The 57,671-nt window shown below is 70.5% G+C and carries 48 protein-coding genes; 17 read left to right on the plus strand and 31 right to left on the minus strand.

The annotated features are described in order from the left end of the window. Positions 1 to 210, plus strand: a 210-nt coding sequence (locus FHS23_RS22870; protein ID WP_221218921.1) for a hypothetical protein, incomplete at its 5' end; no start/stop codon positions are given. 201 nt (positions 211 to 411) lie between these two features. On the opposite strand, the gene upp is transcribed toward FHS23_RS22870, so the two are convergent. Beyond that, positions 412 to 1,035 carry a uracil phosphoribosyltransferase gene (gene upp, locus FHS23_RS00005; protein WP_183645904.1) on the minus strand — a complete coding sequence of 208 codons (624 nt, stop codon included), beginning with the start codon at positions 1,033 to 1,035 and terminating at the stop codon, positions 412 to 414. Between the two features lie 82 nt (positions 1,036 to 1,117). Between upp and FHS23_RS00010 the strand changes: the two genes are divergently transcribed. The 4 genes from FHS23_RS00010 (at position 1,118) to FHS23_RS00025 (ending at position 5,150) form a co-directional block, all read left to right on the plus strand. Then, on the plus strand, positions 1,118 to 1,810 hold the full coding sequence (locus FHS23_RS00010; protein WP_183645906.1) for a DUF1707 SHOCT-like domain-containing protein: 693 nt from the start codon (positions 1,118 to 1,120) through the stop codon (positions 1,808 to 1,810). Positions 1,811 to 1,899: 89 nt separating this feature from the next. Then, positions 1,900 to 2,853, plus strand: a complete 954-nt coding sequence (gene deoC, locus FHS23_RS00015; RefSeq protein WP_183645909.1) for a deoxyribose-phosphate aldolase — start codon at positions 1,900 to 1,902, stop codon at positions 2,851 to 2,853. Positions 2,854 to 2,857: 4 nt separating this feature from the next. Continuing rightward, the gene (locus FHS23_RS00020; protein WP_183645911.1) at positions 2,858 to 4,291 is read left to right on the plus strand and encodes an aldehyde dehydrogenase family protein; all 1,434 of its coding nucleotides are present in this window, start codon (positions 2,858 to 2,860) and stop codon (positions 4,289 to 4,291) included. Continuing rightward, entirely contained in the window at positions 4,284 to 5,150 is an 867-nt protein-coding gene (locus tag FHS23_RS00025; RefSeq protein WP_183645913.1) for an aldehyde dehydrogenase family protein, read from the plus strand. The genes FHS23_RS00020 and FHS23_RS00025 overlap by 8 nt, the downstream gene beginning before the upstream one ends. A 92-nt stretch (positions 5,151 to 5,242) precedes the next feature. On the opposite strand, the gene FHS23_RS00030 is transcribed toward FHS23_RS00025, so the two are convergent. Then, the gene (locus FHS23_RS00030) at positions 5,243 to 6,298 is read right to left on the minus strand and encodes an EamA family transporter (RefSeq protein ID WP_343053532.1); all 1,056 of its coding nucleotides are present in this window, start codon (positions 6,296 to 6,298) and stop codon (positions 5,243 to 5,245) included. A gap of 79 nt (positions 6,299 to 6,377) precedes the next feature. On the opposite strand from FHS23_RS00030, the gene FHS23_RS00035 reads away from it, so the two are divergent. Next, on the plus strand, positions 6,378 to 7,250 hold the full coding sequence (locus tag FHS23_RS00035) for a LysR substrate-binding domain-containing protein (RefSeq protein ID WP_183645918.1): 873 nt from the start codon (positions 6,378 to 6,380) through the stop codon (positions 7,248 to 7,250). Positions 7,251 to 7,398: 148 nt separating this feature from the next. Here the strand turns inward: FHS23_RS00035 and FHS23_RS00040 are convergent, their stop codons facing one another. Further along, on the minus strand, positions 7,399 to 9,918 hold the full coding sequence (locus FHS23_RS00040; protein WP_183645920.1) for a DEAD/DEAH box helicase: 2,520 nt from the start codon (positions 9,916 to 9,918) through the stop codon (positions 7,399 to 7,401). A gap of 145 nt (positions 9,919 to 10,063) precedes the next feature. On the opposite strand from FHS23_RS00040, the gene FHS23_RS00045 reads away from it, so the two are divergent. Continuing rightward, positions 10,064 to 11,323: a primosomal protein gene (locus tag FHS23_RS00045; RefSeq protein ID WP_183645922.1), complete on the plus strand. Its 1,260-nt coding sequence runs from the start codon at positions 10,064 to 10,066 to the stop codon at positions 11,321 to 11,323. A 30-nt stretch (positions 11,324 to 11,353) separates the two neighbouring features. On the opposite strand, the gene FHS23_RS00050 is transcribed toward FHS23_RS00045, so the two are convergent. The 3 genes from FHS23_RS00050 to FHS23_RS00060 all read right to left on the minus strand — a co-directional run bounded on the left by FHS23_RS00050 (position 11,354) and on the right by FHS23_RS00060 (position 14,672). Further along, a complete protein-coding gene (locus FHS23_RS00050) occupies positions 11,354 to 12,712 on the minus strand; it encodes an MFS transporter (RefSeq protein WP_246381237.1) in 1,359 nt (452 codons plus the stop codon). A gap of 53 nt (positions 12,713 to 12,765) precedes the next feature. Beyond that, the gene (locus FHS23_RS00055) at positions 12,766 to 13,395 is read right to left on the minus strand and encodes an HAD family hydrolase (RefSeq protein WP_183645925.1); all 630 of its coding nucleotides are present in this window, start codon (positions 13,393 to 13,395) and stop codon (positions 12,766 to 12,768) included. 182 nt (positions 13,396 to 13,577) lie between these two features. After that, complete coding sequence (locus tag FHS23_RS00060) at positions 13,578 to 14,672, minus strand: adenosine deaminase (protein WP_183645928.1); 1,095 nt, start codon at positions 14,670 to 14,672, stop codon at positions 13,578 to 13,580. A gap of 261 nt (positions 14,673 to 14,933) precedes the next feature. On the opposite strand from FHS23_RS00060, the gene FHS23_RS00065 reads away from it, so the two are divergent. Further along, the gene (locus FHS23_RS00065; RefSeq protein WP_183645930.1) at positions 14,934 to 15,995 is read left to right on the plus strand and encodes a PA containing protein; all 1,062 of its coding nucleotides are present in this window, start codon (positions 14,934 to 14,936) and stop codon (positions 15,993 to 15,995) included. 128 nt (positions 15,996 to 16,123) lie between these two features. Here the strand turns inward: FHS23_RS00065 and FHS23_RS00070 are convergent, their stop codons facing one another. The 6 genes from FHS23_RS00070 to FHS23_RS00095 form a co-directional block, all read right to left on the minus strand. Then, the gene (locus tag FHS23_RS00070; RefSeq protein WP_183645932.1) at positions 16,124 to 17,419 is read right to left on the minus strand and encodes a thymidine phosphorylase; all 1,296 of its coding nucleotides are present in this window, start codon (positions 17,417 to 17,419) and stop codon (positions 16,124 to 16,126) included. A 183-nt stretch (positions 17,420 to 17,602) separates the two neighbouring features. After that, complete coding sequence (locus tag FHS23_RS00075; RefSeq protein ID WP_183645934.1) at positions 17,603 to 17,995, minus strand: cytidine deaminase; 393 nt, start codon at positions 17,993 to 17,995, stop codon at positions 17,603 to 17,605. Then, positions 17,992 to 19,239, minus strand: coding sequence for an ABC transporter permease (locus FHS23_RS00080; protein ID WP_183650424.1), 1,248 nt, complete (start codon positions 19,237 to 19,239; stop codon positions 17,992 to 17,994). Before FHS23_RS00080 ends, FHS23_RS00075 begins: the two co-directional genes overlap by 4 nt. A gap of 8 nt (positions 19,240 to 19,247) precedes the next feature. Then, positions 19,248 to 20,339: an ABC transporter permease subunit gene (locus FHS23_RS00085; RefSeq protein ID WP_183645936.1), complete on the minus strand. Its 1,092-nt coding sequence runs from the start codon at positions 20,337 to 20,339 to the stop codon at positions 19,248 to 19,250. A 121-nt stretch (positions 20,340 to 20,460) separates the two neighbouring features. Then, positions 20,461 to 21,996: an ABC transporter ATP-binding protein gene (locus FHS23_RS00090; protein ID WP_183645938.1), complete on the minus strand. Its 1,536-nt coding sequence runs from the start codon at positions 21,994 to 21,996 to the stop codon at positions 20,461 to 20,463. Between the two features lie 258 nt (positions 21,997 to 22,254). Further along, on the minus strand, positions 22,255 to 23,373 hold the full coding sequence (locus FHS23_RS00095; RefSeq protein ID WP_183650427.1) for a BMP family lipoprotein: 1,119 nt from the start codon (positions 23,371 to 23,373) through the stop codon (positions 22,255 to 22,257). A 502-nt stretch (positions 23,374 to 23,875) separates the two neighbouring features. Between FHS23_RS00095 and sdhC the strand changes: the two genes are divergently transcribed. From sdhC to FHS23_RS00115, 4 genes are read left to right on the plus strand one after another with little or no spacing between them, the layout of a single operon-like run. Then, entirely contained in the window at positions 23,876 to 24,322 is a 447-nt protein-coding gene (gene sdhC / locus FHS23_RS00100; protein WP_183645940.1) for a succinate dehydrogenase, cytochrome b556 subunit, read from the plus strand. Beyond that, on the plus strand, positions 24,322 to 24,735 hold the full coding sequence (locus FHS23_RS00105) for a succinate dehydrogenase hydrophobic membrane anchor subunit (protein ID WP_183645943.1): 414 nt from the start codon (positions 24,322 to 24,324) through the stop codon (positions 24,733 to 24,735). Before sdhC ends, FHS23_RS00105 begins: the two co-directional genes overlap by 1 nt. A gap of 23 nt (positions 24,736 to 24,758) precedes the next feature. Further along, positions 24,759 to 26,549 carry a succinate dehydrogenase flavoprotein subunit gene (sdhA, locus tag FHS23_RS00110; RefSeq protein WP_183645945.1) on the plus strand — a complete coding sequence of 597 codons (1,791 nt, stop codon included), beginning with the start codon at positions 24,759 to 24,761 and terminating at the stop codon, positions 26,547 to 26,549. Between the two features lie 34 nt (positions 26,550 to 26,583). Further along, positions 26,584 to 27,360, plus strand: a complete 777-nt coding sequence (locus tag FHS23_RS00115) for a succinate dehydrogenase iron-sulfur subunit (RefSeq protein ID WP_183645947.1) — start codon at positions 26,584 to 26,586, stop codon at positions 27,358 to 27,360. A 461-nt stretch (positions 27,361 to 27,821) separates the two neighbouring features. Here FHS23_RS00115 and FHS23_RS00120 read toward each other — a convergent pair whose 3' ends face one another. Continuing rightward, entirely contained in the window at positions 27,822 to 28,076 is a 255-nt protein-coding gene (locus FHS23_RS00120) for an SCO4848 family membrane protein (RefSeq protein ID WP_183645950.1), read from the minus strand. Between the two features lie 88 nt (positions 28,077 to 28,164). Between FHS23_RS00120 and FHS23_RS00125 the strand changes: the two genes are divergently transcribed. Next, positions 28,165 to 29,427 carry a D-alanyl-D-alanine carboxypeptidase family protein gene (locus tag FHS23_RS00125; RefSeq protein WP_343053535.1) on the plus strand — a complete coding sequence of 421 codons (1,263 nt, stop codon included), beginning with the start codon at positions 28,165 to 28,167 and terminating at the stop codon, positions 29,425 to 29,427. 83 nt (positions 29,428 to 29,510) lie between these two features. On the opposite strand, the gene FHS23_RS00130 is transcribed toward FHS23_RS00125, so the two are convergent. The 10 genes from FHS23_RS00130 to FHS23_RS00175 all read right to left on the minus strand — a co-directional run bounded on the left by FHS23_RS00130 (position 29,511) and on the right by FHS23_RS00175 (position 41,350). Then, a complete protein-coding gene (locus FHS23_RS00130; protein ID WP_183650433.1) occupies positions 29,511 to 30,785 on the minus strand; it encodes an MFS transporter in 1,275 nt (424 codons plus the stop codon). A gap of 258 nt (positions 30,786 to 31,043) precedes the next feature. Continuing rightward, positions 31,044 to 32,015: an inner membrane protein YhjD gene (yhjD, locus tag FHS23_RS00135; RefSeq protein ID WP_425501096.1), complete on the minus strand. Its 972-nt coding sequence runs from the start codon at positions 32,013 to 32,015 to the stop codon at positions 31,044 to 31,046. Between the two features lie 212 nt (positions 32,016 to 32,227). Beyond that, the gene (locus FHS23_RS00140) at positions 32,228 to 34,759 is read right to left on the minus strand and encodes a bifunctional FO biosynthesis protein CofGH (protein ID WP_183645954.1); all 2,532 of its coding nucleotides are present in this window, start codon (positions 34,757 to 34,759) and stop codon (positions 32,228 to 32,230) included. 97 nt (positions 34,760 to 34,856) lie between these two features. Beyond that, the gene (locus FHS23_RS23860; protein ID WP_221219298.1) at positions 34,857 to 35,369 is read right to left on the minus strand and encodes a hypothetical protein; all 513 of its coding nucleotides are present in this window, start codon (positions 35,367 to 35,369) and stop codon (positions 34,857 to 34,859) included. Between the two features lie 360 nt (positions 35,370 to 35,729). After that, entirely contained in the window at positions 35,730 to 36,683 is a 954-nt protein-coding gene (locus FHS23_RS00150; protein WP_183645955.1) for a peptidoglycan-binding protein, read from the minus strand. A 246-nt stretch (positions 36,684 to 36,929) separates the two neighbouring features. Beyond that, complete coding sequence (locus tag FHS23_RS00155) at positions 36,930 to 37,880, minus strand: nucleoside hydrolase (RefSeq protein WP_183645958.1); 951 nt, start codon at positions 37,878 to 37,880, stop codon at positions 36,930 to 36,932. A gap of 107 nt (positions 37,881 to 37,987) precedes the next feature. Next, positions 37,988 to 38,374, minus strand: coding sequence for a hypothetical protein (locus FHS23_RS00160; protein WP_183645960.1), 387 nt, complete (start codon positions 38,372 to 38,374; stop codon positions 37,988 to 37,990). A gap of 195 nt (positions 38,375 to 38,569) precedes the next feature. Beyond that, positions 38,570 to 39,379, minus strand: a complete 810-nt coding sequence (locus tag FHS23_RS00165) for an exodeoxyribonuclease III (RefSeq protein ID WP_183645962.1) — start codon at positions 39,377 to 39,379, stop codon at positions 38,570 to 38,572. A 251-nt stretch (positions 39,380 to 39,630) separates the two neighbouring features. Continuing rightward, positions 39,631 to 39,951 carry an SH3 domain-containing protein gene (locus FHS23_RS22875; protein WP_183645964.1) on the minus strand — a complete coding sequence of 107 codons (321 nt, stop codon included), beginning with the start codon at positions 39,949 to 39,951 and terminating at the stop codon, positions 39,631 to 39,633. A 175-nt stretch (positions 39,952 to 40,126) separates the two neighbouring features. After that, entirely contained in the window at positions 40,127 to 41,350 is a 1,224-nt protein-coding gene (locus FHS23_RS00175; protein ID WP_183645966.1) for an NADP-dependent isocitrate dehydrogenase, read from the minus strand. 306 nt (positions 41,351 to 41,656) lie between these two features. Here FHS23_RS00175 and FHS23_RS00180 point away from each other — a divergent pair, with 306 nt between their 5' ends. From FHS23_RS00180 to FHS23_RS00190, 3 genes are all read left to right on the plus strand, one after another. Further along, the gene (locus FHS23_RS00180) at positions 41,657 to 42,499 is read left to right on the plus strand and encodes a TIGR03560 family F420-dependent LLM class oxidoreductase (RefSeq protein ID WP_183645968.1); all 843 of its coding nucleotides are present in this window, start codon (positions 41,657 to 41,659) and stop codon (positions 42,497 to 42,499) included. An 83-nt stretch (positions 42,500 to 42,582) separates the two neighbouring features. Further along, the gene (locus tag FHS23_RS00185; RefSeq protein ID WP_183645970.1) at positions 42,583 to 42,774 is read left to right on the plus strand and encodes a DUF1918 domain-containing protein; all 192 of its coding nucleotides are present in this window, start codon (positions 42,583 to 42,585) and stop codon (positions 42,772 to 42,774) included. Between the two features lie 465 nt (positions 42,775 to 43,239). Then, positions 43,240 to 44,451, plus strand: a complete 1,212-nt coding sequence (locus tag FHS23_RS00190; RefSeq protein ID WP_183645972.1) for an MFS transporter — start codon at positions 43,240 to 43,242, stop codon at positions 44,449 to 44,451. Positions 44,452 to 44,512: 61 nt separating this feature from the next. Here the strand turns inward: FHS23_RS00190 and FHS23_RS00195 are convergent, their stop codons facing one another. Genes FHS23_RS00195 through FHS23_RS00205 form a run of 3 tightly spaced genes read right to left on the minus strand, consistent with a single transcriptional unit; the run spans position 44,513 to position 46,733 of the window. Then, the gene (locus tag FHS23_RS00195) at positions 44,513 to 44,833 is read right to left on the minus strand and encodes a DUF3017 domain-containing protein (protein WP_425501059.1); all 321 of its coding nucleotides are present in this window, start codon (positions 44,831 to 44,833) and stop codon (positions 44,513 to 44,515) included. Positions 44,834 to 44,836: 3 nt separating this feature from the next. After that, positions 44,837 to 45,688, minus strand: coding sequence for a bifunctional methylenetetrahydrofolate dehydrogenase/methenyltetrahydrofolate cyclohydrolase (locus FHS23_RS00200; protein WP_183645974.1), 852 nt, complete (start codon positions 45,686 to 45,688; stop codon positions 44,837 to 44,839). Between the two features lie 13 nt (positions 45,689 to 45,701). Beyond that, positions 45,702 to 46,733, minus strand: a complete 1,032-nt coding sequence (locus FHS23_RS00205; protein WP_183645976.1) for a DMT family transporter — start codon at positions 46,731 to 46,733, stop codon at positions 45,702 to 45,704. A 167-nt stretch (positions 46,734 to 46,900) separates the two neighbouring features. Here FHS23_RS00205 and FHS23_RS22880 point away from each other — a divergent pair, with 167 nt between their 5' ends. Then, a complete protein-coding gene (locus FHS23_RS22880) occupies positions 46,901 to 50,422 on the plus strand; it encodes a TNT domain-containing protein (protein ID WP_343053536.1) in 3,522 nt (1,173 codons plus the stop codon). Between the two features lie 101 nt (positions 50,423 to 50,523). On the opposite strand, the gene FHS23_RS00220 is transcribed toward FHS23_RS22880, so the two are convergent. The 5 genes from FHS23_RS00220 to FHS23_RS00240 form a co-directional block, all read right to left on the minus strand. Continuing rightward, positions 50,524 to 51,123, minus strand: a complete 600-nt coding sequence (locus tag FHS23_RS00220) for a pentapeptide repeat-containing protein (RefSeq protein WP_343053537.1) — start codon at positions 51,121 to 51,123, stop codon at positions 50,524 to 50,526. Between the two features lie 138 nt (positions 51,124 to 51,261). Continuing rightward, positions 51,262 to 54,738, minus strand: coding sequence for an error-prone DNA polymerase (locus FHS23_RS00225; protein WP_183645979.1), 3,477 nt, complete (start codon positions 54,736 to 54,738; stop codon positions 51,262 to 51,264). A 3-nt stretch (positions 54,739 to 54,741) separates the two neighbouring features. Continuing rightward, positions 54,742 to 54,897 carry a hypothetical protein gene (locus FHS23_RS00230; protein WP_183645981.1) on the minus strand — a complete coding sequence of 52 codons (156 nt, stop codon included), beginning with the start codon at positions 54,895 to 54,897 and terminating at the stop codon, positions 54,742 to 54,744. After that, positions 54,897 to 56,501 (minus strand): DNA polymerase Y family protein, encoded by a 1,605-nt coding sequence (locus FHS23_RS00235; protein ID WP_246381240.1) that lies wholly within the window; start codon positions 56,499 to 56,501, stop codon positions 54,897 to 54,899. Before FHS23_RS00235 ends, FHS23_RS00230 begins: the two co-directional genes overlap by 1 nt. Positions 56,502 to 56,563: 62 nt before the next feature. Beyond that, positions 56,564 to 57,433: a hypothetical protein gene (locus tag FHS23_RS00240; RefSeq protein WP_246381243.1), complete on the minus strand. Its 870-nt coding sequence runs from the start codon at positions 57,431 to 57,433 to the stop codon at positions 56,564 to 56,566. Positions 57,434 to 57,671: the final 238 nt, after the last annotated feature.

Genomic DNA, 57,671 nt, shown 5'->3' on the forward strand with positions numbered 1-57,671 from the left:
ATCAAACTCTCCAACAATGCATTGAAAAATTCAAACCAAGCAAAAAACACACAACCACAACCAACAACCGTCAGCCATGGCCACGCGCTAGCTCAAAAACCCCAAAAAAAAGGGGCACAAAGCAACAAAACAAAGCTCACAAACACACTGTTGAGTTCTCAAACAACACGCAGTTGGTTTTATGTCAGGGCCGCGTCGAGCCCCACTTGAATCTATCAGATCCGAGTTCGGGGCAGAGCGCCACCCTGGGGATCTCTCCCCTGCCTGGTAACCCGGGGCTTCCAACTTCGGCCTTTCGGCTTCCGTCTGCCCGGTCTCCCTGGCGACAAGGAGAACATTACACGGCCGCGAACCCCTCTGAAACAGGGGGGTCCCCTTTTGCGAAATCGCAGGTCAGGAGTCGATCAAGGCTCAAACGGTCCCGTACTGGCGATCGCCGGCGTCGCCGAGGCCCGGCACGATGAACCCGGATTCGTTCAATCGCTCGTCCACCGAGGCCGTCACGACGCGGACGGGAAGGCCCGCCTTCCGGAGGTGCTCCAAACCTTCGGGCGCCGCGAGCGCGCACACCGCCGTGACGTCCGTGGCTCCGCGCCCGGTCAGCATGCGGATCGTGTGCTCCATCGAACCGCCCGTGGCGAGCATCGGGTCGAGCACGAACACGGGCCTTCCCGCGAGCGACTCCGGCAGCGACTCCATGTACGGCGTCGGCTGGAGCGTCTCCTCATCACGCGCGAGGCCCACGAAACCCATCTGCGCGTCCGGGATCAGCCTGTGCGCCTGGTCCGCCATCCCCAGGCCCGCCCGCAGCACGGGGACGAGCAACGGCGGCGACTCCAACCGGTAGCCGTCCGTGAGAGCGACGGGAGTGTGGATGCGGTCCGTGACGAGCGGCGCGTCCCGCGTCGCCTCGTACACGAGCATCACCGTCAGCTCGTGGAGCGCGGCACGGAAGGCCGCGCTGTCGGTACGGGCGTCGCGCATGGTGGACAGGCGCGCGCGGGCGAGCGGATGTTCGACGACCTGGACGTCCATGGACGTCAGCGTAACGAGGACGCCCCGGCGGGTCGCTCGAAAGTGCGGTGAACGGCGGGTCGGGCCACTAAGGTGGCTGAACATGACCGAAGAGTCCGGATCAGCCGAACCCCACCGCATCGAACCGGCCCGGCTGCGCGCCTCGGACACCGACCGGGAGCAGGTCGCTCAGCAGCTGCATCGGGCCATGGGTGACGGCAGGATCACCGTCTCCGAGCTCGAGGAACGCCTCGGCATCGTGTACGCGGCCAAGACACTGGGCGAACTCGAACCGGTCCTGACCGATATCCCCGGGGCCGTCTCCCCGGCGAGCGCGGCTCAGCCCCCGGCCGCACAGCCCTCGCCGCGGGCCCCGGAGAGCCGGGTCGGCGGCACGCCCGGTTCGGCGACGTCGATCGCGATCATGTCCGGCACCGACCGCAAGGGCAGCTGGGTCGTCCCGCGGCAGCACAACAGCTTCGCGTTCTGGGGTGGCGTCGAGATCGACCTGCGCGAGGCGCGGTTCGCCGAGCGCGAGGTGACGATCACGGCCGTGGCGATCATGGCGGGGATCGACGTGATCGTGCCGGACGACGTCCACGTACGCGTGACCGGGATCGGCGTGATGGGTGCGTTCGAGCGGGTGGACAAGAAGGACCCCCGGCCCGAGGACGAGGTTCCCGAGGGCGCCCCGGTGGTGACCGTGAACGGGCTGGCCTTCTGGGCGGGCGTCGAGGTGCGCAGGATGCCACGGAAGAAGAAGGTCGAGGGGCGCGACAACAGACGACTCGAATAGTCGTGCCCGGGAACCGGGGGCTGCTGCCCGTCGCACGGGCATCGCCGACTCGGGCCCGGCGGCCCGCACCGGCAGCTACGCTCACGGGCATGGCAACAGCTAGTTCGCCGGCAGTGCTCGCCGACGCCACCCGCGACGAGACGAGCCTGTCCCGGTTCCTGCACGGTTTGCCCGGGGTCGATCAGGTCGGTGTGGAGGCCAGGGCCGCGAGCCTCGGCACGCGCAGCATCAAGAAGGCCGCGAAGCTCTGGGCGATCGACACGGCGATCTCGATGGTCGACCTGACCACGCTCGAGGGCGCCGACACCCGCGGCAAGGTGCGTTCGCTGGCGGCGAAGGCGCGCAGGCCCGACCCGGACCGGCCGGACACTCCCCCGGTCGCGGCCGTGTGCGTCTACCCGGACATGGCGGCCACCGCCGTCGAGGCTCTGCAGGGCACGGGCATCGGCGTGGCGAGTGTGGCGACGGCGTTTCCCTCCGGCCGGTCGAGCCGCGAGGTGAAGCTGACCGACGTCCGGCTGGCCGTCGAGGCGGGCGCCGCCGAGGTCGACATGGTGATCGACCGCGGCGCGTTCCTCGAAGGCCGGTACGGCCACGTGTTCGACGAGATCCGCGCGGTCAAGCAGGCCTGCGGGGACGCGCACCTGAAGGTGATCCTGGAGACCGGGGAACTGGCGACGTACGACAACGTGCGGCGGGCGTCGTGGCTCGGCCTGCTGGCGGGCGGCGACTTCATCAAGACCTCGACGGGCAAGGTCTCCCCCGCGGCGACACTGCCGGTGACGCACGTGATGCTGCAGGCCGTCCGCGACTGGTACGACGCGACGGGTGAGCTGCGCGGGGTCAAGCCCGCGGGCGGCATCCGGTCCACAAAGGACGCGCTGCGGTACCTCGTCGCCGTCCACGAGGTGGCGGGCGAGGAATGGCTGACCCCGGAGCTGTTCCGGTTCGGTGCGTCCAGCCTGCTGGGCGACCTGGTGCTACAGCGGCGGACCCAGCACGACGGCCACTACAGTGGCCCCGACTACGTGGCGGTGGATTGATTCGATGAGCGTGTGGGAATACGCGCCCGCGCCGGAGTCTCGCGACCTGGCGAACCTGCGGCCGAACTACCGGCCGTTCGTCGACGGCGAGTTCGTCGACGGCGGCGGTGATCCGCTGACGTCCCTCAACCCGGCGACCGAGGAGCCTCTCGCGGAGGTCGGCACCGCGTCGGAGTCCGACGTGGACGCAGCCGTGCGGGCCGCGCGGCGTGCCTTCGAACAGGTCTGGGGGCCCATGCCGGGCGCCGAACGCGCCAAGTACCTGTTCCGTATCGCACGACTTCTCCAGGAACGCGCGCGCGAACTGGCCGTGCTGGAGACCCTGGACAACGGCAAGCCGATCAAGGAGTCACGCGACTCCGACGTCCCGACGGCCGCCGCGCACTTCTTCTACCACGCGGGCTGGGCGGACAAGCTGGACTACGCGGGCTACGGGCCCGACCCGCAGCCGCTCGGCGTCGCGGGCCAGATCATCCCGTGGAACTTCCCGCTGCTCATGCTGGCGTGGAAGATCGCGCCCGCACTGGCGACCGGCAACACGGTGGTGCTCAAACCCGCCGAGACCACACCGCTGAGCGCACTGGTGTTCGCCGAGATCTGCCAGCAGGCGGGCCTGCCGGCGGGCGTGGTGAACATCGTGCCGGGCGCAGGCGACGTCGGTTCGCTGCTGGTGCGTCACCCCGGCATCGACAAGATCGCGTTCACCGGGTCGACCGCCGTGGGCAAGGAGATCCAGCACGCGGTGGCGGGCACGCCCAAGCGGCTGACGCTGGAGCTCGGCGGCAAGGCGGCCAACGTCGTGTTCGACGACGCGCCGCTCGACCAGGCCGTCGAGGGCATCGTGGGCGGGATTTTCTTCAATCAGGGACACGTCTGCTGTGCGGGTTCGCGCCTGCTGGTGCAGGAGTCGGTGGCCGAGGAGCTGCTGGGCAAGCTGCGCGCGCGGGTGTCGACGTTGCGGCTCGGCGACCCGCTCGACAAGAACACCGACATCGGCGCGATCAACTCCGCCGAACAGCTGGCGAAGATCCGTGAGCTCACCGCGTCGGGCGAGGACGAGGGCGCCGAACGCTGGACGAGCCCGTGCGAGCTGCCCGAGCGCGGCTTCTACTTCGCCCCGACCGTGCTGTCCGGCGTCGAGCAGTCGATGCGGGTCGCGCGCGAGGAGATCTTCGGGCCGGTGCTGTCGGTGTTGACGTTCCGCACCCCGGACGAGGCCGTGACGAAGGCCAACAACACGCCGTACGGCCTGTCCGCGGGACTGTGGACCGAGAAGGGATCGCGCATCCTGTGGCTGGCCGACCGGATGCGCGCGGGCGTGGTCTGGGCCAACACGTTCAACCGCTTCGACCCCGCCGCGCCGTTCGGCGGCTACCAGGAGTCGGGCTTCGGCCGCGAGGGCGGCCGCACCGGACTGGAGGCGTACCTGCATGTCTGACCGCGTGAGCGTCGCGAAGACGTACAAGCTCTACATCGACGGGAAGTTCCCCCGTTCCGAGTCGGGGCGCACCTACCCGGTGACCGATGCCGAGGGCGGGTTCCTCGCCAATGCCTCGCACGCCTCGCGCAAGGACGTGCGCGACGCGGTGTCGGCCGCGCGGAAGGCGTTCGGCGGGTGGTCGGGTGCGACCGCCTACAACCGCGGGCAGGTGCTGTACCGCGTCGCCGAGGTGCTCGAAGGCAGGCGGGAGCAGTTCGCCGCCGAGGTGGCGGCATGCGAGGGGGTGCCCACCGCGGACGCGATGTGCACTGTGGATGCCGCCGTGGACCGGTGGGTGTGGTACGCCGGATGGACCGACAAGATCGCCAGCGTGCTGGGCGCGGCGAATCCCGTCGCCGGGCCGTACTTCTCGTTCACGGTTCCGGAACCGACCGGGGTCGTCGGGGTGCTGGCACCGCAGTCGTCGTCCCTGCTCGGACTGGTGAGCGTGCTGGCACCGGTGGTGGCGACGGGCTGCACCGCGGTCGTGGTCAGCAGCGCCGACCGCCCGCTGCCCGCGATCACGCTGTCCGAGGTGCTGGCGACGTCCGACGTGCCGGGCGGGGTGGTGAACGTGCTGACCGGCCGCGCGGACGAGCTCGGGCCGTGGCTCGCCTCGCACGCCGACGTCAACGCGATCGACCCGACCGGCGCGAGCGCCGAGTCGCGCGTCGACATCGCGCAACAGGCGTCGGGCACCGTGAAGCGGGTGCTGACGGTGCCGGGCGACGAGCCCGACTGGACCCGCCGTCCCGACATCTCCCGCCTCCGGCGCTACCTCGAGGCCAAGACCGTCTGGCACCCCAAGGGCACCTGAGGGCGGGGCTACGGCGCGGCGACGGTGACGTGCCGATCAATGCCCGGGTTCTCGAGCTCGTCGAGCGCGGCGACGGCGAAGTCCTCGGGGGTTCACGGGCTTCCTCGCAGTGCGGTGTCGGCGGTCGATGGGCCGTCCGGGCTGGGGCCGTCGGGCGGGCCGGTGTCGGTCGTGTCGGTGTCGGTCGTGTCGGTGTCGGGGCCGCCGGGGTCCGGTTCGGACGGTCCCGGTCGCGACGACCCGGCGGGTGGCCGTTGGGTCCGTGGCCGCTCGGCGGGTGCGAGCTGTCCGCCGACCATCGCCGTCAGCGCCAGTGCGAAGCCCACGAGTTGCACGACCCCGAGGCCTTCGCCCAGAAGGAGCGCACCGAACGCGGCCGCCACCAGCGGTGACAACAGAGTGAGCAGTGCTGTGGCGGTCACGGGCAGACTGCGCAGACCGTTGAACCAGAGGGTGTAGGCCAGCAGTCCGCCGACGATGCCGAGCCACGCATACCCGGACAGCGCCGCCCCGTCGACCCGGGCTGGCACGCCGTCGATCAACAGTGTGGGCACGAGCAGGACGCAGCCGCCGGCGGTCAGCTGCCACCCGGCGAAGGCCGGTGCGCTCACCCCGTCGGGACGCCCCCAGCGTTTCGTCAGCGTGACGCCGAGCGCCATGGTCACGGCGCCGCCGATGCCCGCCGCGATCCCGAGCGGATCCATCGCGGCGTCCGGACCGAGCACGACGAGCGCCACGCCGGCCACGCCCACGGCACCCCAGCCGGTCCGGCCGCCGGACAGTCGTTCGCCCAGCACGCCCACCGCCGCCAACGCCACGACGATCGGCTGCGTCGCGGCCAGCGTGGCGGCGACACCGCCGGGCAACCGCTCGGCCGCGACGAACAGCAGCGGGAAGAACGCGCCGATGTTCAGGGTGCCGAGGACCGCCGCCTTCCACAGCCACGGTCCGCGCGGGACCACTCGGGTGAGGAGCAACGCCGCCAGTCCCGCGGGCAACGCCCGGACGAGCGCCGCGAACAGCGGGTGACCCGGCGGCAGGAGCTCCGTGGTGACGACATACGTCGTTCCCCACACGGCGGGAGCGAGCGCGGTCAGTGCGGTGAGTGTCACGCGGCCGGTCGCCGCGTCAGGTGCTGCGGTCGTCACACGTCGAGCATCCAGCCGCGAGCATCGATGAGTCCAACACATCGTTTTCATCCCAGCAATCGCGTGTGACCATCGATCGATGGAACTGCAGCAGCTGCGGTACGTCCTCGCCGTGGCCGACACCATGAGCTTCACCCGCGCCGCGCAGCGGTGTTTCGTCGTCCAGTCGTCGCTGAGCCACCAGATCAAGGCGCTGGAGAGCGAGCTCGGCGTGCGACTGTTCGCGCGCACCAGCCGCCGCGTCGAACTCACCGAGGCGGGTACCGCGTTCCTCCCGGGTGCACGGGCCGCGCTGGAATCCGCGGACCGCGCTGCTCAGGATGCCGCGGCCGCCACGGGCGAGGTACGCGGACAGCTGACGATCGGCACCATCCCGACGCTGACCGCCGTCGACCTGCCCGGCGCGCTGCGGCGTTTCTGCGGCAGACATCCGCACGTCGGAGTGACCTCGCGCACCGGCAACAGCGACGACCTCGCCGCGGCCGTCCGTGCGGGCGAGATCGACGTCGCGTTCCTCGGGCTGCCCGACACCACCGAGCCCCGCGGCGGTCGCATCCGGCGGCTCGCCCGGGAACGCCTCGTCGCCGTCGTCCCGCACGCCCACCGGCTCGCCGACCGGCGCCGCGTTCACCTCCGGGACCTGGCCGACGAACCGTTCGCCGACTTCCCGACCAGGAGCCCGGGCCGTACCCAGAGCGACAACGCGTTCGCCGCGGCCGCCCTCAGCCGCCGGGTCGCGTTCGAGGCGATGGACGCCGCGCTCATTTTGGACCTCGTCGGCAACGGACTCGCCGTCGCGCTCCTGCCCGCAGGCGTCGTTCCGGAGCGCGCCGAACTGTCAAGCCTGCCGGTCGTCGACGGTCCGAGACGCACCGAGTATCTGATGTGGAGCGACTTCAACCCCACACCCGCGGCGACGGCGTTCCTGGCCGAGCTGGCGGTACAGACCTGACGCCCGCCGGCGGCCGTGGCCAGCAACGCCGGGTCGCGTCGGCCGGGAACCGGCTCGGTCCCGGAATCCGCAACACGATCCCTGGAGCCCGGAACACGGCCCCCGGGAAACGCAACACGGGCCCCGGAGGGCGCAACACGGCCTGGGGTCAGCCGGAGAGGGGGCCCACGTCGGTGAGGCGGATGACCGGGGCGCCTGCGTCGTCGGATGCGTCCAGGTCGACCTCGGCACTGATGCCCCAGTCGCGGTCGCCCTCGGGGTCGTCGAAGATCTGCCGCACCTTCCAGATCCCCGGCTGCTGGTCGATGATCAGCATCGCGGGCCCCCGCGCGTCCGGGCCGGTGCGGATCTCGTCGTACTCCTCGAAGTACTCGTCGAGGGCGTCGGCCCAGTCGTCGGCGTCCCAGTCGCCGTCGAGTTCGCCGAGCTCGTCGTAGGCCTCGCGGGCGGCGAGTTCGACCCGGCGGAACATCTCGTTGCGCACCAGCACGCGGAACGCACGCTCGTTGCGCGTCACCGGCGGCGGCCCCTCGGGCAGCGCCCGCTCGGGGTGGCCCGCGGCGATCTCCTCGTCCGGGTGCCGCAGCGCCTCCCACTCGTCCAGCAGGCTCGAGTCGACCTGGCGCACGAGTTCGCCGAGCCATTCGATGAGGTCGCTCAGCGGTTCGGTCTTCGCGTCGTCGGGGACGGTGCGCCGTAGCGTGTCGTAGGCGTCGGCGAGGTACCGCAGCAGCACGCCCTCGGAGCGGGCGAGGTTGTAGTGCCCGATGTACTCGACGAAGTTCATGGCGCGCTCGTACATGTCACGCACGACCGACTTGGGCGAGAGCTCGTAGTCGGCGACCCACGGATGTCCCTGCCGGTACGTCGCGTACGCCGCCTCAAGCAGTTCGGTCAGCGGCTTCGGGTGGTCGATCTCCTCGAGCAGCTCCATGCGCTCGTCGTACTCGATCCCCTGGGACTTCATCTCCGCGACGGCCTCGCCGCGCGCCTTGAACCGCTGTTGCGACAGGATCTGCTTCGGATCGTCCACGGTGGACTCGATGATGGACACGACGTCGAGCGCGTAGCTGGGCGATTCCGGGTCGAGCAGGTCGATCGCGGCGAGCGCGAGCGGCGACAGCGGCTGGTTCAGCGCGAAGTCGAACTGCAGGTCCACGGTCAACCGGACACGACGGCCGTCGGCGTCGGGCTCGTCGAGCCGTTCGACGACGCCCGCCGCCAGCAGCGCGCGGAAGATCGCGATCGCGCGCAGGATGTGCCTGCGCTGCGAGGCCCGGTCCTCGTGGTTGTCCTCGAGCAGATGCCGCATGTGGGCGAAGGCGTCGCCGGGCCGCGAGATGACGTTGAGCAGCATCGAGTGCGTCGCCGTGAAACTCGACGTCAACGGTTCCGGCTCGGCGGCGATGAGCTTCTCGAACGTCGTCTCGGTCCAGTTGACGAAGCCCTCCGGGGCCTTCTTCCGCGTGATCTTGCGCTTCTTCTTGGCGTCGTCGCCGGCCTTCTCGAGGGCCTTGGCGTTCTCGATGACGTGATCGGGCGCCTGCACGACGACGTAGCCGTCGGTGTCGTAGCCGGCCCGGCCCGCGCGGCCCGCGATCTGGTGGAACTCACGTGCCTTCAGGTGCCGCTGGCGGGTGCCGTCGAACTTCGTGAGTGCCGACAGCACCACGGTGCGGATGGGCACGTTGATGCCGACGCCGAGCGTGTCCGTGCCGCAGATCAGCTTCAGCAGACCGGCCTGGGCGAGCTGTTCGACCAACCGCCGGTACTTCGGCAGCATCCCCGCGTGGTGCACCCCGATGCCGGCGCGCACGAGCCGCGAGAGCGTCTTGCCGAACCCGGCCGAGAACCGGAAGTCGCCGATCGCCTCGGCGATGGCGTCCTTCTCCGCCCGCGTCGTGACGTTGATGCTGACCAGCGCCTGCGCACTCTCCACGGCCGCGGCCTGCGAGAAGTGCACGATGTAGATCGGCGCCTGACCTCCCGAGAGCAGCTCGGTGACGGTCTCGTGCATCGGCGTCATCGCGTAGCGGAACGTCAGCGGCACGGGTCGCTGCGCCGACGTGACCACGGCGGTCGACCGGCCGGTGCGCCGCGTCAGGTCCTTCTCGAAGAACGAGACGTCGCCCAGCGTGGCCGACATGAGCACGAACTGTGCCTGCGGCAGTTCGATCAGCGGCACCTGCCAGGCCCAGCCGCGGTCGGGTTCGGAGTAGAAGTGGAACTCGTCGGCGACGACCTGGCCGACGTCGGCGTCCGCGCCGTCGCGCAGCGCGATGTTGGCGAGGATCTCCGCGGTGCAGCAGATGATCGGGGCGTCCGGGTTGACCGACGAGTCGCCGGTCACCATCCCGACGTTGTCCGCACCGAAGGTCTCGACGAGCGAGAAGAACTTCTCGGACACCAGCGCCTTGATCGGCGCCGTGTAGTAGCTCCGGCGGCCGTCGGCGAGCGCCGCGAAGTGGGCCCCCACCGCGACCAGGCTCTTGCCCGAGCCCGTCGGCGTGGACAGGATGACGTTCGAGCCCGAGACCGCCTCGATCAGGGCTTCTTCCTGCGCCGGATACAGCTCGATGCCGCGTTCGAGAGTCCAGCTGGAGAACGCGTCGAACAGCGTGTCCGGGTCGGAGTCGCCGGGTACCAGGTCGGCAAGGGAGTCAGTCATCGTGACCTAGATGGTGTCATCGCGACGTTCGGCCGGTGAGGGGTGATCGCGGGAACCGGGCGGAACCCGTACGCTTCGAGGCGCGCCCCGGGAGAGTGAATCACCCTGCCGAGCTGGGCGTATCAGGTGTGTGGCGGAGGAAGTAATGGCACAGGACATCATCCCGATCGAACTCGGGCTGCCGCAGGGCGACCTCGTCACCCTGTGGGCCCCGCGCTGGCGGGAGGACGGCGAGGAGTGGGAAGCCTTCCTCGGCGATGAGGAGGACCTGTACGCCTTCCCCGACGCCGCGCACCTCGCCGCCTACGTGCGCACGGCAGAGCAGCACGATCTGATCGACCACCCGGCGTGGCACACCGTGCCCGCACTGAACGCGCCCGAGCTCATCCCGGACGACGACCACTCGTACGACCTGGTCGGCGTGCCGGAGATGGTCGCCGAGACGCCCGACTCGTGGACGCTGTCCGAGCTGGCCGAGATCGTGGGCATCGTGCGCTCGCTGGCCGACGTGTGCGAACTCGACGACGTGCACGAGGTCCTCGACAGCTGCGAGGGCTTCTCGCTGCTCGACCAGGGGACCCTCCCGTTCAGCGGCCGCGAGGGCGGCAAGCTGTGGACCGATCTGTCCGAGACGGTCTCCGAGAAGTGGGACACGATCCTCGACGCGGTGGACGACCTCGTGACGGTGCCGGACGTCGACGCCGCCACCCTCGAGACCACGGCCGAGGAGCTCGCGGCGTTCCACGAGGAGTCCGCCGAGTCCGAGGCGGGTGTCGACAGCGAGGGCGAGGAGATCGACCCGGTCGGCGGATCCGACTCCGAGGACGAGGACGACACCGAGGAGGAACTCGGCTTCTGGGGCGAGGTCGGCATCGACCCGATCAAGATCGTCACCTCGAACGGCGAGCACTACACGTTGCGGTGCTACCTCGACGACGACCCGGTGTTCCTCGGTTCGAACGGCACCATCGAGGTATTCACCTCCCCGAAGGCGCTGGCCCGCAGGCTCGCCGAACCGGGCGACCTGGCCGACAACGAGCTGGCCGACGTGTCCACGTGGGACGAGGTGCTGACGGCGGCGACGGCGGGCGAACTCGAGGTCGAGGTCGAAGCGGCCAACACCTACGTGCTGGCGTCGCTGGACTCCGACCTCGGCGAAGGGCCCGACGCGGTCGACCCCAACCAGCTCGAACTGGCCGTCGAACTGCTCACCGACGCCGCGGACTGGTCCGGCGACGACAGCGTCGGCGAGGCCCTCGCGACGTCGGAACGGCTCGGCTGGCTCGTGTCGTACGTCCTCAAGCCCGACCCCACTCGGATGGCGCCGAGCGGCCCGTTCGATGACGAGCAGAAGACCTGGCGCGGCCTGGTCGATGACTTCGAGGACCGCCTCCACGTCAACTGACGCACCTCAGGGCGCCCACGATGCCCGCGTTCACCAGCGTTCGCTGCGCACCGGGGTCAGCCAGACGGCCATCACGGGGAAGAGCGCCGCGACGCAGAACGCCAGCGCGTAGCGGGTGTCGCCGATCACGAGGCCGAGCAGCGGCGGGGTCAGCACGGCGGCGAGGTTCTGCGTCGTGTTCTGGACCCCCATCGCACGACCCGCCCAGCTGAGACCGGCGAGTTCGGCCGACGCGGTGAAGCCGAGTCCGTTGTCGCTGACGGTGATGACGGCCGCCAGGGTCAGCGCGCCGACCGCCAACCACGACCACGTCGCGTCGCCACCCGCCAGCAGCAGCATCACCAGCGCGCTCGCCATCGCCAGTGTCCGCATCGGACGGAGCCTGCTGCGCACGCGGTCGGACCAGTAGCCGGCCGCGAGCCTGCCCAGTGCGCCGAGGCCCTGCAGCACCGCGAGGAACGCACCCGCGGCGAGCGCGCTCCAGTCGTGCATCGTCACCAGGTAGACGGGCGCGAACGCCGACACCGCGAACTGCGGGACGACCAGCAGCGCACTGGCGCCGTGCACGCGCCACAGCGTCGCGCCACGATACGGCGACCGGTCGCGGTGCGGGCGGTCCCCGTTGCCGTCGCGTTCGGGCCGCGGCGGGTCCACCACGAACCACGCCACGAGCACCGCGACGGCCAGCGCCAACGCGGCGGGCAGCAGCATCGCACCGCGGTACCCGGCGTGTTCGGCCAGTAGCGGCAGCGCCAGTGCGGCGATGCCGACGCCGAGCGGCTGCGCGGTCTGCCGGATGCCCATGGCGACGCCGCGTTCGGCGGCCGAGAACCAGCCCATGACGACCCGGCCGCTGGCCGCGTTGACCGACGCCGTGCACGCTCCCGCGGCGACGAGCAGGCCGAACAGTGCGGACAGCGACGGTCCGGTGAGACCGGCGACGAGCAGGAGCAGACCGGAGGCCCCGAGCCCGAGCGCCATGACGAGGCGTTCGCCGTAGCGGTCGGCGGCCGCTCCCCACAGGATGAGTGTGAGCAGCAGTCCGATGCTCGGCGCGACGACCACCGTGCCCGCCTGACTGAGGGTGAGATTCTCCGCCCGCTGCATCGCCGGGACGAGGAACGGGATGCCGAACAGGAACGCGCAGCTCGCGGTCTGGGCGCCCAAACCGAGCGCGAGGATCCGCCACCGGAACCAGTCGGATCGGCCTCCCCCGGGGCCGTCGTCGGCGGACTCGACGGCGAGGTCGGCGCTCCCCCGCAGCGCGCCGTCGGAGCCCGCATCGGATCCGCCGCCCGGCCCGTCGTCCGGGGCGTCCCCGCGGCCGGAGTCACCGCCGTCGCTGCGGCCGTGGCCCTCGCCGTCGCCCGGAGGCCCCATCCGCGTCATCGCTCCCACCATTCAAGACGACGATCCTGGATGATGGACTTTAGTTCGCGTGGCTAACCGTTACAAGCGAGCGAGTGGGCCTCACGGAGATCACGGCCGGCGTAGGCGTGGGTGGCGAGGCCGCCGACGTGGTGGTCGGCGTTGACGGCCACCGAGACCGGAACTGCGCCGAACAGGGCGACGTCGGACGACGAGTCGCCGTAGGCCACGCAGTCGGCGCGGGTGACACCGAACGCCGCGCACAGCTCGTCGGCGATACGCACCTTGGAATCGGGCGTGTGGATGAGTGCCGGGTCGACGGGTTCGGCGAACGGCACCGCGGGCCACGGCGAGCCGTGCGCAGCGTGCACACCCCACGGCACCAGCCGTTCGACGAAGAAGCTCGGCGAGATCGAGATGACGGCGCAGTGCTCGCCGCGCGCACGGATGTCGGCCCACGTCTCGCGGATGCCCTGCAGCCACGGCGCGCCGTCGAACGCGGCGACGACGTGCGCCTCGGTCAGCTCGCCCCACAGGGCCTGCGCACGCCGCGCGAACTCCCCGGTGCTCAGCAGTCCATCGGCGAAGGCCCGTTCCAGCTCGACGATCTCGGTCTCGACGCCGATCTGCTTCGACAGCTCGATCGCCGCGGCCGACTCGTGGATGAGGGTGCCGTCCATGTCGAACAAGTGCAGTCGCGTCATCGCGACGCACTGTAGCCGCTGGAGCCGCGGAGACCCGAACGAGTTTCCGCCGACCGTGAGACGTCCGCCGCCTCGGCCGGGAGGCGCTGCGGCAGCGGCGCGCTCCGGGGCCGGTGCCGCACGGCCGCTCGCGCCCGTGGCGGCCGGCCGCGGTGCGGACATCCGGGCCCCTGCGGCGCCGCTCAGGACATCAACTCGGCGTATCCCGGCTTGATGACGTTGTTGATCACGTCGAGCCGCTGGTCGAAATCCAGGAACGCGGATTTCATGGCGTTGATCGTGAACCACTGAAGATCGGCCCACTCGTAGCCGAACGCATCGACCAGAGCTGCGAACTCCGACGACATGGAGCAGCCGCTCATCAACCGGTTGTCGGTGTTGACCGTGACCCGGAATCGCAGCTTCGCGAGCAGGCCGAACGGATGCTCCGCGATCGACGGCGCCGCACCGGTCTGAACGTTCGACGACGGGCACAGTTCGAGCGGGATCCGCGTGTCCCGAACGAACGAGGCCAGCCTGCCCAATTGCACCTCGCCGTCGGCGGAAATCTTCAGGTCGTCGGCGATCCGAACGCCGTGTCCGAGCCTTTCCGCGCCGCAATGCTGAATCGCCTCCCAAATGGAGGCGAGCCCGAAAGCCTCACCCGCGTGAATGGTGAAATGGCCATTGTTGGAACGCATGTACTCGAATGCGTCGAGATTTCGCGTCGGAGGGTATCCGGCCTCCGGGCCGGCGATGTCGAAACCGGCCACGCCGGTGTCGCGGTGCCGGACGGTCAGCTCGGCGATCTCGGACGCGCGCGCGTGCTGGCGCATCGCGCACAGCAGTTGCCGGGCGCGGATGCCGTGGCCCTTGGCCTTCGCCTTCCGTTCACCCTCCGTGACACCGTCCGAGACGGCCTTGACCACCGCATCGAGTGACAGTCCGCGTTCGACGAACAGTTCGGGGGCGTAGCGCAGTTCGGCGTAGACGACGCCGTCGTCGGCCAGATCCTCGACCGCCTCGGCGGCGACCCTGGCCAGCGCGTCCTCGGTCTGCATGACGCCGCAGGTGTGGGCGAACGTCTCCAGGTACTTCTCCAGCGAGCCGGAGTCCGCGGCATCGGCGAACCAGCGGCCCAGCTCGTCGACGTCGGTGGTCGGCAGCCCGTCGTAACCGGTGCTGTCGGCCAGTTCGACGACCGTGTGGGGACGCAATCCGCCGTCGAGGTGATCGTGAAGCAGGACCTTGGGGGCCTGACGTAGTTGTTCCCGAGTCGGGGCACTTGTGGTGTCCATGTACTGACACTACTCGTCTCGCCCCGCTGCGTCCCGCTCCACGCCGGTGAGCCCCTACGGACGACCGGGCTCGGGGACACGCGGGCGAGACCGGTGGGCAATATGTTGACCCGTTCGTTATTCCGGCGATCGCGCCGACCGTATGCCGCCGTATGCCACAGCCGTCACACACAATTTCCCGGGGGCACTGGTCGCCCCATTTCCGGAGTGGATAGGCTGCCGATCACGTCCCATCCTTTCCCCGCCGATGAAGGACTCGCAGTGACGACTGACAACCAACTCGCAGCTCCGTCCTTCGACCGGATGCGCAACATGCTCGTGCGCGCGGCCGAGGTCCGAGAGAGCGAACAGCAGCAGATCTTCGACGCGCTGGACGACATCTACGCCCGGCTCGCGCCGATCGACTCCCTCGGCGCGGTGCGCAAACGGCTGGGCGAGCTGCCCGACCGCACCGAGGTCGGTGTCCTCGCGGAGCGCCTCGACGAGGCGATGACCCGCATGGAGGCGCAGGACAACGCGATCGCCGAGCTGGGCAAGAACATCGAGGCGGTCGTCGACAAGCTGGCGAAGCCGTTCGCGCAGCTGGACGGGCGGCTCGACAGCATGGCCGCCAAGTTCGAGGCGGTCGCGGGCCGGATGGACGGGCTCGAGGACAAGCTCGAGAACATCCACCGACGCATCGACGAGCTCGGCGGGCACCTCGACAAGCAGGACGACAAGCTCGAGGCCATGCCGCAGACGGTCGGCAACCCGGTGCGCGAGCGCATCGACACCATGGAGAGCGGCCTCAAGGAGCGCGTCGAGCGGCTCGACACCGACGCCAAGGAGCGGCTGAGCACCTCCACCGACGCGGTGAAGACGTCGGTGTCCGAGGCGGCCGAGACGGTCGACCCGACCGCACGGCTCGACAAGGTCACCGACAAGCTCGAGCAGGTCACCAGCAAGCTCGACGACCTGGGCACGCGGGTCGACAAGGTCGAGGACGACCTCACCGGGCGGCTGGGCGACCTGGACGGGTCGGTGCGGTCCGGTTTCGCGGGCGTCGAGGGCACCCTGTCGAAGCAGCCCGAGGCCGACGACGTCGAGGCCGTCGTGCAGAAGAACAGCGAGGAGTCGGTGCGGCGCATCGGCGGTCAGCTGGACGAGGCGATGGCCACGTTCGCGGAGCTGATGCTCGGCGGCGGTGGCGGGCCGGCGCAGCAGACCGTGGCGGTGCAGCCGCCCGCGCCGCGGCAGCCGCGCCGCCGCAACGGCGGGAACCGGCAGAAGGCCGACGCCAAGGCCAAGAACAACGGCTCGGCCGACGCCGACTCCGAGGAGTGATCCTCAGCGCCACAGCGTGACGAAGCCCCGGGACACCCGCCGTGACGACGGTGACCCGGGGCTTTTCGCTGTCCGAACCGCCGCACACGCCGTCGCGAGTGCCCGGGTAGTCGGGCACGGACGCTCCACTACGAGCGGACGGTGTCGAGGACGGTGGTGGACGGCCACGGCTCGCGTTCGGGCGCCCGGTCCGACACCTCGATGCCGCCGTCCAGCGCCGCCAGGGCGGACGGCACCGCGTCGGGGCTGTCGGTGTGCAGTTCGAGCAGCGGCGTGCCCGCCTCGACCCGCTCGCCCGGCTTCGCCAGACAGCGCACGCCCGCCGCGGCCTGCACCGGGTCCTCCTTCCGCGCCCGGCCCGCTCCGAGCCGCCAGGCGGCCACGCCGACGGCACGAGCGTCGAGCGTCGTCAGCACACCGCTCGCCGGCGCCTCGACGACGTGGACGTGCCGGGGTTTCGGCAGGGGTGCGTCCGGGTCGCCGCCCTGCGCACTGATCATGCGGCACCACGTCTCGTACGCCTCCCCGGAGGCCAGCACCGGGCCGGGGTCGACGTCGCCGTGCCCGGCGAGCGCGAGCATCTCGCGGGCCAGCGCCAGCGTGAGGGCCACGACGTCGTCCGGACCTCCGCCGCGGAGCACGTCGACGGCCTCGGCGACCTCGACGGCGTTGCCGACGGCCGCGCCGAGCGGGGTCGACATGTCGGTCAGCAGCGCACGCGTGGGCAGTCCGTGCGCCGTACCGATGTCGACGAGGGTCTTGGCCAGTACGCGCGCCTCGTCGAGTGACGCCATGAACGCGCCGGAGCCGACCTTCACGTCGAGCACCAGGCCGCCAGCACCCTCGGCGATCTTCTTGCTCATGATCGAGCTGGCGATCAGCGGAACCGATTCGACGGTGGAGGTGACGTCCCGCAGCGCGTACAGCTTCCGGTCGGCGGGAGCGAGCGTGTCGGTCGCGGCGCAGACGACCGCACCGATCTCCTCCAACTGCCGGCCGATCGCGCGCGCCGACAGCTGCGCCCGCCAGCCGGGGATCGATTCGAGCTTGTCGAGCGTGCCGCCGGTGTGCCCCAGCCCGCGGCCGGACAGCTGCGGCACCGCGGCACCGCACGTGGCGACCAGCGGCGCCAGCGGCAACGTGATCTTGTCGCCGACGCCTCCGGTGGAGTGCTTGTCGACGGTCGGGCGCGAGACGTGCAGCGCGAGCCGCTCCCCCGAGTCGATCATCGCGCCGGTCCACCGCGCCGTCTCGGCCGTGTCCATGCCGCGCAGGAACACGGCCATCGCCAGCGCCGCCATCTGCTCCTCGGAGACGACGTCGCGCGTGTAGGCGTCGACGACCCAGTCGATCTGCTCCGGGGTCAGCGCCCTACCGTCGCGCTTGTCCCGGATGATGTCGACTGCGGCGAACGGTTCGTGCATGACGACAACCCTATGTCCGATCAGGTCCGCTCGGCGCGCTCACGCGTCGAGGACGCAGAACTCGTTGCCAGAGGGGTCGGCGAACACCAGCCAGGGAAGACCGTCACCGCCGAGCAGCTTCTCCACGACGGCCTGCTGCCGCGGCCCTCCCACCAGGTCAGGGTGGAGCCGCGGCGGCGGGTGTCAGGCGGGCAGGTCGGTCGGGCCGAAGGCGTCCGGCAGCACCTCCGACATCGGCAGGACGCCGCTCGGGGTGTCGAGCAGGCAGTCGGGGCCGCCGAGTTCGTACAGGATCTGCCGGCACCGCCCACACGGCATGAGCAGCTCGCCGGAGCCGCCACGGCACGCCACGGCCGTCAGCCTGCCGCCACCGGAGAGGCGCAGCTGGCCAGCCATGGCGCACTCGGCGCACAGGCCGACGCCGTACGAGGCGTTCTCGACATTGCAGCCGGTCACCACGCGCCCGTCGGACACCAGCCCGGCCGCGCCGACGTGCAGACCCGAGTACGGCGCGTACGCCAGCGCGGCCGCTGCCACGGCCTCGGCGCGCAGCGACTCCCAGTCCGGGGCCGTCATGTATCTTCCCCTCGCCGGTACTGCTGGCCGATCGCCTTCGGCACCCGCAGTCGCTGTGCCGCGACCGCCAGCACGATGATCGTCACGAAGTGCGGCGTGTACGGGATCAGGTCGCTCGGCAGCTCGTCGTTCGTCCAGTAGATCCAGTACAGCACCGCGGCACCGGCGACACCGCCCGCCGCGGCCCACCAGTGGCGCCGGATCAGCTGCAGCACCACGATGATCGCCAACAGCAGCACCGCGCCGTAGCAGAGCGCCAGCACCGCCGCGCCGCCGCCGGACAGCTGCAGCCCGTCGGCGTAGCCGAACAGCGCGGCACCACCCAGCAGCCCGCTGGGCCGGTAGTTACCGAAGATCATCGCGGCGAGGCCGATGTACCCGCGGCCGTTGACCTGGTTCTCGAGGTAGTCCGCGCCGCCTTCCAACAGCACCAGCGACGCACCGCCCATGCCCGCGAACCCGCCGGACGCGGCGACGGCGATGTACTTGTGCAGGTACACGTTCACACCGAGGGACTCGGCCGCCACCGGGCTCTCGCCGCACGAACGCAGCCGCAGCCCGAACCGCGTCCGCCACAGGATGAAGTAGCTCGCGGGCACCAGCAGCAGCGCGATCATCGCCAGCGGTGACACGTGCGTGACGAGTCCCCGCAGCAGACCGGCCACATCGGACAGCACCACGCGTTGCTCGTCCTCGAGTGCGCCGAGCCAGTCGGACAGGAACGTCGCCGAGTAGGTGTCGAACTTCGCCACGGGCGGCGATTCGCGCGGGTTGCCGGAGATCGGCTCGAACACCAGCGTCGCCAGGTACTGCGCGACCCCGAGTCCGAGCAGGTTGATCGCCACGCCCGAGACGATGTGGTTGACGTTGAACGTCACGACCGCCACGGCGTGCAGGAGTCCGCCCAACAGTCCGAACAGGATGCCCGCGGCCAGGCCGACCCAGACGCCGCCGTAGTAGGCGCCCCAGGCCGATCCCCACGTACCGAGGATCATCATGCCCTCGAGGCCGATGTTCATCACGCCCGCGCGCTCGGCCCACAACCCGCCGATCGCGGCCAGCAGGATCGGCAAGCCCAGCCGCAGCGCCGTCTGCGACGTGTCGCTCGAGGTCAGGATCGGCATGTCGGTCAGGTACGACGCCGTCGACAGCACGCCGATCGCCACGACCGCCCACAGCGCGCCGCGTGCCCAACCGGGCAGCCTGCGCTTCGACGTCGTCACCGTCGGGTCCGGCTTCTCCATCACCGTGCTCACACCGCACCGCCTTCCGCAACGCTCGCAGGCCGACCGTTTCCGGCGCGGCCGACGCGGCGCTGCTCGGCGGCCAGGTCGGCGCGGCGGACGATCTCGTACGCCACCACGACGGACAGGACGATCGTGCCCTGCATGATCGTGGCGATCTCGCTGGGAATGCCGATCGACTCGAGCGAGACCGCCGACCGGTCGAGGAACGCCCACAACAGCGCGCCGAACGCGATGCCCGCCGGGTGGTTCCTGCCCAGCAGCGCGACCGCCAGACCCGTGAACCCGTAGCCCTGCGTCGCCGTCATGGCGTAGACGTAGTCACGGCCCAGCAGTTCGGGCATCGCGACCAGCCCGGCGACGCCACCGGAGATCAACATCGCGGCGAGCGTCATCTTCTTCGCGCTCACACCGCCCGCGGCGGCCGCGGTCTTCGACTCGCCGCTGGCCTTGAGCTCGAACCCGAACCGCGTCCGGTTGAGCATGAACCAGTAGCCGTAGCCCAGCGCCACCGCGATGACGACGAAGCCGAACAGCGTGCCCGCCTCGCCGAGCGGAATGCCCGGGATCCGGCCCGACGGCGCGATCTCCTCGGTGGAGAGGTTGTTGCCGTGCAGCACACCGAACTGTTCCGGGTTGATCAGGAACGCCACGATGCCGAACACGATCGAGTTCAGCATGATCGTCGTGATGACCTCGCTGACACCGCGGTAGACCTTCAGCAGCGCGGGCAGCAACGCGTACAGCGCGCCGGAGGCCACCGCGACCACCAGGATCGCGATCACATGCAGCACCGGAGGGAGCTGCATCCACCCGCCGACGATCGCCGCGACCACGGCAGCGAACCGGTACTGGCCCTCCACGCCGATGTTGAAGACGTTCATCTGGAAGCCGACCGCCGCGGCCAGGCCCGCCAGGTAGTAGACGATCGCGAGGTTCACCGTCGAGACGGCCGTGTTGCCGTGGAACAGCTGCGCGCCCATCGTCGCGAACGCCTCGAGCGGATTCGCGCCGGAGATCAGCAGCGCCACCGACGACAGCAGCATCGCGAAGACGATCGCGAGCGCGGGCGGCAGCAGCGCGGTACGCCAGTTGATCACGCGACCTCCTCCGCTGTCCTGCGGGACACCCTCCCCTGCTGCGGCGACAAAGCATGCCGCAGCGGGGGCCCAACCCGGTCGGCCGCCGCGAACGCCACTCCGCAAGCTCCGCAATTCTCGTTCACGCGGCCTCCTCCCCGGCGCCCGTCATGGCCGAGCCGAGCTCGGTCGGCGTCACCGTCGCCGGGTCGGCCTCACTGACGAGGCGGCCGCGGAGCATCACGCGGATCGTGTCGGACAGCCCGATCAGCTCGTCCAGGTCCGCCGACACCAGCAGCACCGCGAGTCCGTTGTGGCGGGCCGCGCGCATCTGCTCCCAGATCAACGCCTGCGCACCGACGTCCACACCGCGGGTCGGATGCGCCGCGATCAACAGCACCGGCTCACCCGACAGCTCCCTGCCCACGATGAGTTTCTGCTGGTTGCCACCCGACAGCGCCCCCGCCAGCACCTCGACACCCGGCGTGCGGACGTCGTACTCCTCGACGACGCGCTCGGTGTCCTGCCGCGCCGCGGCCGGGTTGATCAGCCTGCCGCTCGACACCGGTTCGCGGGTCTGATATCCGAGGATGCGGTTGCTCCACAGCGGCTGCCGCAACAGCAGCCCGTGGCGGTGCCGGTCCTCGGCGATGTAACCGATCCCCGCCTCCCGGCGGGCCAACGTCCCCAGCCGTGTGATGTCGCGCAGCTCACCGCCGGAGGAGGCCAGCTCGACCGTGCCCGCCGACGCCTTGCGCATGCCCATGACGGTCTCGACCAGCTCGGTCTGGCCGTTGCCCTCGACGCCCGCGATCCCGACGATCTCACCCGCGCGCACGGTCAGCGACACGTCGTCGAGCACCGACCGGTCGCCGTCGTCGGCGTCCAGCCGCAACTCGCTCACGCGCAGCACCGGGCGGTCGGTCACCGTCGACTCCCGGGTCTCCGGGCTCGGCAGCTCCGACCCCACCATCATCTCGGCCAGCTGGCGCGAAGTGACCTCCTTCGGGTCGACCGTGCCGACGGTCGTGCCCCGGCGGATGACGGTCACCTCGTCGGCGATCGCCCGCACCTCGTCGAGCTTGTGGGAGATGAACAGGAACGTGTAGCCGTCGGCCTGCATACTGCGGACGGTCTCGAACAGCGCGTCGACCTCCTGCGGCACCAGCACCGCCGTCGGCTCGTCGAGGATGACGATGCGCGCGCCGCGGAACAGCACCTTGACGATCTCAACGCGCTGCCGGTCGGCGACGCCGAGGTTCTCCACGAGCGTGTCGGGGTCGACGTGCAGGCCGGTCCGGTCGGAGAGTTCGGCCAGCTTGGCGCGGGCCTTGCGGCCCATGCCGTACAGGCCCTCGGCGCCGAGCAGGACGTTCTCCCGCACCGTCAGGTTGTCGGCGAGCATGAAGTGCTGGTGCACCATCCCGATGCCCGCCTTGATCGCGTCCTGCGGGTTGCGCAGCTCCACGACCTCGCCACCGACGGAAATGGTGCCCTCGTCCGGCTGCTGCATCCCGTACAGGATCTTCATCAGCGTGGACTTGCCCGCGCCGTTCTCGCCGCACACGGCGTGGACCTCGCCGGCGCGCACGGTCAGGTGCACGTCCGAATTGGCCACCACGCCCGGAAAGCGTTTGGTGATACCGGTGAGTTCGACCACCGGTTCCGGTTCGGTCATCTGTTCTTTCGCCTTGTTCGAGCGGGCTGGTTGGACAGCGGACTGGATCGACGGGTGGTCGGCGGCGGACCGGTGTTCGCCGCCGCGTGGAGCGTTCCACCACCCGAGGGGAGCGTCCACGACCGGAGTGGTCCGATCAAAGCAGACACCCACGCTCCGGTGCGGGACAAGCACCGGAATGCAGCGCGTGGGGCTCGCAGGCGGCGCAGTCACCGCCCGCGAGCCCCACGCGGCCGTCGGACCTGTTCCGGTCCGGCGTCAGCCCTGGGGGGTGTCGGACACCTCGATGTCACCGTCCACGATGGCCTTCTTGTAGCCCTCGAGCTCCTCGGTGACGTCCTCGATGGCCGGGTTGGACTTCGAGTAGCCCACACCGTCGACCGACAGGTCGAACCGCTCCGGCAGGTCGCCCGGGTCGCCCTCGGCGACGGCCGCGATGTAGTCGAACACCGCGACGTCGACCTTCTTGAGCATCGACGTGACGATGACGTCCTTCACGTCGGCCAGCGTCTTCTGCTTGTACTGATCGGAGTCGACACCGATGGCGAGCGCGTCGTTCGTGGCGGCCGCCTCGAACACGCCCTGACCGGAGGCACCTGCGGCGTGGAACAGCACGTCGGAGCCCTGGCTGATCATCGACTTCGACTTGACGTTGGCCTTGGCCGGGTCGTTGAAGCCGCTGATGTCGCCGGCAGGCGTGAGGTACTCGCTCTTGACCTCGATGTTGTCGCCGCCCGCGGCCTTCACGCCCTGTTCGAAGCCGGCCTGGAACTTCTTGATCAGCGGTGTCTGCACGCCGCCGACGAAGCCGACCTGGCACTCGGACGTCTTGTACGCCGCGGCCACGCCCGCGAGGAAGGAGCCCTCCTCCTCGGCGAACACCAGCGGGGTCACGTTCTTCGCGTCGACGGAGTTGTCGTCGACGAGCGCGAACTCGGTGTCCGGGTACTGCGGAGCGACCTTGCGGACCGCCTCGGCGTAGGCGAAGCCGACCGCGATGATCGGGTTGTTGCCCTGCTCGGCCATCTGCCGCAGGCGCTGTTCCTTCGCGGCCTCGGACTCGCTGCCCGCGGCGGGGCTCTCGTTGCCCTTCTCGGCACCGAACTCCTCGACGGCCCTGTCGACGCCCGCGGCGGCGGCGTCGTTGAACGACGCGTCACCCCGGCCACCGACGTCGAAGGCGAGACCGATCTTGAGGTCACCGGCGTCGATGTCGCCGTGCTCGGTCGTCTGCTCCTTCTTGCTGTTCTCGGGCGCGGCGGGAGCCTCGTTGGTGACGCAGCTCCCGGGTTCACCGCCGCCGCCGTCACCCGCCGCCTGGTTCCCGTCCCCACCGGAATCCTTGGCGCAGCCCGCCATTGCCAGCACGCCGGCCATGGCGATTGCCGCCAGCGCTCCACCACGCTTTCGACGCACGGTGTCACTCCCTCCCCGCCTTGCGGGCGGACGAACTGAAGATGTGCCCGGTTTCTCGGGCGGACTGGCGAACCGTACCGCTCCGTGACCTACACGGCAGCTACACGGAACCCTGCGTAATCCAAATGTTTAAGTTCCGATTGATTCTGCCGCGTACAGCTCACGGAGCGTTACCCCCGAACGTCGCGAACCCGGAGCATGGAACAAGCCCCCCGACAGCCGGCGGCGGAACGCGAGATCCCGCGATGGTGTGACGCCCGCGACGCCACGGAGGGGCCCGCCTACGGTAGGCCCCACGTGCGCGATGTCTGGTCGATCACAGCTGGGAACCCGAGGTTGAGCCCGCTGCGCGGGACAGGTCTAGCATTCGGCGCGTATATGACGCTCGGGACACCATGACCTCGAAAAAGACGCGGTCTGCCGGGCGGAGAAGTCCATCAGTGACGTTGGAGGCCGTACACCGATGTCCACCACTGCGAGCACTGCCCCCGAGGCCGGTGCGAGTGATCGGGCGGGCGCCTCACGCCGGAGCGGAACGTTCTACCGCGGCGACCCCGGCATGTGGTCCTGGGTAGCGCATCGCGTTACCGGGGTGCTCACCTTTTTCTTCCTGTTCGTGCACGTGCTCGACACGGCGCTCGTCCGGGTTTCCCCGAACGCCTATGACGAGGTCATCGAGACCTACAAGACGCCCTTCGTCAACCTCCTCGAGGTGGGTCTCGTCGGCGCCGTGCTCTACCACGCGCTGAACGGTATCCGGGTCATCCTGGTCGATTTCTGGGAGAAGGGACCCCAGTACCAGCGCCCGATGTTGTGGACGACCCTCGGCATCTGGGTCCTCGTGATGATCCCGGGCACCTACTTCATGCTCGCGCGCACGGTGAGCGAAATGTTCGGAGGCGGCCACTGATGAGCGAATCGCTGACTCTCGACAAGCCGCGTTCCCCGCGGCGCCCCGCGGCCCGCCGGAACAACTTCGAGCTCTACAGCTGGGCGTTCATGCGGATCTCCGGCCTCGCGCTGGTGATTCTGGTGCTGGGGCACCTGTTCATCATGAACATCCTGGACGGCGGCGTGCACCGCATCAACTTCGCCTTCGTCGCAGGCCGCTGGTCCTCGCCGTTCTGGCAGTTCTGGGACCTGGCGATGCTCTGGCTGGCTCAACTGCACGGCGGCAACGGCCTGCGCACGATCATCGACGACTACGCGCGTAAGGACACCACGCGCTTCTGGCTGAAGATGCTGCTGTACGTCGCCATGGCCGTCATCCTCGTGCTCGGCACGCTGGTGATCTTCACGTTCGACCCGAACATCACGGCCTGACCCCCACCACACGGAGACTTCTCATGCAGTTCCACAAGTACGACGTGGTGATCGTCGGGGCTGGTGGCGCCGGCATGCGCGCGGCCATCGAGGCCGGTCAGCGCTCCCGCACGGCCGTGCTCACCAAGCTGTACCCGACGCGCTCCCACACCGGCGCGGCGCAGGGCGGCATGTGTGCCGCGCTGGCGAACGTCGAGGAGGACAACTGGGAGTGGCACACCTTCGACACCGTCAAGGGTGGCGACTACCTGACCGACCAGGACGCCGCGGAGATCATGGCCAAGGAGGCCATCGACGCGGTGCTGGACCTGGAGAAGATGGGCCTTCCGTTCAACCGCACGGAGGAAGGCAAGATCGACCAGCGCCGCTTCGGCGGTCACACGCGTGACCACGGCAAGGCCGCCGTGCGCCGGGCCTGCTACGCGGCCGACCGCACCGGTCACATGATCCTGCAGACGCTGTACCAGAACTGCGTCAAGCACGGCATCGAGTTCTACAACGAGTTCTACGTCCTCGACGTGACGATGTCGACGAACGAGAACGGCGAGCAGGTCGCGTCCGGCGCGATCGCCTACGAACTCGCGACCGGCGAGATCCACGTCTTCCAGGCCAAGTCGATCGTGTTCGCCACGGGCGGCTTCGGCAAGGTCTTCAAGACCACGTCGAACGCGCACACCCTGACCGGCGACGGCATGGGCATCTACGCGCGCAAGGGCCTGCCGCTCGAGGACATGGAGTTCTACCAGTTCCACCCGACCGGCCTGGCCGGCCTGGGCATCCTGCTCACCGAGGGTGCCCGCGGTGAGGGTGCGATCCTGCGGAACGAGTCGGGCGAGCGGTTCATGGAGCGCTACGCCCCGACGATCAAGGACCTCGCACCGCGCGACATCGTCGCCCGGTCGATGGTGCTCGAGGTGCTCGAAGGCCGGGGCGCGGGTCCGCACAAGGACTACGTGTTCCTCGACTGCACGCACCTCGGCGAGGAGATCCTCGAGACCAAGCTGCCGGACATCACCGAGTTCGCCCGCACGTACCTGGGCGTCGACCCGGTGCACGAGCCGGTCCCGGTGTACCCGACGGCGCACTACGCCATGGGCGGCATCCCGACGAACGTCAAGGGCGAGGCGCTCAAGGACAACGACACGGTCATCGGCGGCCTGTACGCGGCCGGCGAGGCGGCGTGCGTGTCCGTGCACGGGTCGAACCGGCTGGGCACCAACTCGCTGCTCGACATCAACGTGTTCGGCCGTCGCGCGGGCATCGCGGCCGCGGAGTATGCGAACGAGATCGACCACGTCGAGCTGCCCGAGCACCCGGCCAAGATGGTCCAGGGCATGGTCGACCACCTGCGGACCGCCTCCGGCGGCGAGCGCGTGGCCGACATCCGGGGCGAACTGCAGCAGACGATGGACACCAACGCGGCCGTGTACCGCACCGAGGACACGCTGAAGCAGGCGCTGTCCGACGTGCAGGCGCTCAAGGAGCGCTACGGCCGCATCGCCGTCCACGACAAGGGCAAGCGGTACAACACCGACCTGCTCGAAGCCATCGAGCTGGGCTTCCTGCTGGATCTGGCGGAGATGCTGGTGAACGCGGCGCTCGCGCGCAAGGAGTCCCGCGGCGGTCACGCCCGCGAGGACTACCCGGACCGCGACGACACCAACTTCATGCGGCACTCGATGTCGTACAAGATCCTGCCGGAGAAGGAGGACCCGGACGCGCCGCTGGGCCTCACCGGGTTCACGGCCGACCTGCGGCTGGATTACAAGCCGGTCGTCTTCACCCGGTACGAGCCCATGGAGCGGAAGTACTGATGCGTACTGCCGCACCGCACGCGGAGGATGTGAAATGACAGCGGTAGCTGAACCCACCAACGACACGTCGCAGATCCCGGCTCCGGAAGGCTCCGTCACCATCACGGTGAAGATCCTGCGGTTCAACCCGGAGATCGACAACGAGCCGCACTGGGAGTCCTACGACGTCCCGGCGCTGCCGACCGACCGTGTACTGAACCTGCTGATGAACATCAAGAGCTACGCGGACGGCACGCTGTCGTTCCGTCGTAGCTGTGCACACGGCATCTGCGGGTCGGACGCGATGCAGATCAACGGCATCAACCGCCTGGCCTGCAAGGTCCTGGTCAAGGATCTGCTGGCGAAGGAAGGCAAGCAGACCACGGTCACGGTGGCGCCGATCAAGGGCCTGCCGACGATGAAGGACCTCTATGTCGACATGGAGCCCTTCTTCGAGGCGTTCCGCGCGGTCAAGCCGTACCTGATCGCCTACGGCAACGAGCCGACGGGCGAGCGCTACCAGTCGGCTGCCGACCGTGAGCGGTTCGACGACACGACCAAGTGCATCCTGTGCGCCTGCTGTACCTCGTCGTGCCCGGTGTACTGGGCTGACGGCTCGTACTTCGGCCCGGCCGCGATCGTCAACGCGCACCGGTTCATCTTCGACTCGCGGGACGAGGCGGCCGAGGAACGGCTGGACATCCTCAACGACACCGAGGGCGTGTGGCGCTGCCGCACGACGTTCAACTGCACCGACGCCTGCCCGCGCGGGATCCAGGTGACGAAGGCGATCCAGGAGGTCAAGCGCGCGCTGCTGTTCAAGCGCACCTGACCACGCGGTTCACGACGAAGGGCGTCCCGGCTCACGACGAGCCGGGACGCCCTTTTTCGCGTGTCCTGCCCTCGTGTTGCAGGTTCCGGGCGCCGTGTTGCAGGTTCCGGGGGCTGTGTTGCAGGCTCCGGGGGCTGTGTTGCGGGCTCCGGGCGCCGTGTTGCGCCCCGTCGTCGCCCGGCCACCACGCCATCGGATCGGCGCGGTCAGAGGTCGGCGCGGCCTCGCGCATGCCGGTGACCGCCTGCCGGAACTCGCGAGTGTCGTCCGCCACGGGCTCAGGGCGTTGGGACGGCTCGTTCCAGGGCGATTCGCTCATGCCCCTCCGACCGCCCGCGCGTTGCCTCGGATCGGAGTCGTCATCCAACCGTCATCGACAGTGGAGGTCGGAGCAGGCCCTGCACTCACCAGCCCCGCACTCACCAGCCCCTGCGCTCACCACCCGCGAGCGTTGCAGGAGCTCACTCCTCGCCTGCCGAGCCCTGCCGGGTGCGCGACGCGCGCAGTCCACGCCAGCCGATGACGCCGATGATCGTGCCGAGCACGAACGACACGATCGCCAGCACCAGGTGGACCCAGAAGAACGGCGTCGGCGAACCGTCGGCCGCCCACGCGTTGTCGCTGCTCCACAGATTGCGGGCGAAGGTGATCCAGATGACCCAGGACCACACGCCGAAGGCCAGCAGAAACGCCGAAACACCGCGAGACATGCGCATGCGCACCAGTGTCCTCACATGACGGCCGTCACCCCACATCGGGGGATCGACCCGCTTGGCGCGGCCGATATCTGGCTAACCTTCGCAGGTGCATACAGCTCGGATCCGGGTTCTGGTGATCGCCGCGCTCGCGGCTCTGATCGTGACGAGTGCGCCACTGGTGCCATCGGCGACGCCCTCCGCACGGGCCCAGTCGAACTGTCCGAACGCGACGTTGCCGCCACCTCCGGTCGACGAGTCGGAGGAGCCGAAACCCGGCCGGCGTGCGCCTGCGCCGCTGCCCGTGCCCGCGGAGCCGCCGGGTGGCGGCAGGCTCGGCGAGTGCGGACTCGTGCTGCCGCCCGGCGCGCCGAGGCCGCCGCAGCCGCTGACGGCGAAGAACTGGCTCATCCAGGACCTCGACAGCGGGCAGGTGCTGGCCGCTCGGCACCCCCACGGCAGGCAACGGCCCGCGTCACTGATCAAGACGCTGCTCGCGCTCGTGGCGATCGACGAGCTCGACCCGAACCGCGTCGTCCGGCCGACGAAGGAGGACGCCTCGCAGGAGTGCTCCTGCGTGGGCATCGAGGCCGGATCCCCGTACACGGCGCACGACCTGTTGATGGGCCTGATGATGGAGTCCGGCAACGACGCTGCTCACGCGCTCGCCACCGCGCTCGGCGGGGTCCCGACGACGCTGCGGAAGATGAACCGTATGGCCCACAGGCTCGGCGCGACCGACACGCGTGCCGCCACCCCGTCGGGCCTCGACGGGCCCGGCATGGTGACGTCGGCGTACGACCAGGCCCTGCTGTATCGGCACGCTCTGTCGAAGCCGCAGTACGTCGAGGCCGTCAGCACGCGCGAGATCGCGTTCCCCGGCCCCCACGGCGAGCCGTCGTATCCGGTGGTCAACGACGACCGGCTGCACACCGAGTACGCCGGATTCCTCGGCGGCAAGACGGGGTTCACGAGCGACGCACGGCACGCCTACGTCGGCGGTGCGATGCGGAACGGTAGGCGCATCGCCGTCGTGCTGCTGCGCGCGGAGCAGGAGCCCATCCGGGTCAGCGAGCAGGCGATGAGCATGCTCGACTACGGCTTCCAGCTCGCCGCCGCGGGAACCCCGGCTGTCGGCCGGGTCACGACCGCGCCGCCACCTCCGCCGCCGCAGCCGAGGCGCACCGAGGACCCGGCCGACGACGGGGCCGGGAACCGGAGCGCAACCGCGGGTGGCCCGGAGGGCACCGCCGCACGTGCGGCCGACGAGCAGGAGCCGACGACCGGCGTCGGCTGGATCATCGGGATCGTGATGCTCGTGGCGGTCGCCACGGGCGTCGGCATCGCACTCACGCGGGACGAGCAGATCTGACTCCTCGGCGGGCCGGCCGCCACCGATCCCGCGACGAGCCGTCCCACGTCGCAGGCCCGCACGCGTGCCGCCGGTGCCGCGGTTCAGCCGTCGTCGCCCGCCGCGCCGTCGGCCGAACGGGGCGTCGCACTGCGACGCTCGGCAGGAGGCGTCCCGGTCGCTTCGACCTCGGCGGGACCGCCGTCGGCCGTGTCCACCTTCGACGGCAGCGTCTCCTTGGCCAGCAGCCACAGGACGAACCCGCCCGCGGCGATGACCCCGGTGACGGCGAACGCCGCGGTGAACGACCACTCCTCGGCGATCGCGCCGGCGGCCAGCGGGCCGACGACAGCGCCGACGTCGGCGGCCATCTGGAATCCGGCGAGCACGGAACCGCCGCGCGCCTTCGAGCCGAGAACGTCGGCGAGCGCCGCGTTGTGCGCCGGGTTGAGGAAGCCCGCGCCGACGCCCGTGACCACGGTCGCGGCGAGGAACAGCCACGTGTTCTCGGTGAGACCCAGTGCCACGGTGCCGACAGCGAGCAGCGCCAACCCTGCGAGCGCGGGCGGCTTGCGGCCGTGGGTGTCGGCGAAGCGACCCGAGCCGAGCAGTACGAGCGCGTTGGCTCCGGCGAACAGGGCGAGCGCGAGGCCGGTGAACGTCTCGTCCTTCGCCAGCACGGCCGACACGAACAGCGGGATCAGCGACATCCGCACGCCCAGCACGACCCAGCCGTTGGTGAGGTTGGACGTGAGCGCAGCACGGTAGGTGGGGTGGCGCAGTGCCTCGCGGAACGTCATCGTCGGCGCTTCGTCGTCGTCGGCCCGGGAGGCGAGGTCGGACCGGCGCAGCTGCCAGAACACGAGCACGGTCGCCGCGACGAGCGCCACGCCGTACACGAGGAACGGGGCGCGCAGCGACACCGCGACGAGGCCGCTACCGAGCACGGGACCCGCGACGCCGCCGAGCAGGAAACTGGTGCCCCACAGTCCGGACGCCCGGCCGCGCAACTGCGGCGGCGAGATGCGGATGAGCAGGCCGATCGCCGACACGGTGAACATCGTCGACCCGACACCGCCGATGGCGCGGAACAGCAGCAGCTGCCAGTACTCGGCCGCGAAGGCGCACAGGATCGTCGATGCGGCCACGATGGACACGCCCCACAGGTACGTGGGGCGTTCGCCGAACCGCGTCACCAGCCGTCCGCTCACCGGCGCGAACAGCAGCCGCACCAGAGCGAACGCACTGACCACGAACGACGCCGCGGTCAGGCCGACGTCGAAGCTGTGGGCGAAGTTCGGCAGGGCGGGCCCGATGATGCCGTAGCCGATCGCGATGAGGAAGCTCGCGCCGACCAGGACGTACACCTCGCGCGGCAGGCGCGCCGGGGTGTCGGTGCCGTCTCCGCCGTTGCCCTCGGCGTCCCGGGGGTCACGCGCGGTCCCGGTGTGGGCGTCGGACCGGTCGTCGGAACCGTGTCCCGGAGCTGGATTGGTCACTGCACACTCCTTCCGGAGCGAGCCTAATGACCTTCGCGCGGAAACGGCGCCGGGTCACCGTCGCGGGGAGCGCACCGCCGGATCACCGCCGCCGCGGGCTCACCACGGCGTCACCACGACGTCACCGCGGCGTGCCTGTCAGCGCCGTTTGCGGCCGAGCCAGCCGAGCAGCGCGCCGGCGCCGAACGCACCCGCGGCCGTGCCCATGCCGGGGCCGCGGCGGACGGTGACGTTCGGGCGCACGATCGTCGCGGCCGGTGGCTCGACGACCCGGACCTGGTTCTCGCGCGCCGTCGCCGTCCATGCGGTGACAAGCAGCAGGAAGCGCGACACCAGGTTGGCGAACACGAGCAGACCGATGATGGGGCCGAACAGGGCACCGCTGGGCGAGCTCGTCACGCTGGCGAGGTAGAACGACCCCACGTTCTTGAGCAACTCGAACCCGAGTGCTGCCAGGACGGCGCCCTTCACGGCGCTGCGCGGGTTGACCTTGTCCCGCGGAAGCTGCGAGATCACCCAGGTGAACACGAGGACGTTCGCGGCAAGCGAGAGCACGACCGTCGCGGCGCGCAGTGCGTACTGGGCCCAGGCGTAGTCGTCGAGCCCGACGAGGCCGAGCAGCCACGCGCCGGCGGCACCGCCGACCGCGGTGAGGCCGAACGACAACACGAGGGCGGCACCCAGGCCCACGAGGGAGACGAGGTCCTTGAGCTTCGTGGACAGGAACGGCTTCTTCGGCGGGTCCTGCGCCCACTGCGCGGTGAGCGCGTCGCGGAGGTTGCCCATCCAGCCGAGCCCCGAATACAGGGCGCCGAGCAGACCGATCACACCGAGTCCGGCCCGGGCTTGGGTGACCGAGTCGACGATCTTCTCCAGGAAATCGCGCAGCCCCTCGGGAGCCGAGGTGACGATGCCGTCCTTCAGCTCGTTCATCAGCGTCGCATTGCCGGCGAGCACGAAGCCCGCGACCGAGAACGCGACCATCAGCAGCGGGAACAGCGACAGCACCGAGAAGTAGGTGATCGCGGCGGCGTAGTGGTTGCCGTGCCGCTCGGTGAAGGCGTCATTGGCTCTGACCAGGTGATCCAGCCACGGATACTTGCGCCGCATCCGCGGCAGGAACCCCTCTTTTTCCGCCTTCTGCTCTGTCACGCGCAGGAAGCTAACGGCGGGGCGCATGCGGGTGCAAACCGACGCGCACACCGTCGGCGTGCACCACCCACCCGGGCGGTGCACGCCGACGTCCGATCGTGACCGGCTCGTTCGCCCCCAAGGGCACCTTGGAGGTGCCCGAGTGCCCCGAAGGTGCCCTTGGCGTATGCCTACACGACGGGCTGCAGCGTGCGGCCGTAGGTGGTGCCGCGCTGCTTGGCAGGGCGGCCCGCCAGGTCGGCGAGCATGCCGAGTTCGTCGGCGGTGCGCGACGAGCCGTGCTCCGAACCGGCCATCCGCGAGATGGTCTCCTCCATCAGCGTGCCGCCGATGTCGTTGGCGCCGCCGCGGAGGATCTGCGCCGTTCCCTCGTCGCCGAGCTTGACCCACGAGCACTGCACGTTGTCGATCAGGCCGTGCAACGCCAGCCTCGCGAAGGCGTGGACGGCCCGGTTGTCCCGCACGGTCGGCCCGGGACGCGCCACACCGGCGAGGTAGATCGGCGCGTTGTGGTGCACGAACGGCAGCGCGACGAACTCGGTGAACCCGCCGGTCTCACGTGCGATGCCGCCGAGCACCCGCAGGTGGCCGAGCCAGTGGCCGGGGTGGTCGACGTGGCCGTACATCATCGTGCTCGACGACGGGATGCCCACGCGGTGCGCGGTCGTGACGACATCGATCCACGTCTTCGCGGGCAGTTTGCCCTTGGTGAGCACCCAGCGGACGTCGTCGTCGAGGATCTCGGCGGCCGTGCCGGGGATGGAGTCGAGCCCGGCGTCGCGCAGCTCGGTGAGCCACTCCTGGATGCTCACACCCGCCTTCGACGCCGCCGACACGACCTCCATCGGCGAGAACGCGTGGACGTGCATGTCCGGCACGGCCTTCTTGATGGCGCGCACGATGTCGGCGTAGTAGCTGACCGGCAGTTTCGGGTCGATGCCGCCCTGCATGCACACCTCGGTGGCACCGGCCTCGGAGGCCTCGACCGCCCGTGCGGCCACCTCGTCGGTGGACAGCCGGAACGCGTCGGCGTCCCGCTCCCGCTGAGCGAACGCACAGAACCGGCAGCCGACGTAGCAGACGTTGGAGAAGTTGATGTTCCGGTTGACGACGTAGGTGATGTCGTCGCCCACCACGTCGGCGCGCAGGTCGTCGGCGAGTCGCGTCAGCGACTCCAGCGCGGGCCCGTCGGCGGTGAGCAGTGCCATGGCGGCCTCCGCGTTGGACTCCTCGAGCAGTGCGGCCGGGTTCTGCTCGGCGAGCCGAAGCCCCTCACGCGCCTCGGTGTCCAATCGCTCAGGTCCGTTGTGGACACTGTCGCGCAGGGCGTCCCAATCACCGTAGACGCTGTCGAAGTCGCCGCGCCGGTCCGACGTACGCCCCTCGGTGTCGATGGTGGCGTTCAGGTCGGCGCGCCCGATGGTGTCGAGACCGCCGTCCGGTTCCTGCCATTCGCGGCCCTCGACATCGACGGACTCGTCGGCGAGACCGTCCCCAGTGGACAGTGCGCGGACGTGGCCGTGAAGCCGGATGTCGATCCACTTCTCCGCGTCCCGGACGTACTTCGGGTAGGCCGTCAACCGCTCGTGCAGGTCGAATCCGGCGTCCGCGGTCCAGCGGGTGAGCTCGTCGACGTGCGGCCACGGTGCCTCGGGGTTGACGTGGTCGGGCGTGACCGGCGAGACACCGCCCCAGTCGTCGATGCCCGCACGCAGGATGAGCGCGTGCTCGTCGCCGACGAGGTTCGGCGGCGCCTGCACGCTCACGCCGGGCGGCATCAGCAGGCGCGCCACGGCGACGGTGGCGGCGAGCTCGGCCAGGTCGGCGTCCTCGTGGGAACGCATCGCGGTGTCCGGTTTGGACCGGAAGTTCTGGACGATGATCTCCTGCACGTTGCGGTACTGCCGTGCGCGTTTGCGGATCTCGTGCAACGACTCGGCGCGTTCGGTGATCGTCTCGCCGATGCCCACGAGAATGCCCGTGGTGAACGGAACGCCGACCCGGCCCGCATCGTCGAGCACGCGCAGCCGCACGGCCGGTTCCTTGTCGGGACTGCCGTAGTGCGGCCCGCCCTTCTCCGACCACAACCGTTCGGCCGTGGTCTCCAGCATCATGCCCATGCTCGGTGCGACGGGCTTCAGGCGCTGCAGCTCCTCCCAGCTCATGACTCCGGGGTTCAGGTGCGGCAGCAGGCCGGTCTCCTCGAGCACAGCGATCGCGCACGACCGCACGTAGTCCACAGTGGAGTCGTAACCGCGCTCGTCGAGCCACTGCCGGGCTTCCGGCCACCGCTCCTCGGGCCGGTCGCCGAGCGTGAACAGTGCCTCCTTGCACCCGGCGGCCGCACCGGCGCGCGCGATGTCGAGCACCTCGTCCCGTTCGAGGTAGATCGACTCCGCCTTGCCGGGCACCGTGACGAACGTGCAGTAGTGACACCGGTCCCGGCACAGGTGGGTGAGCGGGATGAAGACCTTGCGACTGTAGGTGACGACGCCGGTTCTGCCCTGATCGGCCAGGTGGGCCTCGCGGACGCGGCTCGCGATGTCCATCAGCGCGTTCAGGTCGTCGCCGCGGGCGTGCAGCAGGACGGCCGACTCGGTGACATCGAGCGTTGAGCCGTCGGCAGCCCGTTTCAGAGCGCGGCGCATGGCCGAGGCGGACGGGGCGGGTTCGGGCTGAGGAAGCGAGATCTGGCGAGCCATGGTCCCGACACTAAGCGTCGGCTCACCGCGACGCTAAGCCTGGGAACTCACACTCGACCGGACGACCAACACGAGTAGTGTGCGCCCGGCTCCTGCGTCAGTCGACCGTGACGCTCGTCATGGAGGCGTCCGCCGCTGTACGGGGCCCGGGAGGTCGAACGACGGCGGGGTCGAGATCGGCGGCGACGGTCGCGATCTCGGCGACTGCGCCTCCGGACACTGCGGACCCCGACGTCGTGGGTGCGGACGTCGTGGGTGCCGAGGTCGTGGGTGCGGACGCTGCGGGTTCCGCGGTTGCTGCCTCCGCGGTGGACTCCGCGCGCATGCCCTGGGCTGCGGCCGCTTCACGTGCCTTCTTGCGCCGCTGCCGGACGACGCCGGCGACCATGCCGACGACACCGAGGACGATCGCTGCCAGCCCGACCGGCCCGAGCACGCCCAGCGTCATCGCGTTCGGAGTGGGCTGGGCCACCGCTTCTGCGGCCGGGGCCGCCGTCGCGGGGGCGCTCACGAGCGTCGTCGCACCGAGTGTCGCCAGCGTGGTCACAGCCACCGCCGACACACGCACCGCGCGCGTCGGATGAGCCGGCTCCCGGTCAGAACTGCCCACCGCACGTCCTCCTGGATCACCCGCACCGGCCGTCACCCTGCAAGGTGAGGTCGGCGACGACGATACTACTGACAGTGTCGAAAGCACTCGCCGTGCCACGACGCGGGTGAGACTAGCGACCCGCACGGACCAACATATGCGCGGGGCCCGTGGCTGTTGTGTAAAGCCCGCCCTGCCACGACGAACGGCACCCGGCGATCCGGCCTCGCACCGGCCCCCGGCGCACCCGGCCACACCGTCCGGACGGACACGGCGGTGATGTCGACGCTGCGCACGCGGCCGAGCCGCCGGCGACGTCTCGCACGGCCCGGCGCTCCCGCCGTGGCCGCGACCGGCCACGGCGGGAAACCCCGATCACGATCAGCCGACGATGATGCCGCGGTCGTACCTCGCGGCGGCTTCGAGGCGGGTGCGGCTGTAGCCCTTGATCCCGAGGCTGGCGCGTCCGGGATCCGACACGTAGAACTCACCGGCCGAGTTGGTGCCCCGCGCGACGACGTAGTGCCCGTAGCTCGGCTCGCCGCCCAGCAGGACGCCGTGGTTCACGTTGAGGATCACCGGCTTCCCGTCCTCCGCGGCGGCAAGTGCGCTGGCGTAGTCCACCTTCCGGGCGCTCGTGTCGTACGCGGCGAGACCGTTGATCAGGTGGCTGACGTCGGAGCCCCACGTGCCGGACGGGATCTGGCAGGCCTCGCGCATGTTGATGACCGCCTGCTTGTACGAGCCCGACGGCGGGCGGCCCAGAGCGTACAGCGTGATGACGGCCGAGGTCGGGCCGCAGTTCTCGGAGCTCTTGGGGCCGGTGTCCATCTGGTTGATGACGACGAGGTCGCCCGAGCCGCCGCCGGGGTCGGGATCGGGGTCCGAACCGGAGCCCTTCGTGCGGCTGACACCGAGCGCGGCCATCGTCTTCGCACCCGCGTAGCCGTCGACGGTGAGACCCTGCGAGTTCTGGAAGCTCTTCACCGCCGAGATGGTGACGGGGCCGTAGTCACCGTCGGCGACGACACCGACGGCGGATTGGACGGCCTTGACGACGGTCGCCAGTTCACTTTGCGTGACCGGCCCCGCGTAGCCGTCGACCACGAGAGCGCGGTCCGACTGGAAGGACTCGACCGCGCTGGTCGTCATCGGTCCCGCATCACCGTCGATCACGCCCCGGTAGTAGTAGAGCCCCTTGAGGGACTTCTGGATGGCGGACATCGACGCGGCGTGCGCGGAGGCCGGAATCAGGAGGCCTGCGGCCGCGGCCATCCCGGCCGCGGCGGTCCCCCGGAGCATGGAACGGCGTGTGACGGGCCTGCGATTCTTCACGATGCTTCCTTCGATCGGCGTGCCATGACGCGGCGGCGACACCGAGGAGCGATGTCACCCGTTCGCCGGACGAGTGGAACATCGGGGAGGACACGGACAGTACCGACGGAAGTCTCCGTGGCCCGGAAGTCCTCCGTTCGTCGGGTACGGGACACGGCGCGGCAGCGGGCCGGTCGCGGCAGCAGAGTGGGCGAAGCGTCAGAGCGGGAAGCAGCAGAGCGGCGAAGCGTCAGAGCCGGCGCGGCGTCAGAGCGTGCGGGCGAACGTGTCCGTCAACAGCCCACTCAGCAGCTCGGCGTTCGCGTCGAGTGCCACGTGCGCGTTCGCCGGCTCGGGCGCGCCGGGGCGCGTGTCGATCACGGTGCGGCCCACGGTCGCGGCACCGGCCGTTTCGACGGTGACCGGTAGCGGACTCGTCCGGACCACGTCGGGCCGGACCAGGTAGGCGGTGCAGACGACGTCGTGTACCGGCGCCGCACCGTCGCCCGCGCCACCGGAATAGGCGTCGATGCGCCGTCCGATGAACCGGTCCGCCGCGGTGCCCGCGGGTGTGCCGAGTCCGGCCAATGCACGGCAGGCGTCCCGGGTGATGACCGCACGGTGCGTGGCGTCGAGCGTCACCAACGTCAGCTTCGGGAATCCCGCAGCCAGGACCATCGCGGCCGCTTCCGGGTCGGCCCAGATGTTGAACTCCGCGGAGGCCGTCACGTTCGCGGTCGCGTGGCCGCCGCCCATGATCACGATCTCGTCCACGCGGCCGGTCAGTCCGGGGTCGAGCGCGAGCGCGGCGGCGATGTTGCTGAGCGGCCCGACGGCGACGAGCGTGACCGGCTCGGCCGCGCCACGCAGCGTCTCGATCAGGTACTCGACCGCGCCCTGCGCCTGCGCTCGGCTGCTCGGCTCCGGGATGTCGAGCGCCGTCCCGTGCGGGTCGTCCTTACCGCCGGAGTCGAAATGCCGGGCCGAGGGAAAGTCGGTTCGCACGATCGGCCGCGTCAACCCGGGATGCACGGGTATCCCGGCACAGCCGATCCAGTCCAGGACGCGCAGCGTGTTGTCGGTCGTCGCGGCGAGCGACACGTTGCCGTTGACGGTGGTCACGCCGAGGAGCTCCAGGTCGGGATGGAGCGCCGCGAACATGAGCGCGACGGCATCGTCCGTTCCCGTGTCCACGTCCATGATCAGCCTGCGCGCCATCGAACCTCCAGAATCGCCGGACAACCGCGCCGACCCTAGCCGTCCCGACGGTGGACGGAAACGGGATCGATCACGAGACCCGATGTGTGGGCACTACCGCACCGCGGCTAGGCGAAGCGGACGAAGCCGACCGCCCTCCGGGTGATCGTGAACGGTGTTCCACCTTCGGCCATGGGGCGCAGACCTTCGCGGATGCCGTCGTCCAGGTGGCCGTGGACATCGAAGCGCTCGACCTCGCAGTGCTCCATGACGTCGCGGATGTAGGGGTCCGACAGCCGCCAGTGCTCGCGGATGGCGTCCGAGTCGCGGTAGAGCTGGTAGCTGTAGGCGAGCATCCGCTCTTCGTCGATGAACACGTCCACCATGAGCTGCGGGCCGTGCTCCTCGACGAACTCCACCGCCCGGCGCACCACCCTGGTGAACTCGGCGAGGTGTCCGTCGAAGATCCGCATGGTGTTACGGAAGAGGATCGGTCCCTCATCAGGCTTCAACATGCGACCAGTCTCAAACCTCGAGTTAACTGGACGTCAAGTCCAACTCGTCGAGGAACCTCACGCCGGCGTCGGGCCGGAACTCGAGGACCGCGGGAGGGAACCGGCGGACAACCGCGCCGACCCTGGCCGCCGCGGCCGTGGACGGAAACGGGATCGATCACGCCGCCGCAGCGCGAAAACGTGCGGCGGCGACACTCAGACCGAGGGCGACCAATCGAACGTCGCGGTGACCGGGGCGTGGTCGGACCAGCGCTGGTCGTACGACGGCGCACGCTCGACGACCACCGACGTGCACGTCTCGGCCAGGCCCGGCGTCCCGGCGACGTAGTCGATCCGCCAGCCTGCGTCGTTGTCGAACGCCTTCCCGCGGTAGGACCACCACGTGTACGGACCGGGGCCGTCCGGGTCGAGCCTGCGCTGCACGTCGACGTAGCCCGCCTCGCCGAACACGCGGCCCATCCACTCGCGCTCCTCCGGCAGGAAGCCCGAGTTCTTCTTGTTGCCCTTCCAGTTCTTCAGGTCGATCTCGGCGTGGGCGATGTTCCAGTCGCCCATCACGACGACCTCACGGCCGTCGGCGGCCGCCTTCTCGCGCAGTTCGACGAGGTACGGCAGGAAGGCGTCGAGGAAGCGCTCCTTCTCGTCCTGCCGCGGGGTGCCGACCTCGCCGCTCGGCAGGTACAGGCTCGCCACGACGACGCCGGGCAGCTCCATCTCGACGTACCGCCCGCTCGCCTCGAACTCGGCCTCACCGAATCCGATACGCGTGGCCTCCGGTTCGGACCGGCTGTACAGCGACGCGCCGTTCCTGCCCTTCACCTCGCACACGGCGTGGGCGGCGTGCCACCCCTCGGGGCCAACGAGCGCCTTCGGGATGGCGTCGAGGTCGGCGCGCACTTCCTGGCAGGCCACGACGTCGGCCTGCGTGCCGGCGAACCACTCGGTGAAGCCCTTCTTCGCGGCCGCACGGATGCCGTTGACGTTGACGGTGGAGACGGTGAACACGCGCCCCAGGTTATCCGCCCGCACCGACGATCCCGCGACCGGAAACCGGTGGGCGCCGGGAAGGGCACATCTGGGGCACCCGTCACCCACCACCCACACGGACACACTCCGGGCGACAGTGCCGACACGTGCGCCCCCGAACGGCGACGTCGCGAGGGGAAGATTCGGGCGTTGCACGCCCCCACGGTGCCCTGGGCACTGGAACCGCTCAGTTCGTATACCCACTCACCCGCGGGGACCCCGCCCACGCGTCAGCAGGAGGCGCCGTCGACGGGCTCGAGGAAGTCGTCGGAAGCCCACTCGCCGTCGGCGAGCTTGCGGAACCCGTCGCGCACGTCGGTGGTGGCGTCGGTCTCGGCACCCTGTTCGAGTGTGCCGACGACCTCGTCGCCGGTCGACGGGCCGGATCGCACGTTCAGCACGTCCGCATCGACCGTCATGCTGCAGCCACCCTCCCCGTTCGAGCCCTCGGCCTCCGAGCTCAGCTCACCACCGGTCACCGCGTACAGCACGATCACGGCGACCAGCGCCACGAAGATGAGCAGCGTCCGCTTCGGAATCCCGAGTATCACGAGTGCTCCTTATCCGTTCCCGACATGCACTCGCCCGGAGGGTACGGCCCGGGTTTCCCGCCCCGTAAGCCCCGGAAGGCGCAACCACTCGGCTCGGCGAACACCGGCCACGCACAGCGACGGGCCCCGGCAGGAGGTCGTCCTGCCGGGGCCCGTGGGAGCGAAACGACCGCTCTCAGCCCTGAGCCATCTTCTTCTGGAGGTTCTCGTCCAGGGTCGCCAGGAACTCCTCGGTGGTCTGGAACGGCGTGTCGCCGCCGACCAGCAGCGCGAGGTCCTTGGTCATCTTGCCGCTCTCGACGGACTCGATGACGACCTGCTCGAGCTTGTTGGCGAAGCCGACCAGCTCGGAGTTGCCGTCCAGCTGGCCACGGTGTTCGAGGCCACGGGTCCAGGCGAAGATCGACGCGATCGGGTTCGTCGACGTGGCCTTGCCCTGCTGGTGCTGGCGGTAGTGCCGGGTCACCGTGCCGTGCGCGGCCTCGGCCTCGACCGTGCGGCCGTCCGGGCTGCGCAGCACCGACGTCATCAGGCCGAGCGAGCCGTAGCCCTGCGCCACCGTGTCGGACTGCACGTCACCGTCGTAGTTCTTGCAGGCCCAGACGTAGCCGCCGTCCCACTTGAGCGACGCGGCGACCATGTCGTCGATCAGCCGGTGCTCGTAGGTCAGGCCCTTCGCCTCGAAGTCGGCCTTGAACTCCTTCTCGTAGATCTCCTCGAAGGTGTCCTTGAACATGCCGTCGTAGGCCTTGAGGATCGTGTTCTTGGTCGACATGTAGACCGGGAACTCACGATCGAGGCCGTACTGCAGCGAGGCGCGCGCGAAGTCCTCGATGGACTTGCGGTAGTTGTACATGCCCATCGCGACGCCGCCGCCCTCGGGGAAGTTCGCGACCTCGAACTCCATCGGCTCGGAGCCGTCCGCGGGCGTGTAGGTCATCGTGACCGTGCCGGGGCCGGGGACCTTGAAGTCCGTGGCCTTGTACTGGTCACCGTGGGCGTGACGGCCGACGATGACCGGCTTCGTCCAGCCCGGCACCAGCCGCGGGACGTTCTGGATGACGATCGGCTCGCGGAAGATGACGCCACCGAGGATGTTGCGGATGGTGCCGTTCGGGCTCCGCCACATCTTCTTCAGGCCGAACTCCTCGACGCGCGCCTCGTCCGGCGTGATCGTGGCGCACTTGACGCCGACGCCGTGCTTGTTGATGGCGTTCGCCGCGTCGACCGTGATCTGGTCGTCGGTCCGGTCGCGCTCCTCGATCCCCAGGTCGTAGTACTCGAGGTTCACGTCGAGATACGGGTGGATCAGTTTGTCCTTGATGAACTGCCAGATGATGCGGGTCATCTCGTCGCCGTCGAGTTCGACGACGGTGCCCTCGACCTTGATCTTGGCCATGAGCTGGCGGCGCTCCTCTCGCTTTCGCGTCGCGGATCTCGCGTTCGTGTTCGCCTGATACCGCTGCGCATTAGCCGTTGCGTAGCGGTACAAGCGTACTGCTGAATTGACACCGGCCCGGCGCCCCCTGGTTACTGGCCAGTACGAATCCGGGCCACAGCGACGCCGACAAATCGCAGCTCACCCCGCAATCTACGTGTCGTGAGCGCCCGGGTGCAGACGTCCGGGCTGCACCGATCACGTGGGATCGAACACGCCAGCCCGTGTCCGGCAGCGGCAGGCCGGACACGGTAGGACTGACGATCGATGCGACTGGGAATCAAGACCAAGCCCGAACACACGCCGTGGCGGGAACTGGTCGACGTGTGGCGGGCCGCCGACGACATCGAGCTGTTCGAGTCCGCGTGGAACTGGGACCACTTCTATCCGCTCTCCGGCGACCTGACCGCGCCGAACTACGAGGCGTGGACGATGCTCGCCGCGATGGCGCAGGCCACCCGCCGGATCCGCATCGGCTGCCAGGTCACGGGCATGATCTACCGCCACCCCGCGGTGCTGGCCAACATGGCGGCCACGACCGACGTCATCTCCGGCGGCAGGCTCGAGATCGGCCTCGGCGCCGGGTGGATGCAGCAGGAGTGCGACGCCTACGGCATCGAACTGCCGCCCCTGCGGCAGCGGTTCGACCTGTTCGACGAGGGTGTGCAGGCGATCATCGGTCTGCTGTCGCAGGAGGTCACCGACTTCGCGGGCACGTACGTGCAGCTGACCGGCGCGCGCTGCGAACCGAAGCCGGTTCAGCGGCCGCACCCACCCGTCGTCATCGGTGGCACGGGCCCGAAACGGACCCTGCGGACGGCCGCGCGGTGGGCCCAGCAGTGGCACGCCGGTGCGCGGTCCCCGGAGCACTGGCGCGAACTCGACGACGTGCTGCGCGCCCACTGCGCCGACGTCGGCCGCGACCCGGCGGAGATCACCCGCTCGGTCAACGTCCGGGTCCACGCCGAGACCGGCATCGAACCCGCCGTCGAGGAGGCCGCCGGCTACCGCGAGGCGGGCGTCGACCTCGTCGTGTTCAACCTGCCGCACCACGTGCCCGCCGGCTACCTCGACCGACTGGCCACGGCCGCGGCACCGCTGACCGGCTGACCCCGCGTGATCGATTCGCCCGACCCCCACGTCGCTCCTACGCTGGAGCGCACCGGCAATCGCACCCAGCGGAGGTGAACGTCATGCAGGCAGTGGTCGGCGACCGGATCCGCGTGCACGGCCGGGTCGTGGGCGAGCCCGAACGCCTGGGCGAGATCGTGGAGGTCCGCGGCGATTCGGGCAGGCCGCCCTATCTCGTACGTTTCACCGACGGTCACGAACGGCTGGTCTTCCCCGGCCCGGACTGCGAGGTCGAGGACACACACAAGCGATAGCCGTCGTGACCCGGCGTCTCGCTCGACAGGCGAGACGCACCCGGTACGCACGCCGCAAAGCCCTGGTCACAGGGCAATTCCATGACCCGACGCGGCTCCATCCGCGCGCCCGGCGCACCGCGGCGGAGCAGTGCGGCCGGGGCCGCGAACCGGCCGGCACGCGTTACCGCGCGACGCCGTGGCGATCGTCACCCGCCGTGAGCACCCCGTCGGGATGACAACCGCATATCGACGCGTTCACACTTGGGTGCAGAGCAGTTATCCGCGACGGCACGCGGTCGACTGTTCTTTTTTTGGGACATGACTTGAACGATCAAGTCGATCACGACCGTCCACGCTCCCCGCTCGGCCTGCGCTCCCCCGTGCACGTCACCGCGCAGGCACGTCAAGCCCGGGCCCCGATCAGCGCCGACCACCCCGCACCGGGCTGCCCCGACCCGACCCTGCTCCCCCGAGAGGAGAACCGTGCCCGTCGCGCTCCTCGCGCTGGCTATCGGCGCCTTCGGCATCGGAACCACCGAATTCGTCATGATGGGCGTGCTGCCCCAGGCCGCCGCCGACTTCGGCGTGTCCATTCCGTCGGCAGGACACCTCATCTCCGCCTACGCGCTCGGCGTCGTCGTGGGCGCTCCGCTGCTCACCGCCGCCGCCGTGCGACTCCCCCGTAAAACGATGCTCATGGCGATGATGGGGCTGTTCATCGCCGGCAACACCCTGTTCGTCCTGTCCCCGAGCCACGAGCTGGGCGTGCTGTTCCGGTTCGTCGCGGGCCTGCCCCACGGCGCGTTCTTCGGCGCAGGCGCCGTCGTCGCCGCGAGCCTCGTCGACCGCGGGTCCAAGGCCAAGGCGGTGTCGATGATGTTCATGGGCCTGACGCTCGCGAACGTCGTCGGCGTGCCGCTGGGAACCCTGCTCGGCCAGCAGTTCGGCTGGCGCGCCACGTTCGCCGTCGTCGCGCTGATCGGCGTGGTCGCGCTGGCCGCCGTGATGAAGCTGGTGCCGCACCAGGGGGCGCCCGTCGGCGCCTCGCTCCGCGGTGAGGTCGCGGCCTTCCGCAAGCCGCAGGTGTGGCTGGCGCTGGCGATCGTCACGTTCGGCATGGGCGGCGGGTTCGCCTGCCTGAGCTATGTGACGCCGATGATGACCGACGTCGCCGGATTCGACCCCGCGACCGTGACCCTGCTGCTGTCGCTGGCCGGTGTCGGCATGACGCTGGGCAACTTCCTCGGCGGCCGGCTCGCCGACCGCAACCCCACGCCCGCGCTGTGCGGCGCGCTGTGCAGCCTGGCCGTCGTGCTGGCCATGTTCACGGTCACCGCGGGCAGCAAGATCGGCGCCACGATCACGATCTTCCTGGTGGGCGTGACCTCGTTCATGGTCGGCCCGATCCTGCAGGCCCGCGTCATGGAGAAGGCGGGCGGCAGCCCGTCGCTGGTGTCGGCGGCGATCCAGTCGGCGTTCAACATCGCCAACTCGATCGGCGCCTACCTGGGCGGTGTCGTCATCGCCGGCGGCCTCGGCCTCGTGTCCCCGAACGTGGTCGGCGCGCTCCTCGCGGCACTGGGCCTGAGCCTGGCCGTCGTGGCCGCACTCACCGAGCGCAAGGAGAAGGCGGCCACCATCCCGGTGGCGCCCGCCGAGGAGATCGCACCCGCCGAGCAGCCCGCGCTGGTGTGACGACCGGAGCCGGCGACGGCAGGCCCGCCGGGCACGCGGCGACGCCCAGGTGCCCGGCGGGTCAGCCGAACGGTCCGCCCGTGATCGTCAGCGCGTCGAAGACGATGAGCCCGCCGAGGCCGACGTAACAGAGCACGTCGACCACCCGGCTACGGATCGCGAGGAGACCGGCCTGCGCGTCCGAGAGCACGACCCGCAGTACCGCGGCGACCAGCAGGGCTCCGCCGATCAGTGCGGTGCCCTGGCGCCAGTGGTACATGCCGATCCGCAATCCGCCGACGGCGACGAGCACCAGCACAACGGCCAGCGGCACGTGCACGAGCCACGCCCGGCGGCCGATCCCGTCGCCGGTGCCGTGCTCGGGCCGGTCGGGTGCGGTCACGGCTCAGCCCGCCGCGCGCTCGGCGGCCTCGACGACGTTGGAGATGAGCATCGCGCGGGTCATCGGCCCCACCCCGCCCGGGTTCGGCGACAGATGCCCGGCGACCTCCTCGACGCCCGGCGCGACGTCGCCCGCGAGCTTGCCGTCGACCCGCGAGACGCCCACGTCGAGCACCGCCGCGCCCGGCTTGACCATCTCAGGCGTGATCAGGCCAGGCGAGCCTGCGGCCGCGACCACGATGTCCGCGCGCGCGACCTCGCTCGCCAGGTCGCGGGTGCCGGTGTGGCACAGCGTGACGGTGGCGTTCTCGCTACGGCGCGTCAGCAGCAGTCCGATGGTGCGGCCGACGGTGATGCCGCGGCCCACCACGGTGACGTTGGCGCCCTTGAGCGGCACGTCGTACCGGCGGAGCAGTTCGATGACGCCGAGCGGCGTGCACGGCAGCGCACCCTGCTTGCCCAGCACCAGCCGGCCGAGGCTGATCGGCGCGAGCCCGTCGGCGTCCTTCTCCGGCGGAATGCGCTCGAGGATCGCGTTCTCGTCGAGGTGCGAGGGCAACGGCAGCTGGACGATGTAGCCGGTGCAGGCCGGGTCGGCGTTGAGTTCGTCGATGACCTTCTCGAGCTCGGCCTGCGTCGTGTTCTCGGGCAGATCGCGGCGGATCGAGGTGACCCCGACCTTCGCGCTGTCGGCGTGCTTGGCCTTCACGTACGAGTGCGAACCGGGATCGTCGCCCACCAGCACCGTGCCGAGTCCAGGGGTGATGCCCCGCTCGGCGAGCGCGGCGACCCGAGGGGTCAGCTCCGCGAAAATGGCGTCCTTGGTGGCCTTGCCGTCGAGAATCGTCGCCGTCACGTCGTCCAGTCTCTCAATCGCGCTGACCGTGCTTCTGCCCGCCCGGCCGTTTCCGCCCGCCGAGCGAGGCGACACCGATGGCGAGCAGCGCCACCACGCACGCGACGACCGTCGACGTCGTCAGGTCGTTGCCTCCGGCGGGCACGAACGCGTCGAGCAGCATCGACCCGACCAGCTGCCCTGCGACCGTGCTCAGCCCCAGTAGCAGCACCCCGATCCACGACACGACGAACGACGCGACCGCGATGAACACGATGCCGACGAGCCCGCCGAGGTACAGCACCGGATTGCCGGGCAGCGCGTCGGGCGGGCCGTGCAGTGCGAACGACACCAGCCAGGCGAGCACCAGCATCGTGGTGCCCGCGGTGAAGTTGACGAGCGCCGCCGTGAGCGAGCTGCCGGAGGCGGCACCCACGTGGCCGTTGAACGCCTGCTGCACCGCCATGCCCGCCCCGGCGGCGAACGGCAGGATCAGCAGCGCGATGCGGCCCGGCCCCGCGTGCCCGGCGACGTCACCCGCCAGCGCGCCCGCGACGGCGGCCACGGTCATCACCGCACCCGTCACCCGCAGGACCGTGGTGGGCTCCTTGCCGGACGGGCCCAGCCCGAACCGGTCGACGAACAGTCCGCTCACGGTCTGTCCCGCCACGACGCCCACGGTGAACAGGGCGACCCCGATGATCGACACGGTGACCGACTGCCCCAGCACGTATGCGCCGCCCGCGATACCGCCCAGGAAATGCCAGGGCCGGAGCCTGCCGCTGCGCAGCGCGGCCACGGCGGCGCGCGTGCCCGCGCGCATCGACCGCGACACGGCGAGCCAGCACAGCAGCAGCAACAGACCACCGCCGAACGAGATGACGGCGGCGAGCGCGGAGTCACCGAGTTCCGCGCCGAGCTGGCCGTTGATCCGCGACTGCACGGACATGCCCAGCCCTGCGGATACGGCGAGCACCACGCCCCACAGCTTCCGGGCGGCGGAGGTGGGTGCGTGCGTGGTCGGAGTGGCGGGACCCTGGGCGGGATCCGCACTGGCAGTGGCCATCGCCCGCCATTGTGCGCGCTCCGATGATCCCCGCGACGGGTGTCACCGCCGGAGTGTGTCCGCCCCCACTCCGGCCTTGTCGCAGCCGCTGACAGCGGTGCCACAGGGTGAGACGCGCGGCTCATGTACCCGGTGGTCGTGCATTCGCGAAATCTATTAGTCAAGATGTGGGCGTGGCACTTCCGACCCAGCTGAACGCGACCGAGCAGGACACGCTGGTCAAGCAGATCGGCCTCTCGCTGCTGCGGGCCGCCCCGCGGGACTGGCGCAGGGTGACCGCGGTGTACCGCGCTGTGGGGAGGTATCACGAGCTGACCGGCGAGGTCGTGACCGCCGACGGCGCGACGCAGGAGTGGGTGGCCACCCACGACATCGCGACGCTGTTCGGCAAGCTCCGCGCAGGCATGTACCGCGAGGGCCGCGGCACCTGGTTCAACGCGCGCTATCAACTCGATCACCCGTCGAGCTACAACCTCGAGTACGACCGCGACGAGCCGTCGTGGGACCTGGCACCGCCCTCGCAGGCGTACGCCGACGAACTGCGCATGTTCCCCCGTTCCGAGGAGAACGTGCCGGACTGGCTGATGCGCCGGATGGCGGGCCTCGGTCCCGAACGTTCCGGGCCGCGGTTCCGCATGGCCCGGATCTTCGACGGCGCGGGCCCGAACGGGCCGGTCATCACCCGGCCGGAGCTCGACCCCGACGAGCGGGACCGGGTACTCGCCTACCTCGACGCCGCTCCGACGGTCGGGCCCGCCCGTGGTTACGACGTCGACCGGCTCGCCCGTGACCAGGCCGCCGAGGTGCCGATCGCGTTCCACAGCGATGGGTCCTGGATCTGGCCCGCCGCCGTGCCCTACTACCTGCGCACTCACGGTGTCGCCCCCGAGGCGGACCTGCTCCAGCACATCCGCGCCAACGGGTTCACCGTCCCGGAGGTGCCCGACGAGACGCGCCAGGCCGCAGCCGATCACGTCGCACACGGCCAGGGCCCGCAGCACGCGCCACAGCAAGGGCCTCCCCAGGTGCCCGGTGCCGAGGCGGCGCAGCCGACGACCCAGACCCCGCCGGTCGCGGCCGACCGGACGCGACCGGAACAGCCCGGCCCCGCGACGGGCGCAGCCGGACAGCAGCCGGACGACGAGTCGGCAGCCGGCGCGGGTGAGTCCCCGGGTACGGGTGCCGCGGCCGCAGGAGCCGCGGGCCTCGCGGGCGCCGCGGGCGCTGCGGGCGCCGCCGGTGCCATGGCCGCCCGGAACGGCACCGACGTCGACGACGACTCCGGTCGTCCGGGTCCCGTCGACCCCGCCGATCCTGTCGACCCCGCCGACCCCAATGCGCCCGAGCTGCCGGTGCGGCGTCCCGGCAAGGCCGCGCAGGAACTCGACGAGCAGTTCAGCGGCATCAACGGCACGGGTCACACGAGCACGCCGAGCACCCCCTCGGCGTTCCTGCCCGCCGACCGCGACGACGGAACCGCCGACCCGAGCGCCAGTGAGGAGACCGTCGTCAACGGTGTCGGTGCCCAGGGCATCGGCACCGGCGCAGGGCCGGTCCCCGAAGGCTCGGCCCCCGCCGACGCGGGGCCCACCACCGAGCCAGGCGCCGACGACCTCGGCGACCCGGAGGCCGAGACTGCGGCCTACACACTCCCCGGCCGCGGCGACCCCGGCGAGACGGACCTGACGCGCCGCGAGGACACATGGACGGACCCGGCGACCGCCACGCCGGGCGACCGGCTCGACGCCGGCCGACACGAGGGCGCCGGACACGACGTCGAGGGATTCGACGACATTCCGCACGACCGCGGGTCCCCCGAGGGTGGCCGCCACGGTGCCGCCTCGTACGAGGATCCGTACGCACGCCCGTCCCCCGACGCGCCCCGCGACGAGCCACTGCACGAACAGGGCACGGCCTTCACGCCGATCCCCACGTTCGACGACGATCCGCGGTCCGCTCCCGGCGCGGGCGACGCGCCGGACGAGACCGGTGAGGACGCCGCGCCGGGCGACATCGGCGCCGGTGATCCCGGACGCCGTGATGTCCCGGGCGGGCACGCCGCGGTCGGCGACGCGCGACCCGACCGGGCATCCGACATGGCGGACATCGCGGGCGACGCGGACCAGCCCGGGGCATCGTCGCCGGGCGACCGCGAACCGGACTTCGACTCGGGCCCGCCGACCACGATCACCGGCCCGGTGTCGGCGGACGGGCCGCCGCCGAGGCCCGACGTGGATCGGGAAACGGCGGCTCCCCCGATGGACCAGCCGGGTACCGCCGGCATGCCATCCGCACCGCACGCGGGGCAGGAACCGCCGGCCGAGCTGGAGGAGGAACGGACCGCTCCGACACCGCGGCAGGACTACGACCGGCCTGCGTCCACGGCATCCGGTGCTCTCGGTGCCGCCGGTGCTCTCGGTGCCGCCGGTGCTCTCGGTGCGGCCGGTGCCGCCGCGGGAGCGTTCGCAGGTCGGGACGACGCCGACGAGTACGACGACTATGACGACTACGACGAGCGCAGCGACCGGCGGGCCTTCGACGGTCGGCCGGCCCACCGCGATCAACCCGAATACAGCGATCAGCGCGAGTACGGCGATCACCCCGAATACCGCGACGAGCCGGGGTACCGCGGTCAGCCGGACTTCGGCGACCGTGGGTACGACGACCGCGGGGGTCCCACCGGCCGGCCGGACTTCGAGGGCCGGGCAGGCTCGGCCGTCGAGCCGGATCCGGGACCGCCCACGCAGATCGGCAACATGCCGCCGCAGGATCCGGAACTCGACGACCTGCAGGACAAGCTCGACGAGCTGCAGGTCCCGGACGAGTACTACGCCCTCAGCGTGCCGTCCGATTATGGCTGGAGCCTCGAGCGGGTCGCCGACGGCTGGCGGGTCGGCTGGTACGACGGCGAGCTGAAGAGCACCGCCGTGTTCGGCGACGCCGCGGACGCGAAGGCGTTCATGCTGGGCAAGGTGCTGCTGTCCCCCGACGGCGTCGACGAGGTGCCCGAGGAACCGGTCCACGGGGACCCGGAGTTCGACTCCGAGCAGGCCGCGCCGGAACCGGGGACGTCCCGTCCGCTGCTGGCGACCCTCACCCCCGAGATCGCCACGGGAACCCGTCAGGTCTCCGAGGAACCGGCAGCGCACACGCGGGCGGTTTCTCCCGTGGAGGATCCCGCGGGCCGCGGTGGGCAGATCCCGCAGACCACGCAGGCCCCCGTCAGGGAGCCGGTGGCCCAGCAGGCCGCCGCACCGCACCGGCCCGCCGCGGGCGAACCGCAGCAGGCGGCACGTCCGCAGTCAGGCCAGGGCAGCCCGCACCAGGGTGGACAGCAGTGGCCGATCCAGCCGCTGCCCGGGGAGCCGCCGCTGACACTGTTCCGCGGCAAGGAGATGCGCACGCTGCCCGTGGGCAGTGAGCTCGACCGGTTCGGCGGCGCGAACGGCAACCTGACCTACGCCGCGGGCACACCGTTCGAGGAACGGTCGCTCGTGCCCGAGTGGGTCAACCGGCCGTACCACGTCTACCGCGTCCAGCGGCCGCTCGAGACGCTCGCGGGCGTCGCCATCCCGTGGTTCAACCAGCCCGGCGGCGGTGCGGCGTACATGCTGCCCGCCTCCATCGAGGAGCTGTTGGCCGACGGCGACATCATCGAGCTCGACCCCGGCGAACCGCCGATCGACTGAGCCCGGGCCCGCGCGGCACGTCCGCGCGGGCCCGCTCGCACCGTCGGTTCGGCTCACGATCGTGGACGCGATCGGACGCCCGGCCCGCTCGCGACGAGGAGTCAGCTCACGACCAGCCCGTGCGCCGCGGCGTACAGAAGTGCGGTGTCGACGTCGACCAGGGTGCCCGCCATGTCGGCCGCCGCCAGCGCACGTGCGTCCAGCCGTGCACCACGCAGGTCCGCGTCGGTCAGCTTCGCCGCGGTCAGCGTGGCGCCGGTCAGGTCGGCCTCCCGCAGTGTGGCCCTGCGGAGGTCGGCACCGGTCAGGTTGGCCTCGCGCAGACGCAGTCCCGACAGCTCCATGCCACGCAGCACGGCGTCGGCCAGCGACACGAGTGTCAGGTCGCAGTCGGCCAGGGTGATCGTGCGAAGACCGCAGTCGACGAACACGCTGCCGAGCAGCGAGCATCCGGACCACGAGGAGTCGCCGAGCATGGTGCGGTCGAACGTGCACGTCCGGAACGCCGACGACCGATGCACCGACTCGCCGAGATCGGTACGAGTGAAGTCGCAGTGGTCGAACACGCACCCGGAGGTCGCCAACCCGCGCAGGTCGGCGTCGGTGAAGTCGCACCGGACGAACCGGCTGCCCGCCCAGCGTTGCCCCGAGAGCACGGCGTCGCGGTAGTCCTCGCCGGTCTCCACTGCTCCGGTCTCCACTGCTCCGGGTTCGACAGCTCCGGGCTCGACTGCTCCGGGCCCGCCCGCGGGGTCGGAAGGCTCGGCGGGAAAGGGTTCGGAGGCTGAGTCGGACGAGTGCACGCCGCCAGGTTCCCACACCCGCTGGCGACCCCGCCGTCACCGGAAGTCCCGCGACTTGGCGGTGATGCGCATCGGCAGATGCTGCAGCCGTTCGGCGCGCAGGCTGACCACACCGTCGGCGCGTTCGACAACCCCGCGCACCAACATTGCCGAGCTCGACCGCGCCACCCGGTGGTAGCGCGCCCACAGTCCCTGTGTGCAGACCACGTTGACCATGCCCGTCTCGTCCTCGATGTTGAGGAACGTGATGCCGCCGGCCGTCGCGGGCCGCTGGCGGTGGGTGACGGCCCCGCCGATGAGCACGCGGGTGCCGTCGTCGACCCGTTGCAGCTGCTGCGCCGGGACGACTCCCAGCGCATCGAGCCGGGACCGGATGAACTGGGTCGGAAAGCTGTCCGGGGACAGTCCCGTCGCCCAGACGTCCGCGGCGGCCAGGTCGATCTCGTCCATGCCGGGCAGCGCGGGCGCCTCTGCCGCGGGGGTCGTGCCGGGCAGTTTCCCCGGCCGTTCCTGTGCTGCGGCTCCCGCGGACCAGAGCGCTTTGCGCCGATCCCCTTGCACCTCGTCGAAACCGCCGAAGGCGCCTGCGGTGGCGAGCGCCTCCAGCTGCGGAGTCGTGAGCCGGACCCTCCTGGCGACGTCGGCCATGTCGCGGTACGGGCCGTGTTCCTCCCGTTCCTCCACGAGCGCGTCCGCCACGGCCGTGCCGATCGTCCGTACCGCGCCGAGTCCTATTCGGACGGCATGGGTGGCCGGGGCCGTACCACCCGGCCCGACTGCGGAACCGTTGCCGGGGGCGGGTACGGAATCACCGCCGGGGCCGGCTCCGGACCCGGCGGCCGCCGACGGTTCCGGAGGGTCTTCCCGGTCGAGCGGCTCCAGACGGGCGGAGGAATCACTGGCGTTGACGTCCGGGCCGCGAACTTCGACACCGTGCCTGCGAGCGTCGGCGGTGAGCGACTGCGGTGAGTAGAAGCCCATCGGCTGCGCCCGCAACAGCCCCGCGCAGAAGGCGTCCGAGTGGTAGTACTTGAAGTACGCACTGGCGAACACCACGTACGCGAAGCTCAGCGCGTGACTCTCCGGGAATCCGAAGTGCGAGAACGCGCGCATCCGCTCGAAGATGTGGGCGGCCATGTCGCGGTCGACCCCGTTACGGGCCGCGCCGTCGTAGAACCGCTGCCGGAGCCGTTCCATCTTCCGGCCCGACCGCTTCGCCCCCATGGCGTGGCGCAGGGTGTCCGCCTCCGCCGCGGTGAACCCGGCGACGTCGACGGCGATCTGCATCATCTGTTCCTGGAACAGCGGCACCCCGTACGTCTTGCCGAGCGCGTTCTCCAACAGCGGGTGGTCGTGCTCCCACTTCTCGTCCTTGTTGGCACGCCGGATGTACGGATGCACCGACCCGCCCTGGATCGGGCCGGGACGGATCAGCGCCACCTCGATGGCCAGGTCGTAGAACGTCTTCGGCTCGAGCCGGGGCAGGGTCGCGAGCTGTGCCCTGCTCTCCACCTGGAACACGCCGATCGCGTCCGCGCGTTGCAGCATCCCGTAGACGTTGTCGTCGTCGAGCGGCAGATCACTGAGGTCGACGTCGATTCCCTTGGCCTCGCGCACCATGTCGCGCATGTAGTGCAGGGCCGACAGCATGCCCAGGCCGAGCAGGTCGAACTTGACCAGTCCGCCCCAGGCACAGTCGTCCTTCTCCCACTGCAGCACGCTCCGCTTCTCCATGCGGGCCCACTCGACCGGGCACACCTCGCTCACCGGGCGGTCGCAGATGACCATGCCACCGGGGTGGATGCCGAGGTGCCGCGGCGCGTGCTCCAGCGCGCCGGCCACCTCGAGCACACCATTCGGGATGTCGTGATCGGACTGCCGGAGCGGCCCCCAGTGGTCGATCTGCTTGCTCCACGCGTCCTGTTGGCCGGGGGAATGCCCGAGCGCCTTCGCCGCGTCGCGGACCGCCGAGCGGGGTCGGTAGGTGATCACGTTCGCGACCAGCGCGGTGCACAATCTGCCGTACTTGCCGTAGACGTACTGGATCACCTCCTCCCGCCGGTCGGATTCGATGTCCAGGTCGATGTCCGGGTAACCGTCGCGATCCGGAGCGAGGAACCGTTCGAAGAGCAGTTTCCACTTCACCGGGTCGACCCTCGTGATGCCGAGGGCGTAACAGACGGCCGAGTTCGCCGCGGATCCCCTGCCCTGGCACAGGATGTCGTTGCGGCGGCAGAACTCCACGATGTCCCAGACGATCAGGAAGTACCCGGGGAAGCCGAGCCGTTCGATGACGTCGAGTTCGTGGGCGAGCTGGGCGTACGCCTCCGTGTTTCCCTCCCGCGGGCCGTAGCGCCGCGTCGCCCCCTCGGCGGTCACCACGCGCAGGTGACCGGTCTCGTCACGGCCGTCCGGAACCTCGAACGGCGGCAGCTTCGGGGCGAGGATCTCCAGTGGGAAGGCGTACCGCTCGGCAAGCAGCGCGGCACGCTGAACCGCGCCGGGGTAGCGGGCGAACCGGGCGTGCATCTCGGCGCCCGACCTCAGGTGTGCCGCCCCGGACGCGGCGAGCCAGCCCTCCATCTCGTCGAGACTGCGCCGCGCGCGGATGGCCGACACCGCCTGCGCCACGTGGGCCTGCTGCGGCCGTGCGTAGTGGACGGCTCCCGTCGCGACGGTCTGCAGGCCCAGCTCACCGGCGATCTCGGCGAGCCGGTCGTTGCGGGTACTGTCCAACGGCCCGCCGTGGTCGACGAGTTCGACGTACACGTCGTCCCGGCCGAACCGCTCGGTCAGCGCGAGCAGGGCCTCGGTCGCCGCGTCCGGCCCGCCTTCGTCGAGTGCCCGCCGGACGGAGCCTTTGCGGCACCCGGTGAGCACCACGCACCGGCCCGCGACCTCGTCGGTGATCTCGTCGAGGTCGTACACCGGCCGTCCCTTCTCCGCCCGCTGCCCCCGGGGCGGCTCGTGGTCGTGTCCCCGGAGCTGACCGGACGTGATGGCGCGGCAGAGACTCGTGTATCCGTCGGCGCCCTTCGCGAGCAGCAGCAGGTGTTCCGCGTCCGGGTCGGCTGCTCCGGCGGGCGGTTCCGACAGCCCGAGGCTGAGTTCCGCACCGAACACGGTGCGCATGCCGACCTCTTTGGCCGCCTCGGCGAAGCGGGCCGCGCCGTACATGCCGTCGTGGTCGGTGAGTGCGATGGCGTCGAGTTCCAGCCGCGCCGCCTCCTCGACCAGTTCCTCCGGATGGCTGGTGCCGTCGAGGAAGCTGAAGTTCGAGTGGCAGTGCAGCTCGGCGTACGGCACGCGGCCGCCTGCACCGGTGTCGTCGTGGCCGGGCGGGGGCAGGTCCACGGGCCTGGCGTACTTCTCCCGCCTACGCCCCCATGCCGGGCTGTCGTTGCCGTCCCCGGCCTGGTCCTGCCCGCCGTCGGAACCGCCTGACGTCGGGCCGCGACCCGACAGGGTGCGTTCCAGGTCCCGCCAGGGAACGGGCGGGTTGTTCCACCCCACGATTCAGTCGCCTTCCGGGGACCGTCTCGGTTCGGGGATCAGCTGCCCCGGCAGGAACTCCGGGTCAGCCGGAGACTCCGGAGCCGACCGGAACGCCGGGTCCGGATGTTGCCCACCGGGAAAACCGTCGGCGGCGCCCCGCAACGACTCGTCGTACATCAGTCGTACACCCCTTCCACTGTCCACTTCGGATCTCCTCGTTCCTGCCACCGCAACAGCGCCGCGAGCGGCTGGCCACCCTCACCGGAGTCGAGTACGACCTGCAACCGGGCACAGCGGCCTCGGTCACCGGGCACCCACCAGCGCGCCGTAACCGGCCACGGGCCCGCCCAGTTCCGGACCCGCCGCGGTCCGCCGTCACCGAGCTCGACGGTCCACGGCCATGCGGTGAGCCGGTGCCGGTCGGTGACATCGAGCTGCCGCCCGTCCTCACCGGCGACCACGGCGGGCTGCGGCTCGTCGAACACGGTCGCCGGCGAGGGCCCGGGCAGCCGCTCCGGCCACGGCGCGTCGTGCCCCTCCGCCGGGGTGCGGCGATCTCCCCACCGCACGAACCTCACCTGTTCGGCGGGGCTGCGGCCGCCGTCGAACACGGCGGTGCAGACCCCTTCGGGGCCGATCAGGCCCTGGACGTGGACCAGGGCGCGGGCCGCCTTGTCCGCTTCCGGCGTGTGTTCGGCACCGGAGCCGCCGGCCCACAGGCCGAGCTGCAGCGCGCTGCCTTCGACGGTCTCCTCCGGTTCGAGCCGGAGCACGGTCACACCGGACGTCGGGGTGCGCCCGCGGCCACGGGTCAGCCAGCCTTCGAACTGCCATCGCACCCGGTCCGCGATGCCGTCCGGGGTGAGCGGTTCCGCGCAACGCCAGCTGCGGCCGAGTTCCTCGCCGTGTTCTGTAGTGGCGTGGATGCCCAGCCGGGTGCAGGCGAGGCCGCGGGCGGCCAGCCCTTCGTGGAACCGGTTCGCCAGGGTGCGAGCCAGGAACGCGGCGGCGTCGACCCGTTCGAGCGGCGGATCGCACATTTCCGTCACGGCGAGGTCCGGTGCCGGACGGCGCCTGCCGGGGGGACGTTCGTCCCGGCCGCTCGCCAACCGGTGCGCCAGCACTCCGTCGGCACCGAACCGGGCGAGCACGTCCCGCTCCGACAACTGCGCGAACGCGCCGAGCGTGCGGATTCCCAGGCGCCGCAACAAGTCCACCAGTTCCCCACGGCCACTGCCAGGCCGGTCGAGCTCCTGCACCCCGAGTGGGGCCAGGAACTCCGCCGCCGTACCCGCGGGTACCGGCCGTGCCCGGTGAGCGGCCAGGGTCGCCGCGAACAGTCCTTCGGAGACTCCCACCTGGCATTCGGCCCCGCTCCGCACCGACACGTGGTCGACGAGCCGTTCCAGCAGCGGGCGTTCGCCGCCGAAGTAGCGGGACGCCCCGGCGACCGGCACGGCCACCACACCGGGACGCACCACCTCCACCCCGACGATCAGCTCCTCCACCGCCGTCGTCACGGTTTCGAACAGTCGGGCGTCGCGGTCGTCGTCCTCGGCGAACACGGCCAACTCGGGACACCGGTACTGCGCCTCGCGGCGCCGCATGCCACGCCGGATCCCGGCCGCGCGCGCCACGGCCGAGCACGCCACGACCCGGTTCGCAGCCAGCACCGCGGCCGGTTCCGTCACCGGCAGCCCCGCCTCCGCGGCGGCCGCCGCCACCGGCCAGTCCGGACACCACAGCACCAGCAGCCGCGGCGGCTGTGACCCCCGAGACAACGACCCCCGAGACGACGACCCCCGAACCCGGGATTCCTGCGCCCGACTCGCCGGAAAGGTATTCATCCTGCACGCACCTCCCGCAGCGGTGGGTGTGCGCCGGCCGTGTCCGCCCGCGCGATCGTTCCGTCCGGCCCCGGCAACAGCAGCGGGGTGCGGGTCGACCGCGCGGCGCCGCGCCTGCCCGCCGCTTCGACGAGAACCTCTCGTTGCGCGAGGTGTCCGTAGCCGTCGTCGACTCCGGACCAGCTCACCGCCGCGCAGCGCAGTTCGACCTCCGTACCTGGCCACGAACCGGCTGTCAGCAGCACCGCACCGCGATTCCTCGCCCGTGCCGACAATCGCCGGGCGAGATTCGGATCACGGCTTCCGCCCGCTCCTCCCGCGGGAACGACGACCAGGTCGATCCCGTCCAGCAGAGCGGCCGTCACCTGAGGCAGTTCCGCACCGGGCCGGGGGATCAGCGCGAGCCGGTGCACCGCCACCCCGAGCTCGCGCGCGGCGACCACACCGAGTTCGGGCATTCCGACGACCGCCGCCCACGATCCCCGAGCGGTCGCCTCCGCCAGGAACGCCAGCAGCAACGACGTCGACCCGCTGACCGAGACCGTGCTGCCACGGCGCAGCCCGCCCCACGGCACCAACTCCGCCAGCGCGGGTGCCACGGGCAACACCCTGTCGTCGGTGCCCGCCGTCCCGGTGCCCGCCGTCCGGGTGACCTCGGGCTCCGGTGATCCCGCGGGCGAGACCGGCCGCGGCACCGAGGCGATGTCGCCCGCCGTGCCCACACCGGGCAACGACGCCAGCCGGGCCACGGTGTCGGCGACGCTCCCTCCGTCCGAGGGGCCCGGTCTCCCCTGCGCCGCACTCCCCTGCGCCGCAGGTTCCTCCGACGACTCCCCCTCCGTGTCCACCACCGCGGGCACTGCCATCGCCCTCACCTCCCCCTGCACACAGGGATCCGCCGTACGCCCGCAGAGGGACGTACGCACCGATACATGTCTGTCGTCTGATGTCACTCAGCCGCGGGGAAGGCGGCCTCGAACCGTGCATACTCGAGCCGGCGTTCGACACCCTTCATAGAACATCAGTTCGAAGATCGTGTCAAGGCGGCCTCGTGGCACCTCGCGTGAACAACCCGCGTCACCGTCGAACAGGCCAGGGGTGCCC

The organism is Prauserella isguenensis (assembly GCF_014191605.1).
In the GTDB taxonomy this organism is placed as follows: Bacteria; Actinomycetota; Actinomycetes; order Mycobacteriales; family Pseudonocardiaceae; genus Prauserella; species Prauserella isguenensis.

Bases quoted from the DNA above. Each gene is read 5' to 3' on its own strand.
- upp (WP_183645904.1), bottom strand. From the start codon at position 1,035: ATGGACGTCCAGGTCGTCGAACATCCGCTCGCCCGCGCGCGCCTGTCC.
- FHS23_RS00010 (WP_183645906.1), top strand. From the start codon at position 1,118: ATGACCGAAGAGTCCGGATCAGCCGAACCCCACCGCATCGAACCGGCC.
- deoC (WP_183645909.1), top strand. From the start codon at position 1,900: ATGGCAACAGCTAGTTCGCCGGCAGTGCTCGCCGACGCCACCCGCGAC.
- FHS23_RS00020 (WP_183645911.1), top strand. From the start codon at position 2,858: ATGAGCGTGTGGGAATACGCGCCCGCGCCGGAGTCTCGCGACCTGGCG.
- FHS23_RS00025 (WP_183645913.1), top strand. From the start codon at position 4,284: ATGTCTGACCGCGTGAGCGTCGCGAAGACGTACAAGCTCTACATCGAC.
- FHS23_RS00035 (WP_183645918.1), top strand. From the start codon at position 6,378: ATGGAACTGCAGCAGCTGCGGTACGTCCTCGCCGTGGCCGACACCATG.
- FHS23_RS00040 (WP_183645920.1), bottom strand. From the start codon at position 9,918: ATGACTGACTCCCTTGCCGACCTGGTACCCGGCGACTCCGACCCGGAC.
- FHS23_RS00045 (WP_183645922.1), top strand. From the start codon at position 10,064: ATGGCACAGGACATCATCCCGATCGAACTCGGGCTGCCGCAGGGCGAC.
- FHS23_RS00050 (WP_246381237.1), bottom strand. From the start codon at position 12,712: ATGACGCGGATGGGGCCTCCGGGCGACGGCGAGGGCCACGGCCGCAGC.
- FHS23_RS00055 (WP_183645925.1), bottom strand. From the start codon at position 13,395: ATGACGCGACTGCACTTGTTCGACATGGACGGCACCCTCATCCACGAG.
- FHS23_RS00060 (WP_183645928.1), bottom strand. From the start codon at position 14,672: ATGGACACCACAAGTGCCCCGACTCGGGAACAACTACGTCAGGCCCCC.
- FHS23_RS00070 (WP_183645932.1), bottom strand. From the start codon at position 17,419: ATGCACGAACCGTTCGCCGCAGTCGACATCATCCGGGACAAGCGCGAC.
- FHS23_RS00075 (WP_183645934.1), bottom strand. From the start codon at position 17,995: ATGACGGCCCCGGACTGGGAGTCGCTGCGCGCCGAGGCCGTGGCAGCG.
- FHS23_RS00080 (WP_183650424.1), bottom strand. From the start codon at position 19,239: ATGGAGAAGCCGGACCCGACGGTGACGACGTCGAAGCGCAGGCTGCCC.
- FHS23_RS00090 (WP_183645938.1), bottom strand. From the start codon at position 21,996: ATGACCGAACCGGAACCGGTGGTCGAACTCACCGGTATCACCAAACGC.
- FHS23_RS00095 (WP_183650427.1), bottom strand. From the start codon at position 23,373: ATGGCCGGCGTGCTGGCAATGGCGGGCTGCGCCAAGGATTCCGGTGGG.
- sdhC (WP_183645940.1), top strand. From the start codon at position 23,876: ATGTCCACCACTGCGAGCACTGCCCCCGAGGCCGGTGCGAGTGATCGG.
- FHS23_RS00105 (WP_183645943.1), top strand. From the start codon at position 24,322: ATGAGCGAATCGCTGACTCTCGACAAGCCGCGTTCCCCGCGGCGCCCC.
- sdhA (WP_183645945.1), top strand. From the start codon at position 24,759: ATGCAGTTCCACAAGTACGACGTGGTGATCGTCGGGGCTGGTGGCGCC.
- FHS23_RS00115 (WP_183645947.1), top strand. From the start codon at position 26,584: ATGACAGCGGTAGCTGAACCCACCAACGACACGTCGCAGATCCCGGCT.
- FHS23_RS00120 (WP_183645950.1), bottom strand. From the start codon at position 28,076: ATGCGCATGTCTCGCGGTGTTTCGGCGTTTCTGCTGGCCTTCGGCGTG.
- yhjD (WP_425501096.1), bottom strand. From the start codon at position 32,015: ATGCGGCGCAAGTATCCGTGGCTGGATCACCTGGTCAGAGCCAATGAC.
- FHS23_RS00140 (WP_183645954.1), bottom strand. From the start codon at position 34,759: ATGGCTCGCCAGATCTCGCTTCCTCAGCCCGAACCCGCCCCGTCCGCC.
- FHS23_RS00155 (WP_183645958.1), bottom strand. From the start codon at position 37,880: ATGGCGCGCAGGCTGATCATGGACGTGGACACGGGAACGGACGATGCC.
- FHS23_RS00160 (WP_183645960.1), bottom strand. From the start codon at position 38,374: ATGTTGAAGCCTGATGAGGGACCGATCCTCTTCCGTAACACCATGCGG.
- FHS23_RS00175 (WP_183645966.1), bottom strand. From the start codon at position 41,350: ATGGCCAAGATCAAGGTCGAGGGCACCGTCGTCGAACTCGACGGCGAC.
- FHS23_RS00180 (WP_183645968.1), top strand. From the start codon at position 41,657: ATGCGACTGGGAATCAAGACCAAGCCCGAACACACGCCGTGGCGGGAA.
- FHS23_RS00185 (WP_183645970.1), top strand. From the start codon at position 42,583: ATGCAGGCAGTGGTCGGCGACCGGATCCGCGTGCACGGCCGGGTCGTG.
- FHS23_RS00205 (WP_183645976.1), bottom strand. From the start codon at position 46,733: ATGGCCACTGCCAGTGCGGATCCCGCCCAGGGTCCCGCCACTCCGACC.
- FHS23_RS00230 (WP_183645981.1), bottom strand. From the start codon at position 54,897: ATGTACGACGAGTCGTTGCGGGGCGCCGCCGACGGTTTTCCCGGTGGG.
- FHS23_RS00240 (WP_246381243.1), bottom strand. From the start codon at position 57,433: ATGGCAGTGCCCGCGGTGGTGGACACGGAGGGGGAGTCGTCGGAGGAA.